Annotated in this window: 52 protein-coding genes, 15 tRNA genes and 3 rRNA genes (2 of these 70 only partly in view); 60 read left to right on the top strand and 10 right to left on the bottom strand. The window is 42.6% G+C overall.

What is annotated here, in order from left to right; genetic code table 11:
* On the top strand, positions 1-664 hold the 3' portion of the coding sequence (locus MKZ02_RS21505; RefSeq protein WP_259455703.1) for a YihY/virulence factor BrkB family protein. It extends 170 nt beyond the left edge of the window; the window shows 664 of its 834 coding nt (coding positions 171-834); its start codon lies beyond the left edge, outside the window; it ends in the stop codon at positions 662-664.
* Between the two features lie 469 nt (positions 665-1,133).
* The gene (locus tag MKZ02_RS21500) at positions 1,134-2,492 is read left to right on the top strand and encodes an IS1182 family transposase (RefSeq protein WP_120032260.1); all 1,359 of its coding nucleotides are present in this window, start codon (positions 1,134-1,136) and stop codon (positions 2,490-2,492) included.
* A 133-nt stretch (positions 2,493-2,625) separates the two neighbouring features.
* On the opposite strand, the gene MKZ02_RS21495 is transcribed toward MKZ02_RS21500, so the two are convergent.
* On the bottom strand, positions 2,626-4,542 hold the full coding sequence (locus MKZ02_RS21495; RefSeq protein WP_340856173.1) for a heavy metal translocating P-type ATPase: 1,917 nt from the start codon (positions 4,540-4,542) through the stop codon (positions 2,626-2,628).
* A 294-nt stretch (positions 4,543-4,836) separates the two neighbouring features.
* On the opposite strand from MKZ02_RS21495, the gene MKZ02_RS21490 reads away from it, so the two are divergent.
* The 10 genes from MKZ02_RS21490 to MKZ02_RS21445 all read left to right on the top strand — a co-directional run bounded on the left by MKZ02_RS21490 (position 4,837) and on the right by MKZ02_RS21445 (position 14,568).
* Positions 4,837-5,223: an OsmC family protein gene (locus MKZ02_RS21490; protein WP_340856171.1), complete on the top strand. Its 387-nt coding sequence runs from the start codon at positions 4,837-4,839 to the stop codon at positions 5,221-5,223.
* Between the two features lie 91 nt (positions 5,224-5,314).
* Positions 5,315-6,367 (top strand): calcium/proton exchanger, encoded by a 1,053-nt coding sequence (gene cax / locus MKZ02_RS21485; protein ID WP_120036356.1) that lies wholly within the window; start codon positions 5,315-5,317, stop codon positions 6,365-6,367.
* Between the two features lie 109 nt (positions 6,368-6,476).
* Entirely contained in the window at positions 6,477-7,277 is an 801-nt protein-coding gene (locus MKZ02_RS21480) for a YfkD family protein (protein WP_340856469.1), read from the top strand.
* 120 nt (positions 7,278-7,397) lie between these two features.
* Entirely contained in the window at positions 7,398-7,574 is a 177-nt protein-coding gene (locus MKZ02_RS21475) for an SE1561 family protein (protein ID WP_182917094.1), read from the top strand.
* Positions 7,575-7,713: 139 nt separating this feature from the next.
* A complete protein-coding gene (locus tag MKZ02_RS21470; protein WP_120036357.1) occupies positions 7,714-9,255 on the top strand; it encodes a fumarate hydratase in 1,542 nt (513 codons plus the stop codon).
* 166 nt (positions 9,256-9,421) lie between these two features.
* On the top strand, positions 9,422-10,447 hold the full coding sequence (locus MKZ02_RS21465; protein WP_406909398.1) for a 1,4-dihydroxy-2-naphthoate polyprenyltransferase: 1,026 nt from the start codon (positions 9,422-9,424) through the stop codon (positions 10,445-10,447).
* A gap of 74 nt (positions 10,448-10,521) precedes the next feature.
* The gene (pdaA, locus tag MKZ02_RS21460) at positions 10,522-11,310 is read left to right on the top strand and encodes a delta-lactam-biosynthetic de-N-acetylase (protein WP_340856170.1); all 789 of its coding nucleotides are present in this window, start codon (positions 10,522-10,524) and stop codon (positions 11,308-11,310) included.
* 74 nt (positions 11,311-11,384) lie between these two features.
* The gene (rlmD, locus tag MKZ02_RS21455) at positions 11,385-12,779 is read left to right on the top strand and encodes a 23S rRNA (uracil(1939)-C(5))-methyltransferase RlmD (protein ID WP_120036359.1); all 1,395 of its coding nucleotides are present in this window, start codon (positions 11,385-11,387) and stop codon (positions 12,777-12,779) included.
* Between the two features lie 159 nt (positions 12,780-12,938).
* Positions 12,939-13,523, top strand: coding sequence for a class I SAM-dependent methyltransferase (locus tag MKZ02_RS21450; protein ID WP_340856168.1), 585 nt, complete (start codon positions 12,939-12,941; stop codon positions 13,521-13,523).
* 292 nt (positions 13,524-13,815) lie between these two features.
* Positions 13,816-14,568, top strand: a complete 753-nt coding sequence (locus MKZ02_RS21445; protein WP_259455704.1) for a TVP38/TMEM64 family protein — start codon at positions 13,816-13,818, stop codon at positions 14,566-14,568.
* A 96-nt stretch (positions 14,569-14,664) separates the two neighbouring features.
* On the opposite strand, the gene MKZ02_RS21440 is transcribed toward MKZ02_RS21445, so the two are convergent.
* The 3 genes from MKZ02_RS21440 to MKZ02_RS21430 all read right to left on the bottom strand — a co-directional run bounded on the left by MKZ02_RS21440 (position 14,665) and on the right by MKZ02_RS21430 (position 18,076).
* On the bottom strand, positions 14,665-15,936 hold the full coding sequence (locus MKZ02_RS21440) for a cation:dicarboxylate symporter family transporter (protein WP_120036361.1): 1,272 nt from the start codon (positions 15,934-15,936) through the stop codon (positions 14,665-14,667).
* A 230-nt stretch (positions 15,937-16,166) separates the two neighbouring features.
* A complete protein-coding gene (locus MKZ02_RS21435) occupies positions 16,167-17,066 on the bottom strand; it encodes a response regulator (RefSeq protein ID WP_340856467.1) in 900 nt (299 codons plus the stop codon).
* Positions 17,067-17,068: 2 nt separating this feature from the next.
* Positions 17,069-18,076, bottom strand: a complete 1,008-nt coding sequence (locus MKZ02_RS21430) for an ATP-binding protein (protein ID WP_259455705.1) — start codon at positions 18,074-18,076, stop codon at positions 17,069-17,071.
* Positions 18,077-18,545: 469 nt separating this feature from the next.
* On the opposite strand from MKZ02_RS21430, the gene MKZ02_RS21425 reads away from it, so the two are divergent.
* The 8 genes from MKZ02_RS21425 (at position 18,546) to MKZ02_RS21390 (ending at position 25,831) form a co-directional block, all read left to right on the top strand.
* Entirely contained in the window at positions 18,546-19,130 is a 585-nt protein-coding gene (locus MKZ02_RS21425; protein WP_340856166.1) for a TetR/AcrR family transcriptional regulator, read from the top strand.
* Entirely contained in the window at positions 19,127-19,546 is a 420-nt protein-coding gene (locus MKZ02_RS21420) for a DUF5367 family protein (protein ID WP_340856165.1), read from the top strand. Before MKZ02_RS21425 ends, MKZ02_RS21420 begins: the two co-directional genes overlap by 4 nt.
* Positions 19,547-19,683: 137 nt before the next feature.
* Complete coding sequence (locus MKZ02_RS21415) at positions 19,684-19,926, top strand: hypothetical protein (RefSeq protein ID WP_340856163.1); 243 nt, start codon at positions 19,684-19,686, stop codon at positions 19,924-19,926.
* Between the two features lie 249 nt (positions 19,927-20,175).
* Positions 20,176-20,928, top strand: a complete 753-nt coding sequence (locus MKZ02_RS21410; protein ID WP_120036366.1) for a DeoR/GlpR family DNA-binding transcription regulator — start codon at positions 20,176-20,178, stop codon at positions 20,926-20,928.
* Positions 20,925-21,839, top strand: a complete 915-nt coding sequence (pfkB, locus tag MKZ02_RS21405; RefSeq protein ID WP_120036367.1) for a 1-phosphofructokinase — start codon at positions 20,925-20,927, stop codon at positions 21,837-21,839. The genes MKZ02_RS21410 and pfkB overlap by 4 nt, the downstream gene beginning before the upstream one ends.
* A 12-nt stretch (positions 21,840-21,851) precedes the next feature.
* The gene (locus tag MKZ02_RS21400) at positions 21,852-23,729 is read left to right on the top strand and encodes a PTS fructose transporter subunit IIABC (RefSeq protein WP_340856162.1); all 1,878 of its coding nucleotides are present in this window, start codon (positions 21,852-21,854) and stop codon (positions 23,727-23,729) included.
* Positions 23,730-23,851: 122 nt separating this feature from the next.
* The gene (locus MKZ02_RS21395) at positions 23,852-24,343 is read left to right on the top strand and encodes an STAS domain-containing protein (RefSeq protein WP_340856161.1); all 492 of its coding nucleotides are present in this window, start codon (positions 23,852-23,854) and stop codon (positions 24,341-24,343) included.
* Positions 24,344-24,529: 186 nt separating this feature from the next.
* Positions 24,530-25,831: a uracil/xanthine transporter gene (locus tag MKZ02_RS21390; protein ID WP_340856159.1), complete on the top strand. Its 1,302-nt coding sequence runs from the start codon at positions 24,530-24,532 to the stop codon at positions 25,829-25,831.
* Between the two features lie 130 nt (positions 25,832-25,961).
* Here MKZ02_RS21390 and MKZ02_RS21385 read toward each other — a convergent pair whose 3' ends face one another.
* Positions 25,962-26,867 carry a TIGR01777 family oxidoreductase gene (locus MKZ02_RS21385; RefSeq protein WP_340856158.1) on the bottom strand — a complete coding sequence of 302 codons (906 nt, stop codon included), beginning with the start codon at positions 26,865-26,867 and terminating at the stop codon, positions 25,962-25,964.
* Positions 26,868-26,977: 110 nt separating this feature from the next.
* Between MKZ02_RS21385 and recX the strand changes: the two genes are divergently transcribed.
* Positions 26,978-27,775 (top strand): recombination regulator RecX, encoded by a 798-nt coding sequence (gene recX, locus MKZ02_RS21380; protein ID WP_340856157.1) that lies wholly within the window; start codon positions 26,978-26,980, stop codon positions 27,773-27,775.
* A gap of 3 nt (positions 27,776-27,778) precedes the next feature.
* Here the strand turns inward: recX and MKZ02_RS21375 are convergent, their stop codons facing one another.
* Positions 27,779-28,447: an SDR family NAD(P)-dependent oxidoreductase gene (locus MKZ02_RS21375; RefSeq protein ID WP_340856155.1), complete on the bottom strand. Its 669-nt coding sequence runs from the start codon at positions 28,445-28,447 to the stop codon at positions 27,779-27,781.
* 77 nt (positions 28,448-28,524) lie between these two features.
* On the opposite strand from MKZ02_RS21375, the gene MKZ02_RS21370 reads away from it, so the two are divergent.
* Together MKZ02_RS21370 and MKZ02_RS21365 are read left to right on the top strand one after the other, a co-directional pair.
* Positions 28,525-28,836 (top strand): YfhH family protein, encoded by a 312-nt coding sequence (locus MKZ02_RS21370; RefSeq protein ID WP_120038134.1) that lies wholly within the window; start codon positions 28,525-28,527, stop codon positions 28,834-28,836.
* Positions 28,837-28,868: 32 nt separating this feature from the next.
* Positions 28,869-29,138: a YfhJ family protein gene (locus tag MKZ02_RS21365; RefSeq protein ID WP_120036374.1), complete on the top strand. Its 270-nt coding sequence runs from the start codon at positions 28,869-28,871 to the stop codon at positions 29,136-29,138.
* A 117-nt stretch (positions 29,139-29,255) separates the two neighbouring features.
* On the opposite strand, the gene MKZ02_RS21360 is transcribed toward MKZ02_RS21365, so the two are convergent.
* Positions 29,256-30,242, bottom strand: coding sequence for a metal-dependent hydrolase (locus tag MKZ02_RS21360; RefSeq protein ID WP_120036375.1), 987 nt, complete (start codon positions 30,240-30,242; stop codon positions 29,256-29,258).
* Positions 30,243-30,341: 99 nt separating this feature from the next.
* Here MKZ02_RS21360 and mutY point away from each other — a divergent pair, with 99 nt between their 5' ends.
* The 10 genes from mutY to MKZ02_RS21310 all read left to right on the top strand — a co-directional run bounded on the left by mutY (position 30,342) and on the right by MKZ02_RS21310 (position 40,961).
* A complete protein-coding gene (gene mutY, locus MKZ02_RS21355) occupies positions 30,342-31,436 on the top strand; it encodes an A/G-specific adenine glycosylase (protein ID WP_340856154.1) in 1,095 nt (364 codons plus the stop codon).
* Positions 31,437-31,505: 69 nt separating this feature from the next.
* A complete protein-coding gene (fabL, locus tag MKZ02_RS21350; RefSeq protein ID WP_340856152.1) occupies positions 31,506-32,255 on the top strand; it encodes an enoyl-[acyl-carrier-protein] reductase FabL in 750 nt (249 codons plus the stop codon).
* A 68-nt stretch (positions 32,256-32,323) separates the two neighbouring features.
* Entirely contained in the window at positions 32,324-32,632 is a 309-nt protein-coding gene (locus tag MKZ02_RS21345; RefSeq protein ID WP_120036378.1) for a gamma-type small acid-soluble spore protein, read from the top strand.
* 187 nt (positions 32,633-32,819) lie between these two features.
* A complete protein-coding gene (gene ntdP / locus MKZ02_RS21340) occupies positions 32,820-33,350 on the top strand; it encodes a nucleoside tri-diphosphate phosphatase (protein WP_120036379.1) in 531 nt (176 codons plus the stop codon).
* Between the two features lie 76 nt (positions 33,351-33,426).
* On the top strand, positions 33,427-35,175 hold the full coding sequence (locus MKZ02_RS21335) for an ABC transporter ATP-binding protein (RefSeq protein ID WP_120036380.1): 1,749 nt from the start codon (positions 33,427-33,429) through the stop codon (positions 35,173-35,175).
* 164 nt (positions 35,176-35,339) lie between these two features.
* Positions 35,340-36,329: an ABC transporter ATP-binding protein gene (locus MKZ02_RS21330; protein WP_340856151.1), complete on the top strand. Its 990-nt coding sequence runs from the start codon at positions 35,340-35,342 to the stop codon at positions 36,327-36,329.
* Positions 36,326-37,294: an ABC transporter ATP-binding protein gene (locus MKZ02_RS21325; protein WP_120036381.1), complete on the top strand. Its 969-nt coding sequence runs from the start codon at positions 36,326-36,328 to the stop codon at positions 37,292-37,294. The genes MKZ02_RS21330 and MKZ02_RS21325 overlap by 4 nt, the downstream gene beginning before the upstream one ends.
* A 43-nt stretch (positions 37,295-37,337) precedes the next feature.
* Positions 37,338-38,945: an ABC transporter substrate-binding protein gene (locus MKZ02_RS21320; protein ID WP_120036382.1), complete on the top strand. Its 1,608-nt coding sequence runs from the start codon at positions 37,338-37,340 to the stop codon at positions 38,943-38,945.
* A gap of 82 nt (positions 38,946-39,027) precedes the next feature.
* On the top strand, positions 39,028-40,032 hold the full coding sequence (locus tag MKZ02_RS21315; RefSeq protein ID WP_340856150.1) for an ABC transporter permease: 1,005 nt from the start codon (positions 39,028-39,030) through the stop codon (positions 40,030-40,032).
* A gap of 14 nt (positions 40,033-40,046) precedes the next feature.
* Positions 40,047-40,961 carry an ABC transporter permease gene (locus MKZ02_RS21310; protein ID WP_340856148.1) on the top strand — a complete coding sequence of 305 codons (915 nt, stop codon included), beginning with the start codon at positions 40,047-40,049 and terminating at the stop codon, positions 40,959-40,961.
* A 32-nt stretch (positions 40,962-40,993) separates the two neighbouring features.
* Here MKZ02_RS21310 and MKZ02_RS21305 read toward each other — a convergent pair whose 3' ends face one another.
* Both MKZ02_RS21305 and MKZ02_RS21300 read right to left on the bottom strand, forming a co-directional pair.
* On the bottom strand, positions 40,994-42,073 hold the full coding sequence (locus MKZ02_RS21305; protein ID WP_120036385.1) for an FUSC family protein: 1,080 nt from the start codon (positions 42,071-42,073) through the stop codon (positions 40,994-40,996).
* 53 nt (positions 42,074-42,126) lie between these two features.
* A complete protein-coding gene (locus tag MKZ02_RS21300; RefSeq protein ID WP_340856147.1) occupies positions 42,127-43,416 on the bottom strand; it encodes a glutamate-1-semialdehyde 2,1-aminomutase in 1,290 nt (429 codons plus the stop codon).
* Positions 43,417-43,555: 139 nt separating this feature from the next.
* On the opposite strand from MKZ02_RS21300, the gene MKZ02_RS21295 reads away from it, so the two are divergent.
* The 4 genes from MKZ02_RS21295 to perR all read left to right on the top strand — a co-directional run bounded on the left by MKZ02_RS21295 (position 43,556) and on the right by perR (position 46,089).
* Entirely contained in the window at positions 43,556-43,957 is a 402-nt protein-coding gene (locus MKZ02_RS21295) for a potassium channel family protein (protein ID WP_340856146.1), read from the top strand.
* Between the two features lie 103 nt (positions 43,958-44,060).
* Complete coding sequence (gene bcp, locus MKZ02_RS21290; RefSeq protein WP_120036388.1) at positions 44,061-44,531, top strand: thioredoxin-dependent thiol peroxidase; 471 nt, start codon at positions 44,061-44,063, stop codon at positions 44,529-44,531.
* A gap of 19 nt (positions 44,532-44,550) precedes the next feature.
* The gene (locus MKZ02_RS21285) at positions 44,551-45,498 is read left to right on the top strand and encodes a D-2-hydroxyacid dehydrogenase (protein WP_120036389.1); all 948 of its coding nucleotides are present in this window, start codon (positions 44,551-44,553) and stop codon (positions 45,496-45,498) included.
* 138 nt (positions 45,499-45,636) lie between these two features.
* On the top strand, positions 45,637-46,089 hold the full coding sequence (perR, locus tag MKZ02_RS21280) for a peroxide-responsive transcriptional repressor PerR (RefSeq protein WP_120036390.1): 453 nt from the start codon (positions 45,637-45,639) through the stop codon (positions 46,087-46,089).
* Positions 46,090-46,121: 32 nt separating this feature from the next.
* Here the strand turns inward: perR and MKZ02_RS21275 are convergent, their stop codons facing one another.
* On the bottom strand, positions 46,122-46,472 hold the full coding sequence (locus MKZ02_RS21275) for a YgzB family protein (RefSeq protein WP_340856144.1): 351 nt from the start codon (positions 46,470-46,472) through the stop codon (positions 46,122-46,124).
* 147 nt (positions 46,473-46,619) lie between these two features.
* On the opposite strand from MKZ02_RS21275, the gene MKZ02_RS21270 reads away from it, so the two are divergent.
* The 23 genes from MKZ02_RS21270 to MKZ02_RS21160 all read left to right on the top strand — a co-directional run.
* The gene (locus MKZ02_RS21270) at positions 46,620-47,489 is read left to right on the top strand and encodes a nucleotidyltransferase-like protein (protein WP_340856143.1); all 870 of its coding nucleotides are present in this window, start codon (positions 46,620-46,622) and stop codon (positions 47,487-47,489) included.
* Positions 47,490-47,745: 256 nt separating this feature from the next.
* Positions 47,746-49,299, top strand: a 16S ribosomal RNA gene (locus MKZ02_RS21265).
* 338 nt (positions 49,300-49,637) lie between these two features.
* A 23S ribosomal RNA gene (locus tag MKZ02_RS21260) occupies positions 49,638-52,569 on the top strand.
* Between the two features lie 137 nt (positions 52,570-52,706).
* Positions 52,707-52,822 (top strand): 5S ribosomal RNA (gene rrf / locus MKZ02_RS21255).
* The 16S, 23S and 5S rRNA genes sit together here with 15 tRNA genes alongside, the layout of an rRNA operon.
* Positions 52,823-52,877: 55 nt before the next feature.
* Positions 52,878-52,952, top strand: a tRNA-Asn gene (locus MKZ02_RS21250).
* Between the two features lie 5 nt (positions 52,953-52,957).
* A tRNA-Ser gene (locus MKZ02_RS21245) sits at positions 52,958-53,050 on the top strand.
* A gap of 37 nt (positions 53,051-53,087) precedes the next feature.
* Positions 53,088-53,162: transfer RNA gene (locus MKZ02_RS21240), tRNA-Glu, on the top strand.
* 3 nt (positions 53,163-53,165) lie between these two features.
* A tRNA-Val gene (locus tag MKZ02_RS21235) sits at positions 53,166-53,241 on the top strand.
* A 21-nt stretch (positions 53,242-53,262) separates the two neighbouring features.
* Positions 53,263-53,336, top strand: a tRNA-Met gene (locus tag MKZ02_RS21230).
* 5 nt (positions 53,337-53,341) lie between these two features.
* Positions 53,342-53,418: transfer RNA gene (locus MKZ02_RS21225), tRNA-Asp, on the top strand.
* A 24-nt stretch (positions 53,419-53,442) separates the two neighbouring features.
* Positions 53,443-53,518, top strand: a tRNA-Phe gene (locus MKZ02_RS21220).
* Positions 53,519-53,523: 5 nt separating this feature from the next.
* Positions 53,524-53,599: transfer RNA gene (locus MKZ02_RS21215), tRNA-Thr, on the top strand.
* 21 nt (positions 53,600-53,620) lie between these two features.
* A tRNA-Tyr gene (locus tag MKZ02_RS21210) sits at positions 53,621-53,705 on the top strand.
* Positions 53,706-53,712: 7 nt separating this feature from the next.
* Positions 53,713-53,786: transfer RNA gene (locus MKZ02_RS21205), tRNA-Trp, on the top strand.
* A gap of 17 nt (positions 53,787-53,803) precedes the next feature.
* A tRNA-His gene (locus MKZ02_RS21200) sits at positions 53,804-53,879 on the top strand.
* A gap of 18 nt (positions 53,880-53,897) precedes the next feature.
* Positions 53,898-53,969: transfer RNA gene (locus MKZ02_RS21195), tRNA-Gln, on the top strand.
* A gap of 3 nt (positions 53,970-53,972) precedes the next feature.
* Positions 53,973-54,047 (top strand) — tRNA-Gly (locus MKZ02_RS21190).
* Between the two features lie 7 nt (positions 54,048-54,054).
* Positions 54,055-54,128, top strand: a tRNA-Cys gene (locus MKZ02_RS21185).
* Between the two features lie 7 nt (positions 54,129-54,135).
* Positions 54,136-54,217: transfer RNA gene (locus tag MKZ02_RS21180), tRNA-Leu, on the top strand.
* Between the two features lie 77 nt (positions 54,218-54,294).
* Positions 54,295-55,311, top strand: a complete 1,017-nt coding sequence (locus tag MKZ02_RS21175; RefSeq protein ID WP_340856142.1) for a tyrosine-type recombinase/integrase — start codon at positions 54,295-54,297, stop codon at positions 55,309-55,311.
* 183 nt (positions 55,312-55,494) lie between these two features.
* Complete coding sequence (locus MKZ02_RS21170) at positions 55,495-56,268, top strand: helix-turn-helix domain-containing protein (protein ID WP_340856141.1); 774 nt, start codon at positions 55,495-55,497, stop codon at positions 56,266-56,268.
* Between the two features lie 22 nt (positions 56,269-56,290).
* A complete protein-coding gene (locus tag MKZ02_RS21165; RefSeq protein ID WP_340856139.1) occupies positions 56,291-56,722 on the top strand; it encodes a DnaD domain protein in 432 nt (143 codons plus the stop codon).
* A gap of 438 nt (positions 56,723-57,160) precedes the next feature.
* A protein-coding gene (locus tag MKZ02_RS21160) for a phospholipase D-like domain-containing protein (RefSeq protein ID WP_340856138.1) crosses the window boundary here: on the top strand, positions 57,161-57,671 show its 5' portion. Its footprint extends 245 nt past the window's final position; only the first 511 of its 756 coding nucleotides appear in the window; the start codon lies at positions 57,161-57,163; its stop codon lies beyond the right edge, outside the window.

Below are 57,671 nucleotides of genomic sequence, written 5' to 3'. Positions count from 1 at the left end.
GCAGGATATGTTTCTTTTGGTTCGCGATTATGCCCCTGGCGATACAGTAGAAACCATTCAAAATACATTGAATGAAGTGTTGCAAAATGGAAATGGCGGTTTGCTTTCCTTCGGGGTAATCGCCACTCTCTGGTCAGCTTCTAAAGGGATGAATGCTATCATTAAAGGGTTAAATCATGCATACAACGTAGACGAGACAAGACCGTTCTACAAGGTGAGGGGCATGTCTGTTTTATTAACAGTCGGTTTAATTTTTGTGATAGCGGCTGCCTTAATCTTACAGGTATTCGGGAAGCAAATCGGACTGTTCGCATCTGACTATTTAGGCCTGTCCGATGAGTTTCTAAAGCTTTGGAACTGGCTACGCTGGCTGATTTCTCCTCTGTTGATTTTTGGAGTATTTGTTGGTTTGTATTATTTGGCTCCGAACATTAGTGTCAAATGTTTAACCGTTTTGCCGGGAGCCATCTTTGCTGCTGTTGGCTGGATTGTCGTTTCATTAGGTTTTTCTTTTTATGTCAATAATTTTGGCAATTACTCAGCCACATATGGAAGCATTGGAGCCATCATTGTCATGATGATTTGGTTTTATCTGTCAGCGATGATTATCCTTATTGGCGGAGAAATCAATGCCTTGAAAAACGACTTAGCTGGCGATTGTTAATGAAGAGTCTGCTTACCCTTTACTGTTGGTAGGCGGGCTTTTTTAATGGGCTTTGCTCATAAATGAATTTTTTCTGCTCACCATCCATAAAAGTATAGACGTAACATTTGGATAGGAATCATCACTGATAAATGGCCTTTTGCACTGATTGAGTCAATAAAAAAAACGTTCAGCAAGCTGAACGTTTCAGACTGTAGACAAACTCAATGAAATTCTAGAGTTTGTCTACAGTCCTTTTTATTTTGCTTGTGAATGGGGGCTGTTGATTTCCATTCCAGGCGCTTCGCTTTCCGCGGGGCGGGCGGTGAGCCTCCTCGCCGCGAAAGCGCCTGCGGGGTCTCACCTGTCCCGCTGATCCCGCAGGAGTCTTTGCGCCATCCATTTCAATCAACAGGGGTTACAAAGTTAGAGTAGCCGTACAACCATACCTGTTTTAAAATAAATAGATCAAACACTTGAGGTGAGAAAGATGCTTTCGAAAAACAATCCAATCCAACGGAATCAAATAGAAATGATCGCTCTAGACCAGCTTGTACCAGAGAATCACCTGGTCCGTAAAATGGAGGCAGCGATGGATTTCTCTTTTATTTATGACTTGGTGGAAGGATTGTATGCGGAAGTGGGCCGCCCAAGCATTGATCCAATTATTTTAATTAAACTAACATTTATCCAATATGCCTTTGGCATTCGATCCATGCGCAAGACGATCGAGGAAGTGGAAACGAATATGGCCTACCGCTGGTTTCTCGGTTATGGATTCCATGATAAAGTGCCGCATTTCTCTACCTTCGGTAAGAACTACGAGCGTCGCTTTAAAGATACCGACCTGTTTGAACAGATCTTCTATCGTATCTTAAAAATAGCTGCCGAGAAAAAGCTCATTAGTGCGGAGCACGTTTTTGTGGATTCCACTCATGTAAAAGCTAGCGCGAATAAGCGTAAATTTGAAAAGAAAATGGTTCGCAAAGAAACACGCGCGTATCAGGAACGCCTCCAAGAAGAGATTAATCAGGACCGAGAGGATCATGGAAAAAAGCCGTTCCCGCCAGATAAGTTCGATAAAGAAGAAACGAAAGAAATCAAGGAAAGTACAACCGATCCGGACAGTGGCTACTACGTTAAAGACGAACGAACCAAACAATTTGCCTATTCCTTTCACGCGGCCGCAGACCGTAAGGGATTCGTAATTGGCACAATGGTCACACCAGGCAACACACATGACAGCCAAATCTTAGAGCCGTTAATGGAGAAAGTGATAGAAAAGGTAGGAAAACCTAAAGCTGTTGGTGCAGACGGAGCTTACAAAACACCTGCCATTGCCAGTTATTTAATGGAAAACGGCATGACACCTGCTTTGCCTTATACACGGCCGCGCACAAAAGAGGGCTTCTTCAGAAAGCATGACTATGTGTACGATGAACATTTTGACTGTTACCTTTGTCCGGCAGGGGAAGTATTGAATTACTCAACGACGAATAAGGAAGGCTATCGTGAATACAGATCACCCAAACAGGTTTGTACCTCCTGCCCTTTTTTAGCTAAATGCACGGAAAGCAGAGATCATCAAAAAGTGGTGACACGCCATATTTGGCAGAAATATATGGAAGAGGCCGACCATCTTCGCCACCACGAAGAAGTTAAAGCGATTTATGCGGAGCGAAAAGAAACGATTGAGCGTGTATTCGCAGATGCAAAAGAAAAGCATGGCATGCGTTGGACAACGTTAAGGGGACTTAAAAAATTGTCGATGCAAGCGATGCTTACTTTCGCTGCCATGAATCTCAAGAAAATGGCCAGCTGGACTTGGCGAGAACCAGAAATGGCTTAAATGATGACCTCGGAGAGGTCTATCTTTCTCTCGAAGGGCTTTAAAACTACCGAAAAATCAAAAGGGGTTCGGAATAAGACTATTCCGAACCCCTTTTGTCGACAAACTGAAACGTTCAGCAAGCTGAACGTTTTTAAGACCGCAAGAGACGCAGTCCGTTTAAGATAACGAGAATAGTGCTGCCTTCGTGCCCGATAACGCCAAACGGTAAGTCAAGCACTTGGAAGAAGTTGGAAATGATAAGCAGCATAATGACTGATATGGAAAAGATCACATTTTGCTTAACGATCCGTTGCATTTTTTTTGATAAGCGAATGGCTTCAGCAATTTTAGGCAAGTCATTTTTCATCAGGACGATATCTGCTGTTTCCATCGCCACATCTGAGCCTTCTCCCATAGCAATCCCAATGTTTGCGGTAGCTAGAGCGGGAGCGTCATTAATGCCGTCTCCAACCATTGCGACAGTATCATAATCTTGAATTAACTTTTTTAGTTGATCTACTTTCTGCTCCGGCAAACATTCAGCAATGAAGGTGTCTAAGTGTGCTTCCTTAGCAATCGCTCTTGCTGTTGTTTCATTGTCGCCTGTCAGCATAATAGTGTGAATGCCTTCTTGATGGAGAAGCTCTAAAGCCTGTTTTGTGTCTTCCCGTATTAAGTCCTTCAAAGCAATAACCGCTGCAATTCCATATTCATCTCCTACAAAAACAGTTGTTTTTCCAGAAGAGGCAAGTTCATTCGCTTTGCCGCCATGGAAAGCGAGTGCGGCTTCCCGGTCAATAAAATCAGCTTTCCCGATCTTCCATTGTTTTCCCTTAACAGTTCCTTTGACTCCCCAACCGGCTGCATCTTCCAACTCATCTGGTGCAGAATAAGCGACATTTTTTTCTTGGGCAAATCGAATGATCGCCTGAGCGAGTGGGTGATTGGACTGACTTTCGATCGAAGCAACAGCACTAAGCAATTCATTCTCTGCTAGACCTTCGCGGACAACTACATCTGTTACCTCAGGTTTCCCTTTTGTAAGGGTACCGGTTTTATCAAAAGCAATCGCTTTTAAATTGTTCAGGTTTTCTAAATGAACGCCGCCTTTAAATAAAATGCCACGGCGAGCTCCGTTAGAAATCGCTGAAAGTGTCGCCGGCATAATTGAAGCGACGAGCGCACATGGAGAAGCGACAACGAGAAGGACCATGGCTCGATAAAAGGTTTCTGTCCAGCTCCAGCCAAGGGTAAAATGAGGTAAAAACATCATTAAACCAACCGCTGCCAATACAATTTTTACATATTTGCCTTCAAATTTCTCGATAAATAGTTGGGAAGGTGACTTTTCACTTTGGGCAGATTGAACAAGTTGGATGATTTTTTGAAAAAGTGTCTCGCTTGCAGGCTTTGTTACTTCAATATAAATAGATCCAGTAATGTTCACAGTACCTGCGAATACTTCTCCGTTTTGCTGTTTAGAAACGGGGATTGATTCCCCGGTTATAGCAGCCTCATCAATCGTTGTCTGTCCCTTTGAGATTAGGCCATCTGCAGGAATGCGCTCTCCCGGTTTTACAAGGATTAAATCTCCAACTGCAAGAGAAGACACGTGAACTTTTTCTTCCGTGCCATTTTTGATCAATAAGGCTTCTTCCGGCTGAATTCCCATTAAGGAAGAAATTTCTTTTTGGCTTTTATTCATTGTATAAGTTTCGAGTGCTCCACTAAGAGCAAAAATGAAAATTAAGATAGCTCCTTCTGTCCAATAACCGATAATAGCTGAGCCGATGGCAGCAAAAATCATGAGCATTTCTACATTCAGCTCTTTCTCGGCAATCGTTTCTTCAATCCCTTCTTTTGCTTTGGCAAAACCGCCGATAATAAAGGCGATCATATAAATTGGAACGGCTGCAGAATGAACGCCGTTTTTATCTAAGAGCCATCCAGCTAAAATCAATACACCGCTTAAAAGAGCTGCTATCAGTTCGGCGTGAGGTTTTATGGAAGAAATCCAGAGCGCTTCTTCTTGATGTCCGGCCTCTAAAGCTTTTGCTTGCATATTCATGATAATATTCCTCCTTAATTGATATTTCCTCTTTCCAATTGAGAATAGTAATCAAATTCACTTTTCTTTTGATTAATGAAAAACATTCTCATTAGTTTTAAAATAAGGTTTTTTATTCAAATGTAGTTTTATTATTAATTTATAATAATTATAATTAAGGTTATATTAACATAGCCGTGCTTAAAAATAAAGAGTAATATCTTTTTTTAATGCTTCATCAAACATTTGTTCAGAGATAGATGTTTCGCTGCAAATAATTTAAAATAAGGTAGATGATTGCAGAGAGGTGAAAAAATGAAATTTCGAATGAAGGAAGGCGGATTTACAGCCGATCTACCTTACGGACAGCTTGATGTCTCTGGTGATGAGCTGTATGGATTTCGTCCTTATCAACTACTAACCGCGTCTATAGCTGTTTGCAGCGGAGGTGTTCTGCGAAAGATTCTTGAGAAAAAAAGAATGCACGTAGAGGACATTGAAATTAACACGAAGGTCTATCGGAACGAACAAGAGGCAAGCCGGATTGAAAAAGTAGAAGTTCACTTTATTATTAAAGGAAAAGAGCTAGCAGAGGGACAAATAAAAAAAGCGATGGAGCTGACGAGAAAGAACTGTTCAATGGTACAATCGGTTATCCCTGCCATTGAAGTAGTCGAAACTTTTGAAATTATCCAATCTTAATAACTACCTCAACTAGCGTTAGGAAATGAGAAAATGGGGTATCTTGATTAAAAACCTGTATTTATTTTTCTAACGGAAAAGAGGTCAGCTTATGGGTAAGATATTTGGAATTATGGTGCTGATTGGAGTCCCGCTGTCTGTAGCTGGATCACTTATGCACTGGCCGACATTAATGATGTTCGGCATCTATTGTTTAACGATAATTGCTTTATCAAGTTATATGGGCAGAGCCACAGAAAGCCTTGCGATTATTACGGGCCCAAGAATTGGCGGATTGTTGAATGCCACTTTTGGAAATGCAGTCGAATTGATCATTTCGATTTTTGCTTTACAAGCTGGGTTGATCGGAGTGGTTCTGGCTTCTTTAACCGGTTCTGTATTAGGGAACTTGCTGCTTGTTGCCGGGCTATCATATTTTATGGGAGGCCTTAAGTACAAACGCCAAAAATTTAATGAGCATGATGCTCGTCATAACTCGGGGCTTTTAATATTTGCTGTTATTGTAGCGTTTGTCATTCCTGAAATTTTTTCAAGAGGCATGAGCGACTCAGAGACCCTTTCTTTAAGTGTAGGAATTTCTATTATTATGATTGTTCTTTATCTGGCTGCTTTATTTTTTAAGCTTGTTACACACCGTGGAGTATATACCGGTCAGTCAGAAGAAACCACTCAACATGAAGAACCGGAATGGTCCAAGGGGAAAGCCATAGCTGTATTGCTTCTGGCTACACTTGCTGTTGCCTATGTATCAGAAAATTTAGTGCATACGTTTGAAGAGGTTGGAAAGAGTTTTGGCTGGTCAGAGTTGTTTATCGGGATCATCATTGTGGCCATTGTTGGAAATGCTGCAGAGCATGCTTCAGCTGTGTTGATGGCAATGAAGAATAAAATGGATGTAGCTGTAGAGATAGCTGTTGGCTCAACCTTGCAAATTGCCATGTTTGTTGCGCCGATACTTGTTTTACTCTCGTTAATGTTTGAGACGTCCATGCCGCTTGTTTTTACAATCCCTGAGCTGGTAGCCATGGTAACAGCAGTATTTTTATCGATCGTTCTCTCGAATGATGGAGAAACAAACTGGTTCGAAGGCCTAACGCTTCTCGCTGCTTATTTTATTATGGGAATAGGTTTTTATCTATTATAGATAAAAAAGCTGTGTAAGTGATTCACTTACACAGCTTTTTTATTGTTAGGCGGATAAGTTGAAAAGCCAAGAGCAAACTAAGCAAAAGAAATAGGGAGGATAGAATGTGATGAAGTGGAGTCGTTTACTTTTGTGCCTACTCATTGCCATTATATATACAGGAAATCCGCCGCTTGCTTTGGCAGAAAAAAAGGAGAAAGTCTTTAACGAGAAAATGCCTGACTCGGTCAAAAACATTGCACGTGAAAATACTTTTTTAAATGAGGAAGAAGAACTGTCTCAGTTACAACCCAGTGAATTAACGAAAGAGCTGTTAAGCACTTCGCCAACAAAAATTACGAATCCTTTGCTTGTTCGTATGTTGAATGAATCATCCATTAAAAAATCGCCATTTGCTTTCGGATCCAGAGTGTCGATTTATCTCGGTGAATGGCCGCTTGCCTACCATTCAAAGGAAACAAGCGCTAACTGGCAATATCAAAAAATTAACACAAACTTTTATGACAATCGCGGTGGCAAGACCAATTATCAAATCCACTATGTTCAGGAAGCACACAAAGTAATAAAAGGTGGTTTATCTGCCAAACTGCCCAAAACAGAAGAAGTCCAACAAATGATTTTAAAAGAGGCAATCGACAAAACCGGCTGGCCGTTGTCTTATACAACAGCGATTGGAGCCGGAACAAAACAGAATGAGGTGTACAACGTACCTCCTAAAACGGCCGGTTACTTATATGGATTTGCCCCTGCAATAAATGAAAGAGGGATCATCACTTACGGGGAAGTCTATCTTGTCGTGTCAGGATGGAAACGAGCCATTGTTGTGAAAAATGTAAGCTCCAAACCAATCAGTGCATGGATTCCGGTTAAAAACCATGTATCATTTAGTTATAAATCCGTACAGCAGTAATGAACAAAAATTTTTAAGCGCAACTATCTTTTTCGCAGGAAATAATTGAATTAAACGGCTGAATCCTTTACGATGGAAGGCAAGCGACAAAAGAAAAATATACAGGAGTGCTAATCGAATATGAAGCCCATCATCGATAAAGAATCACAAATTAGCTACTTAAAGCAGCGTTTAAATATGTTTATGGAAGTTCTTGATGCCATCGAGCCAGAGGAAACAAAGATCGAAGACATTGACCGCCTTCTTGAAATGATTGACGATATTGAAGAGAAGTGTGAACAATTTAAAAGCAGATAAATAAAAAGAACCAGCCAAGAGGCTGGTTCTTTTTATTAGTCTTAAGTTCTCCTTTAAAACAACAAAATTCAGCAGTATAATAAAAAAAGTATGGCAATGCAAAGAGATACATAAAGAGTGAGTGGAGAGGGGAAAGATCATGAATTTGGAAAAGTTCCAACAAAGTATGTACGAGTTGATTGTCGAAACATCAACTAATTTGCCGAAAGATGTGCGTCGCGCAGTTAAAGCAGCCGCCGTGCGTGAAAATGCTGGCACAAGCGCAGCGATGAGCCTTAATACCATTACAAATAATATTCAGATGGCAGATGAAAATATTTCTCCCATTTGTCAGGATACAGGTATGCCGACGTTTAAAGTAAAAACACCCGTGGGCGTTAACCAATTAGAAATTAAAGAAGCCATTTATCAGGCAATGATTGAAGCGACAAAAAACGGAAAACTTCGTCCTAACTCGGTTGATTCATTGACAGGAGAAAATAGCGGTGACAATTTAGGACCAGGCACGCCGGTTATTAAGTTTGAACAATGGGAAAAAGATTATATTGATGCCCGCTTGATTCTAAAAGGCGGCGGCTGTGAGAATAAAAATATTCAATACAGTCTCCCTTGTGAACTTGAAGGCCTTGGAAAAGCGGGGCGCGACCTGGACGGTATCCGTAAGTGTATTATGCACTCCGTTTATCAAGCTCAAGGGCAAGGGTGCAGTGCCGGATTTATCGGTGTGGGCATCGGCGGTGATCGTACAACAGGCTATGAGCTGGCGAAAGAGCAGCTTTTCCGCCGTGTTGACGATGTGAACCCTAACGAAAGTCTGCGTCAGTTGGAAGAGTATGTGATGAAGCACGCGAATGAGCTTGGTATTGGCACAATGGGATTCGGCGGTGAAACGACTTTACTAGGCTGTAAAGTTGGCGTCATCAACCGTTTGCCTGCTAGCTTTTTTGTATCAGTTGCCTATAACTGCTGGGCTTTCCGTCGCTTAGGTGTACAAATTGATGCGGCAACAGGAGAAATCCAAGAGTGGTTCTATCAAGATGGAGAAGAAATTACATTTGACTCTTCTCAGCCAGAGTCGGAAGAGACAAAATCAGAAAGCCGTACATTTACGTTAACTGCACCAATTACAGAAGAGCAAATCCGTGAACTTAAAGTAGGAGATGTGGTGAAAATCACGGGAAGAATGTACACAGGCCGTGATGCGATCCATAAATACCTAATGGATCATGATGCACCGGTTGATTTAAATGGCCAGGTTATTTATCACTGTGGCCCGGTTATGCTGAAGGATGAGCAGGGGGAATGGCACGTAAAAGCGGCCGGACCAACTACTTCGATTCGCGAGGAGCCTTACCAAGGCGACATTATGAAGAAGTTTGGTATTCGTGCTGTCATCGGTAAAGGCGGCATGGGACCGAAAACACTTGCTGCTTTGAAAGAGCATGGTGGTGTGTACTTGAACGCGATCGGCGGAGCCGCTCAATATTATGCAGATTGTATTAAGTCAGTAGACGGCGTTGATTTAATGAACTTTGGTATTCCGGAAGCGATGTGGCATCTCCAAGTAGAGGACTTTACAGCTGTGGTGACGATGGATTCACACGGCAATAGCCTTCACGCGCATGTAGATAAATCTTCCTTGGAAAAGCTTTCTCAATTTAAAGAGCCAGTCTTTAGCTGATCATTTGATCGACCCCCTCCTGTTTTACTGAAAATAGGAGGGGGCAGAGTGCAAAGAAAATTTATTTCCATTCTTCAGATTGAGACTCCCTATTCAGGGAGTCTTTTTATACTGGAAGGACTGCTCCCTCTTTTTGGCTTTAGCAGGATAACTTTCCGGTGGAATCATGAAAAAGCTCGCCATTTATGTCGTTTTTTCGGTTATAATGAAAGTTGTTTATTTAAATTTATTATCCGAAGTTGAGAGGAAGAGAGGAATGAATCAAGAATATACAACACAAAAATCTGGTAATGCTCAAAAGCAGAGCACAGGTAAAATATTATGGCAGTTAACTCGGCCCCACACTTTAACCGCATCATTTGTGCCTGTTTTAATCGGAACGGTGCTGGCCATGTTTTATACAAAGGTGGACATCTGGCTGTTCTTAGCGATGCTCTTCGCATGCCTATGGATTCAAATCGCGACAAATTTATTTAATGAATACTATGACTTTAAACGGGGATTAGATACCGAGGAGTCTGTTGGTATTGGCGGTGCCATTGTACGACACGGGATGCAGCCAAGAACGGTTTTGCAGCTGGCACTAGGCTTTTATGCATTGGCTCTTTTATTGGGAGTATATATATGTGTGAGCAGCAGCTGGTGGCTGGCGTTGATTGGATTAGGCGGAATGGCAGTTGGTTACTTATATACAGGCGGCCCGCTTCCAATTGCTTATACACCATTTGGAGAACTTTTCTCCGGTTTGTGCATGGGTTCTTTTTTTATACTGATTTCTTTCTTCATCCAGACGGGTGTTGTGAATACGCAAAGCATCATCATCTCCATTCCTATTGCCATTCTTGTAGGCGCCATCAATCTTTCCAATAATATCCGCGATATTGAAGAGGATAAAAAAGGCGGAAGGAAAACCTTGGCGATTTTGATGGGACATGAAAAAGCGGTATACTTTTTAGGCTTTTTGTTTGCTGTCGCATACGTGTGGATTGTTGGTTTAGTGGTATTTGATGATGTTAGCCCTTGGCTGTTCTTAATCTTTTTAAGCCTTCCAAAACCTATTCAAGCCATCAAAGGATTCTTAGGAGAGAAGGCGCCTAAGCGGACCGGTCTGGCCATGAAAGCGACCGCTCAAACAAATACATTCTTTGGCTTCTTGCTGTCTATTGGCTTGTTTATCAGCTATTTTTGGTGAAAATTAACTCGATAAAAGGTGGATATTTTTCTTTTTAAAACTGAAACTAGAGGAAAAAGCAAAGGAAGATGATGATGAAGAAGTGGATCATGTACAGCTCGTTTGCTGTTTTATTTTTCTTTAGTTTCGCTTATCCTGCCATGTCGGCTTCCAATCAGGCCATTCACTGGGGATTCAAAAAAGGCTCCGATGGACAGCAGGCGGAAGCGGGCCGGGAGCTCGATAAGTTATTAGCTGACCATGGCGCCTTTTATAAGGGCAGCGCCAAAGAAAAAGTGCTGTATTTGACGTTTGATAATGGCTATGAAAACGGCTATACGAAAAGCGTCCTAGATACATTAAAGAAAGAGAACGTGCCTGCTGCTTTTTTTATTACAGGCCATTATTTAAAAAGCGCGCCTGATCTTGTCAAGCGGATGAACAAGGAAGGCCATATTATCGGCAACCATTCATGGCATCATCCTGATTTAACGCAGGTGAGTGATGAGAAGCTGAAAGAAGAGCTCGCGCTCGTGAAAAAGGAAACGGCCCGGATAACCAAACAAAAACAAATGACATATCTTCGGCCACCGCGCGGAATTTTCAGTGAGAGAACGTTAAAGGTTGCGCGGGAAGAAGGATACACACACGTGATGTGGTCGCTTGCTTTCGTTGATTGGCAAACAAACAACCAAAAAGGCTGGCAATATTCTTATGACAACATTATGAAGCAGATCCATCCGGGGGCTGTTTTGCTGCTTCACACTGTTTCAAAAGACAATGCCGAGGCTCTTCCCAAAGCAATTAAAGATTTGAAAAAGCAAGGATACCGCTTTGAGAGCCTGGATGATTACCGTAAAAAACAAAAAAGAATTTCGGCATAGGGCTGCTGCGGCAGTCCTGTTTTTTCGTTATAATGAGGGATAACATTTGGCAAAAACAGTGAGGACGTGACAAAGTGAAACAGGAAGATAAAGCAAAGATAAAAGTAAAACAAACGTTTCCGCTGACCATTAAACGCATAGGCATTAACGGAGAAGGCGTCGGTTATTTTAAACGGCAGGTCGTTTTCGTTCCTGGAGCTCTCCCTGGGGAAGAAGTGGTTGTGGAGGCGGTGAAGGTACACCCAAAATTTACAGAAGGACGAATCAAAAAAATCAGAAAGAAATCTGAGCATCGTGTGACTCCACCATGCCCGGTATACGACCAATGCGGCGGCTGTCAGCTGCAGCACGTGACATATAGAGAACAGCTTAATGCCAAGCGTGAAATTTTAATTCAGTCGCTTGAGCGGTATACGAAGGTGCCTGTTGATGCTCTTGATATCCGCGAGACGATTGGGATGGAAGAGCCTTGGTTTTACCGCAATAAAAGCCAATTCCAAGTAGGCAAGAGAGATGGCATGGTCATTGCTGGACTGTACAGTCAAAATTCTCATAAGCTGATTGATATTCCAGATTGCATCGTCCAACAGCCGGCATTAAATGATGTACTAAATAAAGTCAAACAAATATTGCAGGATTTCAATATTCCGATCTATGATGAAAAGAAAAATAAAGGTATCGTTAAAACGGTTGTGACTCGTGTGGGCATTGCTACTGGCGACATTCAAGTGGTCATTGTTACCGCGACGGATAAGCTGCCGAAAAAAGAATTGATTGTCCAGGAAATCCAAAAGCGGCTGCCGAACGTAAAATCTATTATCCATAATATTAATCCCAAAAAGACCTCATTAATTTTCGGAGATAAAAGCTTGCCACTCGCTGGTCCAGAGACGATTGAGGAGCGGCTGGGTGATCATAAGTATGCTCTTTCCGCCCGCGCATTCTTCCAGCTTAACCCTGAACAAACGATCAGACTTTATGATGAAGTAAAGAAAGCGGCACAGCTGACTGGCAGCGAGAAAGTGGTCGATGCCTATTGCGGCTCAGGAACGATCGGCCTTTGGGTGGGAGAAGGGGCTGCTGAAATCCGCGGGATGGATGTAGTTCCTGAATCGATTAAAGATGCCAGAGAAAATGCGAAGGCTTTAAAGATTAAAGCGGTATATGAAGTGGGTACCGCCGAGCAATGGCTGCCCAAGTGGCTAAAAGCAGGCTGGAATCCGGATGTCGTTATCGTCGATCCGCCGCGCACAGGATGCGACCAAAAGCTGCTCGATACGATCAAGAAGGTAAAGCCAAAACGATTTGTATATGTGTCCTGTAATCCTTCGACACTGGCTAAAGATATTAACCAGCTAAGCCATTTGTATAACATCGAATATATTCAGCCTGTGGACATGTTTCCGCAAACGGCGCACGTCGAAGCTGTCACGCTGCTAACTCTAAAAGACAGCAGCCGGCATCAATAATTTATGGCAAGGAGGAAAACCACCCGCTGAATAGGGTGGTTTTTTCCGTTATAGATGAACAATTAAATCTTAAGAATTCTTAAGAGATTCTATCACTGTTTCTTCAGATTTGGGCTTTATTCTAGAGATAAAATCCAAAAATGTTGGAGGGACAGAAACTTGAAAACTCATGCGTTCTTTTTTCAATATATATTAAACCCAAGAAAAATTGGAGCTGTTTTTCCGAGCTCCTTTTATTTGGCTGAAAAGATGACAGGCAATATTTATTTTCAACAGGCCAAATATATAGTGGAATACGGACCGGGAACAGGCATCTTTACAGATCAAATTCTTACATATAGAAAGCCAGATACGGTTGTTTTATTAATAGAGAACAATAGAGAGTTTTATAAGCTGCTGAAGGACAGGTATAAAGAAGAAAATAATCTTATCATCATTAATGATACCGCGGAGCATATTGACCAGTATGTAGAAAGGTATGATATTCCCCATGTGGACTATGTGGTTTCTGGATTGCCTTTTGCCAGCTTGCCTAAGAATGTTTCGAATAATATTTTGCTTAAAACGAAAGAGTTATTAGGGCATAATGGTAAGTTCATCACTTTTCAATATACGCTGTTTAAGAAAGAATTGATAAGCCGATTTTTTACTCAAGTCGATGTCAAGTTCGAGTATAGAAATGTACCACCTGCCTTTATATTAAGCTGCAACAATCGGCGGCTAGATAGAGCAAATAATGGATGAGCGCAAAGTAGGCGGGAAATAAAGGAAACGAAGGATAGGATATTAGAGGAAACTGTAAGTGTAAATTCTCCTTTTAGAAGGTATAAAACATATAATACAGAAATTAATAATAACAAGGGCATCGGTGACTCATTCGTTATGACAGATACATGTCGAAGGAATAGGAAATTAAACCTCAATTTAATGGATAAATTCCATGAGGGAACAATAGAAACATGGCTGGGTAATTGCTATTGCTAAAAATAAGAGCTAGGGATAACTGCCTCTATAAAGTTTATTGCCAGAACTTAAAATGAAAGGTTTTGCAGAGTATTTCTTAGTTCTCGCTGCTTTTGATGTATATATCACAGCGAAAGAGAGTGTGGAGGAATTGAAGAAGAGTATTTTTATTATCGCTGTATGGTTAGTATCTATCTACGTATTGAAGCATAATCATTTATTGCCCTCTGATATGGATGAGTTAAAGGAATTTATATCCAGACATACAGAATATGCCATGTTGTTATTCGTTGCTCTATGGTGTTTAAGGCTCCTCGTTTTTATACCAGGTGCTACACTGATGATTTTCGGAGGAGTATACTTTGAACCGCTTTTAGGTTTTTTACTATCCATGGCTGGCATCATTTTAAGTGAAACGTTAGTCTATCTATTTTCCAAAACTGTTATAGGCACAAAGCTAAGCCGGCTCCTAGAGAAGAAGAGACCAGAACTAGGGGCACTTTTGGAAACCCAAAATTACAAGTTTTTAGCATTAGGGATTATTTGTCCCATTGCTCCTACAGATGCCATTTGTTTTTTATCAGCATCATTAGGAGCAAAATATATGCGCTATATGCTGACCATAATCGTCTCCAACCTTCCACTTTTATTGCTATATAGCTTGATCGGAACGAGTATCAGTGAGTCTTTAATTGGCATGACAGCGGGTGTTGTTTTACTTGGGGGAGTTACGGTCGTGTCGATAAATATTTGGAACAACCTAAAGAATGCCGTAAACTTTTCTAATAGGGCTAAAACTCAGCGAACCAAAACCGCTAATAATTAAAATTGATATGAAGCAAGAAAGAAGCCGCACATAGAAAAAAGCAGACAGTCTCATCACCATGAAACTGTCTGCTTTTTATTTATATCTTGGCTAATATTAAGATGCTTTTTGAACAGATTTAAGGTAGTTTTCTCCCTTGTGAGCATCAAATCGGCCTTCCCATTTAGACATAACAACAACGGCTAAAGAGTTACCAATTACATTAACAACTGTACGCGCCATATCAAGAATCCGGTCAATACCAGCAATAAAGGCGAGGCCTTCAAGTGGAATACCTACAGATCCTAAAGTAGCTAACAGAACAACAAAGGAAACGCCCGGCACACCGGCAATCCCTTTAGATGTCACCATTAATACTACCATTAGTGTTAACTGCTCCATAATACTTAAATCGATTCCGTACATTTGGGCAATAAAGATTGCCGCAAGTGCTTGGTAAAGAGTAGATCCGTCCAAGTTAAATGAATAGCCGGTTGGAATAACGAAGGAAACGACATCTTTTGGACAACCGAATTTCTCCATTTTCTCCATTATTTTTGGAAGAACTGTTTCTGAACTCGAAGTAGAGTAGGCTAAGAGGAGTTCATCTTTTAAGATTTTGATAATATGAAAGACGCTTGTCCCGCACATCTTAGCAATAGCTCCAAGAACGACAACAATAAAGAAAATCATCGTTGCATATACGCAAATAAGTAATTTTCCGAGTGGAATCAATGACTCTACGCCAAATTTGGACACGGTTACACCAATTAGAGCAAATACACCAAATGGAGCAAACTTCATAATTTGATTCGTCACATAAAACATAGCATCTGCTGTACCTTGGAAGAAAGCAAGAACTGGTTTCCCTTTTTCACCGATTGCTGCCACTCCTAAACCAAATAAAACAGCAAAGAAAATGATAGCGAGCATATCGCCTTTAGCTAAAGATTCAATAATATTGCTTGGTACAATATTTACAAAAGTATCGGCAAAGCTGTGGCTTGATACTTCCTCGGTTGTCTCAACATATTGCTGAATATCGCCCTTAGCCAGCTTAGACATGTCTATCCCTTCGCCGGGCTTAGTAATATTCGCCACGAGGAGTCCGACAATGATAGCAATTGTAGTGACAATCTCAAAGTAAAGAATTGTTTTCCCACCAAGTTTACCTAACTTTTTCATATCGCCTGTTCCGGCAACACCAAGAATGATCGTGGAAATAACGATTGGCACAACAATCATTTTAATTAATCGAAGAAAAATATCGCCAATTGGCTGTAAAAAAGTTTCAACGGCAGGGTTTCCATAAAAAATGGCACCAACAGTAATCCCTAAAGCTAACCCGACAAGAATTTGATAAGCTAAACCAAATTTACGTTTTTTCATTTAGTCACCTCTTCATATATAGTGCAAACGCTTTCTTTATAAAATAAAAATATATAAGTCAATTTTATAAGGAAGTAATAAAAAACTATAAAATCCGACATTTTCTTTTTTGTTTTCTATAAAAAAGAAAACTCTGCCATTAAGTTCATTGGCAGAGTCAGTCTGATGTTATAACTATAAGGTGCAAAGCTCCTACACATAATTTTATAAGGTGAGGGTTATGTAATCTCTCAAGAATGTCCAAAATACTTTTCTATTGTCTCAAGATACAGGGCTTGAAGAAATTTTTTTATATTAATTTTAACTTTCATCGGTTCATTCCGGTCTGAGTCCAGCTCTTTCATTCTCAATCTTACCTCTTGAAATTCGAAGAAGCGGGGGGCATAATCCTCAAATTTAGGGTTAGTATAATCTATTACACCCATTGAAGCCAGATTGTTGAGAGCAGCTACAATCGCTCTACGAATACGCTGTTCAATAGATTTGACTTCTTTTTTTATGCTAATTGGATCTGATTTATTCATGCTAGCTACTGCTTCATACAATTTTTTTAAAGGAGGTAATAAAGCAGAAGAGTCATTTTTTTCGAGCAAAAACTCCATCATTGCTACAATATCTTTGCTTCCTGCCTCTCCGGCTATTCCCATGTCATTTAAAATAGATAAAACAATATCTTTTACGCTGCGCTGCTTTTGAGCGGAATGAGAGGAGTCGATGTGTGCTAAAGATTCCCTGATTGTCATCAGTGAATGTCTCAATTGAAACCGCTCAGCAGTTTTGGTTAAAATGCTGCGTACCTCAATACGGTTAATCGGTTTATGAATAAAGAACTCGATGCCTTTCTCATAGGCCTCACCGACCATTTCTTTGTTGACTATTTGGGAAATCATAATGAATTGTCCTTCAAATCCTTGCATCCTCAATTGTTCAATGGTTTCAATGCCATCCAATTGAGGCATTAATAAATCAATCAGAACAAAATCAGGCCGAGTGGAAAGGACGAGCGGGATAGACTTTTCACCGCTTTCAGCCTCACCTATTACAAGCCCAAGTTCCTCTTCTGTTATAATTTTGTTTAACATTCTTCGACTGGCTGTGTCATCATCCACAATAAAATAGCGAAGTTTCAGTTTTATTCAACTCCCTTTCTAATCTCGTTCGTTGGAATTTGGATTGTAAAAATGGTTCCTTCAGTCGAAGATTCTACATAAATTTCCCCTTGTAAGTTTTGAATAATCTCTTTTACATGAGAAAGACCAATTCCTGTGGCAGCCACCCCTTGGTCGTTGTATTTTGTTGTATAGCCTGGTTCAAATATTAATGATAAATCTTCTGAAGGAATCCCTTTCCCTGAATCTTGTATAACAAAGTGGGTATATTCCGATTTTTCATATACGCTCAAATCAACACACCCCTCTGCTTTTACAGCTTCTACTGCATTAGCCACAAGATTATTTAAAAGAGCAAGAAGAGGTATGTGCCTATCTGTTTCAAAATCAACACCGATTGATGAATGAAAGGTTAGTTTTTTCTTCAATAGCTCACTATAATTTTGGTTGGCAGTAATCACAAAGCCAAATACGTCAGAAAGAAAAATTCTATCGTTTTTTTTCTGGACATATATTTTAGAGAGTCCGGAAAGAATTCGTTGAGAATCTTTTTTCACCTCATGAATTTCTTGTGAAATGTGCAACGCTTGTACGCTTAATTCCGGCATGTTTCCCTTTTTTAGTTTTCGATATAAATCATGGCTGGTTGCGGTGATTCGCTCAATATTTTCCATGGATTTTTGCAAATAAAGAATCTCTACATATAGTTCTGATCTAACTCCCAGCATTTCCTGAAGTCGTTTTTTTTGTTCCGAAATAGTGATTGAACTGTATAAACCTACTACAAAATAACTGCGAAATAGAGCGATGCCAAACAATAACGCCCATTCTTGTAAGCCAAGATTAGTGTGTTGTAACAGCCAGTAGCGCAGCAAATGCTCTACACTATTTGCTATAAATTCTATTCCAGTAGCAAAAGCGCCAAGAAGAAAGGGGGAGGTTTTATACGCTTCTATTTTAATCAGGCCAAATCCTAAAGAAAATAACAAGTAAAACAGAAATGCAGGAAAATGAGTCATAACACTCGTCAACAAAGGGGCACTGCCCATTACCATATCTGCAGATAAACGAAAACAAACAACCGTGATCCCCGTAATAATACCCGTTCTTAAAAAAGAAGCTGGAGGCCAAACAAGGATAAATAGAAAAAAAGTGATACTGCCTAATCCGAAACGAAGATCCTCTCCATAAAAGGGAATAATTTTCACTTCGCTGACAATCGCAGTTAAAACAGCGGTAAGAAATAAAGACAAAGCATCTGTTCTTTTGGAATTTCTTCCAAGAAGTTTGTATATGATTGACATTTTATTCTCCTATTTTCGCTATAGAGATAAATCGGCCTTGTAAAAAACAATTTTATTATAATGGAATGACGGTATAAAAGAAATCTGTTTTAAGGTGCTGACAATCTTTAATATAAGCATTGATAGGGACAAAAGTTAATGGTAAAATTTTCGTAAATATAGTTAGTTAGTTGACTAACTAATAGGGGGCGTATATATGGCAAAACCAAATATGATTAGCAAAGAAAAGCTAATTCAATTAGCCAAAGAGTGTTTGGCTGATAAGGGGATTGAGAAATTTACACTGAGGTCAGTGGCAGAAAAAGCAGAAGTCACACAGGGAACCGTTTATTATCATTTTCGGACAAAGGAACAGTTGTTGCTGGATATTGTAAAAGACGTCTGTGACCGTTCATGGAATGAGGTAGCGCAAGAAGAAGATGTGATAAAACAAGCCTTGGAATCGGCAAAGAGCCGCTGCGGCAGCGATTCATTTTATCATAAGTTGTTTTTTACATTAATTGTTGCAGGGTTAAATAATGAAAAAATTAAGGAGCAGCTTGGAAGTGTGTTAGAACAGGAAAACAAAGCTTTAGCCGGAAATCTTACAAAAATATGGGCCCAGTCACCAGTAACAGGGGTTTCTCTTGAGGGGTGGGGAGTGTTGTTCAATGCGATCGTAGATGGGATAGCATTGCAGGCTCTCATGATCAAAAATTTTCCTGTAGAAAAGGCATATGAGGGGCTTGAGCAGTTAGTAGCATTACTAAGCAATTTGGCTATGAGGGAGGAGGGAGAATGAAGGGGTACTTGTTCGTTGCTTGTTGGGGCGTGCTCGTTTGGCTGTTTGCTACATTGTTTTTTGTCTTTTTTGGAAAGAAAGTTCTTTTCAGCCCGGATTCAGATCCATTCTTTATGAGCCTGTTTTTGTTAACTGCTGGAACAGCAATATTATTGCTGGCTGTTACTTTCCTGTACTCACTATTCGATCAATCAAAAAATGCCACACTGAAATTCGGGTTAATCGGTACGGCTGTAGGCCTGACACTCGACGCCTTCTCATTAGCTAATCATCGCTATATTTTTCCGGAACTTAATGAATCTCAGATCATTGCCTTTACTGTTTGGATGTCATTTGCGTACGCACTATATTTAATCATTCCTGCCATGGTAAATGAAAGAAGAGGAGGAGGGCTAATTTGGCATAAGAGGGTGTGAAGTTTTTGTTAATTAAAACAGGTGATTCAAGATGCCAATTAACCGATAATCAGAAGAGAGCTCTGGTAGAGGGATAGGAGTTAGCATAATTATTGCCAGAAAGACAGGCCTTCTTATAAAAGGAGGAGAATCAAGACTTGCATATTAAAATGAACAAAGCGGCTTTTGGTTATTTGAAAGGTGTGAAGCTCGGACTTGCATGTTTTGCACCGGTTATTCCGGCGATTCGTGGAAAAGACAACGAAGCAAAGCAACAGGTTGATAAGCAATTATCTCTCGGACAAAAAGCTTTACTTATATTTGAGGCTTGGAAGAATTCAACCTTTCGACTAAGGACTTGGTTCATCAGACGGAGCTGCTCTTATCCATTCGGTCACTAAATGCCAAATTTAATGAAGCCTCTTCTGTGGCGCTTAATCAAATTGGCGTTTGTATTAGAAACAACCCGAGCCGGGTTTCCATTATAACTTTGTTAAAGAAATGCTGATGCTTAGGCAGCGTTTCTTTTTTGTTATTGATGATTGTTTTTGGTTAGATATGATTGTTTTTGAATGATATTGATTGATTTTGCTGTTGGTTTGTCCTATTATAAGAGTATAAAACCGATCTCATTAAGAGAGGTGAGTGGAGTGCTAACAGAAGAAAGGCATCATCTCATTTTACAATTGCTGAAGGAAAAAGAAGTACGGAAGCTGCAAGAGTTTGTGGAAGCGACAGGTTCTTCAGAATCAACAATTAGAAGAGATTTAAGCCAGTTGGAAGAAGAAAAGAAACTGATTAGAGTTCATGGCGGAGCAGCGCTAGTGAAGCAAAAACGATCAGAACCAAGCATGATAGAAAAGTCAACTCGGCATACAACAGAAAAAAAGCGAATGGCGCTTTATGCAGCAAGTCTTCTTGCGAACGGTGATTGTATTTATCTTGATGCCGGTACAACCACATTTGAAATGATTCCTCACATAGAGGGGAAAGATATAACGGTCGTCACAAATGGAATTGCCCATGCCGAGGCTTTAGTAGAAAGAGGGATACAAACATTTGTTATTGGCGGCTATTTGAAAGCGAATACACGGGCGCTTATTGGACAAGGAGCTTTACATGGCTTAAGTCAATATAGTTTTGATAAATGTTTTATTGGGGTAAACGGCATACATCCCAATGCTGGATTTACTACTCCTGATCCGGAGGAAGCCCTTATTAAGCGGACAGCAATCGAACGGTCGCAAGCGGCATATGTATTAGCTGATCCATCCAAATTTAATGAAACAGCGTTTGCTCATATTGGCCATTTACAGGAAGCAATTATTATTACAGATAAATTAGAAGAAGAAATTCTCCATTTATACGGTAAAAAAACTAGTATAAAGGAAGTGAAAGCATGATTTATACATGCACGCTAAACCCAGCGATTGATTATATTGTTCATCTTGAACATCTCGAGACAGGCACCTTAAATCGGGCAGTCTCTACAGCCAAGTTTGCAGGTGGAAAAGGAATCAATGTCTCTAGGGTACTTACCCGTTTCGGAGCGGAGAACACGGCACTTGGTTTTCTTGGTGGTTTCACCGGTGAGTTTATTATAGATGAACTTAATAAAGAAGGGATTCATCATCAATTCATACGAATAGCACAAGATACGCGGATTAATGTGAAAGTAAAAGCAGGAAATGAAACAGAAATCAATGGGCAAGGGCCAACGGTTACGCTTGAGGAAAGTGAGCAATTTAAAGACTTGATTAAGCAGCTAAATAAAGGAGATATCCTGCTTTTAGCGGGAAGCGTTCTTTCGTCTTTGCCGGAAGACTATTATGTGCTGTTAATGAAAATAGCCCAAGAACGTGGCATTAAGATAGCTGTAGATACGAGCGGTCCCATACTGAAGAAGCTGCTTGCTCATAAGCCGTTTTTAATTAAGCCTAACCACCATGAACTGGGTGAGCTGTTCCAGACAGATATCCAATCAAGAGAACAGGCCGTTGTTCTGGCAAAACAGCTAGTAAGCGAAGGCGTTGAGCACGTAATGGTATCCATGGCGGGAGAAGGAGCTTTGTTCGTCAATAAAGACGTCGTTCTTTCCGCGAAACCGCCGCAAGGCCAAGTGAAGAATTCAGTCGGTGCGGGAGATTCAATGGTTGCTGGTTTCTTAGCTGGTTATGCAAAAGGGGCGGCAATAGAAGAAGCATTCCGTTTCAGCGTCGCGGCTGGAAGTGCAACCGCCTTTTCTGAGGATTTATGTACGAGAGAAAAAGCAGAGAAATTGTGTTCTGAAGTGCAGATTTCGAAATTGGAATAGGAGGGCATGAAGATGAACATTACAGATTTATTGACAAGAGAAACAATGATTCTTAACCTTCAATCGACCGATAAAGCCTCTGTAATTGATGAGCTTGTTGAAAAGCTTGACCAAGCGGGCCGGTTGAATGACCGGCAGCAGTATAAAGAGGCGATTTTAGCCCGTGAAGCCCAAAGCACTACAGGAATCGGTGAAGGCATTGCCATTCCACATGCGAAAACAGGTGCTGTTAAAATACCAGCGATCGCTTTCGGCCGCTCCAAAGAAGGCATTGATTACGAAGCCCTTGATGGACAGCCAAGTCACCTTTTTTTCATGATTGCAGCGCCTGAAGGAGCCAACGATACCCATTTGGAAACTTTGTCACGCTTGTCTTCTTTCCTTATGGATCCGGGCTTTCGCCAAAAGCTGGATGCTGCACAGACGGAAGAGGAAGTGTTGGCAGCTATTAATGAAATGGAGCAAGGAGAAGAAGAGGAAGAAATAGAACCAGAAACATCCTCGCCTAAAGGAAAAGTGCTCGCAGTAACTGCTTGTCCTACAGGAATTGCTCATACGTATATGGCAGCTGATGCTCTGAAAGCCAAAGCGAAAGAAATGGGCGTAGATATCAAAGTAGAAACGAACGGATCGAGCGGAATTAAAAATGCATTAACGGCGCAAGATATAGAAGAAGCGACAGCCATTATTGTGGCAGCAGATAAACAAGTGGAAATGAACCGTTTCAAAGGAAAACATGTTATCCAAGTGCCTGTTGCGCAAGGAATCCGCAATTCAGAACAATTGATTACAAGAGCCCTCAGCCAGGATGCTCCGATATTTAAAGGGGATCATTCAAATGCTTCCCAGGAGCAAGGCGAGGAAAAGAAAGAAAGAACAGGCGGTTTCTATAAACATTTAATGAACGGCGTATCTAATATGCTGCCATTCGTTGTCGGCGGCGGAATTTTGATCGCTATCTCATTTATCTTTGGTATTCATGCAGCCGAGCCAGGGCATGAAACTTACAATCCAATTGCTAAAGCACTAATGGACATCGGCAGTGGAAACGCATTTAATTTAATGATACCAGTGCTGGCCGGTTTTATCGCGATGAGCATTGCTGACCGTCCGGGATTTGCTCCGGGAATGGTTGGCGGTTTGATGGCGTTTAATGGACAAGCTGGTTTTCTCGGCGGGTTAATTGCCGGCTTTTTGGCAGGGTATGTCGTGCTGGGAGTGAAAAAAGCGCTTGCTAGATTGCCGCAATCACTTGAGGGCTTAAAGCCTGTCCTCTTGTACCCGCTATTTGGGATTTTAATTACCGGTTTAATTATGATGTTTGTAGTGATCGGGCCGGTTAAAGCATTAAATACAGGGATTACAACTTTCTTATCCGGCCTCGGAACTGGAAATCTTGTTCTTCTCGGCCTCTTGCTTGGCGGCATGATGGCTATTGATATGGGAGGACCGATCAATAAGGCGGCCTTTACATTTGGCATCGCCATGATTGAAGCCGGCAACTATGCACCTCATGCAGCCATTATGGCCGGCGGAATGGTTCCACCGCTCGGCTTAGCCCTTGCTACTACAATATTTAGAAAGAAATTCACAAAGCAAGAGCAAGAAGCGGGAAAAACATGTTATGTAATGGGCCTTTCCTTTATTACGGAGGGAGCGATTCCGTTTGCAGCAGCGGACCCAGGACGGGTGATCCCGGCTGCTGTCGCTGGATCGGCAGTGGCAGGAGCCCTTACCATGATGTTCGGCATCGGTCTTCCAGCTCCTCATGGTGGGATTTTTGTTTTTCCAATCGTTCAGGGAAGCGCGTGGCTTTATTTACTAGCTGTGGTGATTGGGGCGCTCGTCACGGCTTTCACAGTCGGATTACTGAAAAAAGAAATTAAATAACTTTCTTTAACTTACATCCTTCCACAAAAAACCAGTGGGAGGATTCTTTTTATGCTGGCTTTTTGTTATAATGAATGGTAGTTTCCGGCCTTTTAAAATAACGATGGGGGTTTATAGAGATTATGCAGAGAGAAGTAGACGAGTTGCGGCAAGAGGTTAAGGAATTAAAACAGCAGTTAAGAGAGTATGAAGAATTGATTAATGAAATCTCTGTACCTATCATTCCATCTATCGTTCCAGAGACTATTTTAGTGCCTGTGACGGGAAAGTTGTCTCCTGATCGATTAGAATTGATTTTTACAAAAATAAATGAAGTGGCTTATCGCCTGTCTTATACGGAAGGCTTAAATACAGTGATCATTGATTTTACCGCTATTTCTAAAAGAGAATTAGGAGAGATTGATACGCTGGGAATGTATATCGAGAATTTCCAAAAAGCTCTAAAATTAATGGGAATCGATACAATCTTTGTTGGCTTTACTCCAGCAGTTACTCAGGATCTTACCCAATCAGGGGTATCCATTGTAAATGACTTAAATACCTTTTTGTCTTTTCGGGCAGCCCTTCATTACTTAATGAAAAAGCGGGGGATCACTTTTCAAAAAATAAAATGAAATGGCAGCCTGTTCGCGGGGAAAGACCGCAGATCTAGTATATAAAACCATCCCATAGCACCGGGCTTTCCCGTAGCATCCAGCAGTTAAAGATGTGACAACGGGGAGTGGGCTATGGGATGGTTTTCTTTTTTCTCCAAATGACAATGGCGCCGCTGGATGATGAATGAAGAAGGGATGGGTAGGATGAAAGCATTAAAAGCATTGCCGATGGGTATGGCAGCAATTCAGTGGGTTTTCTTTATTTTTGCTAATACAATTGTTGTCCCAGTTTCAATAGGGGCAGCGTTTGATCTATCTGCAGAAGAAGTGGCAATGACACTTCGCAGCTCGCTTATATTTACAGGAGCAGCCTGTGTGTTGCAAGGATTATGGGGACACCGTTATCCGCTGATGGAGGGGCATTCAGGACTTATGTGGGGGCTGCTTTTGAATTTGAGCGCTTCTGCTGCTGCACTTGGCATGGATTTGCAAACGATTGGTGGAGGAATTGCTACAGGAATGATTGCCTCAGCTGTTTTTATGATCATAGCCGGGTTATTTGGCCTGTCTGCACTAATCCAAAAAGTTTTCACGCCCATGGTGATGAGCGTGTATCTATTTTTACTTTCTGCACAGCTTATTTTTATCTTTTTCACAGGAATGCTGAAACTAAAGCCGAATGGAACATTAGATATTCCGGTTAGCTTATTGTCTATCGGTGTTGTGCTGCTTGTAACGATACTAAAAGTGAAGGGAAAAGGCTCTATCAGTAACTTTTCGATTTTGATTGGTATTGTAGTCGGATGGATACTATATGACCTGCTGTTTCCGGGAGGCGCTGCTTTGTCCGCAAGCAGCCAATCATTTGACATGTTCCCTCTAGGGACACCTAATTTAGAATGGGGAATTATTTTGACAACCTTCACAGCCGGTGTATTGAATCTCAGCAATACCATTGCTTCCATTCAGGCAGCTGCTCGGCTGTACAAGGAGCAGCCTTCGGAAAGTCGTTATAATCGCTCGTTTACGTTGACTGGTTTATACACAGCAGCCGGTTCTTTTTTAGGGCTCGTCCCCTATGCCCCGTTTACTTCCACAATCGGATTTTTGGAAAGCACCCGCATTCTTGACCGGATTCCCTTTTTAATTGGTGGCGGCTTATTTAGCCTGCTTGGCCTGATTCCGGTTGTCGGCTCTTTCTTTGCAACGATGCCTATTACTATCGGAAACGCGGTGCTATTTGTCGCTTATTTGCAATTATTTGGCACCGCGCTGCAATCCATTCAAGGGACGGTTTTTAATTCAAACACTATTTTTCGGATTGCCCTCCCCGTGTTAACAGGAATCAGTCTGATGACTGTTGATCCGATTATTTTTAGCCAGTTGCCTGTTTATTTGCAGCCGCTTTTTTCTAATGGATTAATTATGGGGGTTCTACTATCCATCACTTTGGAATTAGCCATTAAATGGGAAAGATATGACACTCCGGGTTTATATGAAAAATAAACTTTCCACATTTTATTCACATACTGTGGATAACTTTTTCCACATATTTTAGAAAACATAGATTGATAAAATAAAAGAATAAACAAAAGTATCCACATTATTCACAGGATGTGGATACTTTTGTGCACAACTATGTATAAATGTCTGTCAACGCTTGTTTTATATGTGGGAATTGAAAGGTAAATGAGTGAGCCGTTAATTTTTGGGGAAGGACTCTTTGGCCATCTAGAATCAAAGTGCTCATTTCTCCGAGAGCCATTTTGATAGCAAAAGCCGGGACAAATAACCAGTGAGGACGCTGAAGAACTTCGGCTAACGTTTTTCCAAGTGTATTTAGATGTTCTGGCGAAGGGGCAGTTAAGTTAACCGGACCATTTATATCTGACTGGTTCATAATGAAAAGGAGGGCCCTTGCTACATCCTTAATATGAATCCAGGACATCCACTGCTGTCCTGAAGCAACTCGTCCACCTGTAAACAATTTATAAGGTAAAGCCATGCGGGGAAGTGCGCCTTCTTCCTTTCCGAGAATGACACCGAAGCGTGCTGTCACAGTCCGGATGCCAAGTGCTTCAGAGTGTTGTGCCTCCGACTCCCAAATATCTACCGTCTTTGCGAGAAAGCCTTTAGTTGTCGTCTTTGATGATTCTGTAAAAGTCTCTTCAAGCGAAACTGGATAACAACCAATGGCGCTTGCGTTGATAAAGACGCTAGGTTTTTGCGGAAGTGCTGCCATAATTCTAATCATTTCTTTAGTAGATGAGATACGGCTGCTGATTATCTGTTTCTTGCGCTTCTCCGTCCAGCGTCCGCTATTAAGCGATTCACCTGCTAAATTAATAAAGGCATCGATATCTTGAAGTTCTTTTTCTGGCTTGGAGCGGTCGTCCAGCCATTTGACATAGCGAATGTTGTCTGTATCTTGTTTGTTTTCGAAGCTCCGTGTTAAAATAACGACTTGATGTCCATTTTCTAGAAGCTCATCGATTAGTGCTCTTCCTACAAATCCTGTGCCGCCGGCAATAACCACCTTCATTTTACCCCTCCCAATCTCTCTTTAAACATTGGATTTTATCTATTATAGTACCCCTCCTTGAGCGGCATTGAAACAATTTCATGGTACAGTAGAAGAAAGAGGTGATAGATATGAAGGTTATTACAAAAATCTCTCTTCAACAAAAGCTTACAGATCGGTATAACATTTTCATAAATGAGGAATACGCCTTTAGCGTTGATGAATCTGTACTTATTCAATACGGATTAAAAAAAGGAATGGAGCTGACCGATGAGCAGATAGACGGTATTATTCGGAGAGATGCAGTACGTAAAGGCCTGAATATGGCTATTCAATTTTTGTCTATTCGAATGAGAGCGGAAAAAGAAGTAAGAGAGTTTTTAATAAAAAAAGAGGTCGAAAGTGAGTCCATAGAAGAGATTATCCATGCTCTTTACCGGATGAATTATCTAGATGAGGCTGAATTTGCCAAGGCTTATACGAATACACAAATCAATGCATCAGATAAAGGACCGAAAGTCATTGAACGAGAGTTAAAGGAAAAAGGAATTGAGGGTTCTTTAATAGAAGAAGCACTCGCCAAATTTGAAGAGGGGCTTCAGCTTGAAAAATCAATCAAGCTTGCCCAAAAATATCGTCAGAAGTATAGAAAAGAATCTCCTATTATTCAAAAACAAAAAATAGAACAGACGTTAAGCAGAAAAGGATATGAATGGGGGATTATTCAAGAAGCGGTCGCAGGATCAGAAGAGGAAGGAAACGAAGAGGAGCACTTGGAAGTGCTTATGTATCAAGCGGCAAAGGCTCACCGCCGATATAATAAATTTTCAGGCGGTGAATATCGTCAGAAGATGAAGCAGGCGCTTTACCGAAAGGGTTTTTCTATGAGCGACATTGAGCAGGCTATCGAAAAGCTGCAGGAAGAATAGGGGTTATGTTTTAATAATAACCTCTAACTGCTCTTCTGCTTCATGAACGATTTGCTTAGCAATCTCTTTCGGGAGAGGAAAGCGAGAGGGATGTTCCACATGGTTTGAATGATCCCAAAAGGGCGTGTTCATGCCACCCATGTAAGCGGCTACGAAGCGCAGTCCACTGCCTTCATATTCTTTTTGAAGACTTTCTGTAAGTCCGCGCAGGGCAAACTTGCTCGCACAATAGATGGCTTCGTGTTTTTTTCCACGCAGGCCAGCTGTGGATATAATATTAATAACCATGCCACTGCTTGTTAAAAGCGGCAAAAAAGCTTTTGTGAGTAAAATCGGAGCATAGACATTAACAGAAAATATCGTTTCCATCATTTCGACTGTAGTAGCAGAGAAGGGACCAAACATACCAATCCCTGCATTATTAATTAAAATGTCTATGGAGCAGCCGCTTGATTGAAGGGAGGCGGCTATCTTTTCAAGGGACTCCGGTTGGCTTACATCGAGTGAATAAATCGTTGCTACGCCACCAGCTGCTTCAATTTCTCTTTTGACTGCTGCTAGCTTTTCGATATTGCGACCTGCTAAATGAACGTGAAAACTTTTTTGGCTATAAAGAAGTGCTAATTCTTTTCCGAGTCCTGATCCGCTCCCGGTAATGAAACAATTTTTCAAGATAACCATCCTTTCTGCTTTCTTATTTGTTGTCATTTCACTATACTGAAGGAAAAAAGGGTGTGCAACTATTGGAAATGCAGAAACGTTACAGTGATATGGAAGAATATGAATTGAGACAGGAAATTGCCCGATTAAAAGAGAAAGCACGCAAAGCTGAACAGCTAGGTATCGTGAACGAATTTGCCGTTTTAGAAAGAAAAGCGTTAATGGCGGAAGCTTATTTAATGAATCCGAATGATTTTATTCCAGGAAAGCAGTATGAAATAAAAGGAGCGCCAGGTAGTTACTTTAAAATTGATTATATGAACGGTGTGTTTGCTTGGGGATATCGAGTCGGTGGCGATGGTGAGGAAGAAGGCTTGCCAATTTCCATGCTCAAGCTTTAGTCCATGATTTTATAAAAGAAAGGGTGCGCAAAGTGGAAGATATTTTTGAAAGGCTGACGAATCTTTTGCTAAGTAAAAATGAGCGTTTGTCCCATGCTCGTGCCCGGACATGGGTCGAGCTTTTGTGGGAAGATTTTGAAACGACTTATGCAAAAGCTGGACATGACTATCAAGGGAAAGAATTGACCGAAAAAGTTGTTCGGCAGTGGCTTGAAAACTATGGGGACCGTCTTCACGAATTTGCCGGGCGCAACCCTAAATACAGTCATTTGCTCAAAGATGAAAATGATCTGATGCATTAATGGAACCCGCTGACTTATACTAACAGGATGCATGATAATCCAGCTATTGTTTTCGCTAATAGGCATACCAAAGGTAATAAAAGAAAAAGGACGCTTAAAGGCGTCCTTTTTCGATCGTTAATGGGATTCCGGTATAAAAGTCAGCTTTTTGCGTAATTTTTCTTCGCTGAAAATCCAGCCAGTGTAAGAGCCGATTACATTATAATCGAGGTCAAGCTGAACAACAGCCACAAACGGATAATAGCCGTTATTGCGGTAGCGAAGATCAATAAATTTTACTTCATAACAATCATTGTACTCTGCTACTTCCCAACGGTACACTGGGGAGAAGTGCAAAAAAGCAGCGAGGTTTTCGTTTTTCTTTGCTGCTTGGAACAGCTCAGAATCAGGAATTCTGACCCGTTTATATTTATCAAGAATTGTAACCGAACGCCTATAGCCACGGGCAACATAAAAGTGTGACGGTGTTTTGACCGCGACACGCCATTGGTTAAAACGGATTGTTGGCGCGATAATAATTTCTTCTGCGTCGGGGATTAGTTTCTTCACTGAGCTCCTAATTGCCCCCTGCATTTGAAAGCGCAGAATGTAATAGCCGATTAAAAGTAAATAAATGAACAGAAACGTATAACCAGGGTGAGCCCCCAGTCCCCACATGATCAATCCGACTAAGTGCAAAGAGAAGATAAACGGATCAAAGGTGTTAATCACCCCAAGAGCAAGCCACTTAGAAGAAAAGGGCCGAAGCGCCTGGGTACCATAAGCATTAAAGATATCGACAAATACGTGAAGGAACACTGCGAACTGTGTCCACAACCATAAATGAAGCAAGTCACTTCCTGGAAATAAAAAGTAAATGACTGCAGTAATCAATACCGGCCAAAGAATCACTGCCGGTATGGAGTGGGTGGCTCCGCGGTGATTGCGTATATAGACAGCGTTGTTCCTAAGCTTTAAAATTGTATCTATATCAGGGGCTTGCGAGCCGATTACTACTGCAGTCATCACTGCATACTTGGTCATTGGTTCAACAGCGACAACAGGGTCGAGTGTTGCCAGACCGCCTAGCGCAATCCCCATTACAAGGTGAGTGCCAGTATCCAAATGCGTCCCTCCTTTTACAAAGTACGGATGATGCTATTTTGGTTCTAAATTTTACTATTCCCTTTATCTTTTTAATTCTAACATCTATGGAGGCTAGTTGTGAATTTTCCATCTCTTAATAATATAGAAAAAGTAAATGTCCGGCAATTTCAACAAGATTTGCTTCATTGGTATAAAGAGGAAAAGCGTGATCTGCCCTGGAGGAAAGACCAAGACCCTTACAAAGTGTGGGTGTCAGAGATTATGTTACAGCAAACGAGAGTGGACACGGTCATCCCGTATTTTGAAAACTTTATTAAGCAATTTCCGACAATTGAGGCACTTGCGAAAGCAGATGAAGATCAAGTGTTGAAAGCATGGGAAGGGCTGGGATATTATTCGCGTGTCCGCAATTTGCAGGCGGCAGTTCGTGAAGTGCATGAACAATATGGCGGGAAGGTACCTGATACAAAAGAAAAAATCTCTTCCTTAAAAGGAGTGGGGCCGTATACGAGTGGTGCCATCTTAAGTATTGCTTATGGAGTGCCTGAGCCTGCTGTGGACGGCAATGTTATGCGCGTGCTGTCCAGGATCCTATCGATTTGGGAGGATATTGCTAAAGCTTCCTCGAGAAAGATCTTTGAAGAGGCGGTACGGCAGTTAATATCACGGGAAGATCCGTCTTCATTTAATCAGGCATTAATGGAATTAGGAGCGTTGATTTGTACGCCTTCCTCGCCTTCTTGTCTTCTTTGCCCGGTGAGGGAACATTGCTGTGCCTTCCAAGAGGGAACCATCCATGAACTGCCGGTCAAAACAAAAAAGAAAACGATGCGTCATGTCCACTTAGCGGCAGCTGTTGTAAAAACAGAAAAAGACGAAGTAATTATTCAAAAGCGTCCATCAGAAGGATTGCTTGCCAACCTGTGGGAGTTTCCGAATACCGAGCTCAGCGGAATGGGCAGTCCAAAAGTGGAATTGGAACTTTTTTTGAGACAAGTGTATGGTCTGGAGGTTCAATTAGACTCTGAGCCTTTTGCAAAAATACAGCACGTGTTCTCCCACTTAACGTGGGATATTGACGTATATGGAGGGACCGTTTCCATAGCAGATTTAAAAAGAGAAAACAGCCGTCTTGTAAAAGCAGAAGAGGTAGAAAGGTATGCTTTTTCTGTTTCCCATCAAAAAATTTGGAAAAAGGCCAGGCAGAAGTGACAGCGGGCGTTGTTTATTCCCCGAAAAGACCGTACACTCTAAAAGTGTAGAAAGAAGGGAGAAAGAATAATGGAACAAAAAGTAGCATTAGTAACCGGTAGTAGCCGCGGCGTGGGCAAGCAGATCGCTCTTGAATTAGCTAGAAAGGGCTATGACATTGTTGTGAATTATGCACGCAGCAAAACGGCTGCCCTTGAAACAGCGGAAGAGATTGAACAATTAGGAAGAAAAGCACTCGTTATTAAGGCAAATGTGGGCGATGTGGACAAGGTAAAAGCAATGTTTGCGGAAATAAAGGAAAAGTTTGGCCGACTGGATGTGTTAATTAACAACGCAGCTTCCGGAGTTCAACGGCCGATTATGGAATTAGAAGAAAAGCATTGGGACTGGACGATGGACATTAACAGTAAAGCCTTGTTATTTTGTTCTCAGGAAGCAGCTCGCCTCATGGAAGAAACTGGAGGTGGAAGCATCGTCAGCATTAGTTCACTTGGAGCTATCCGCTATTTGAAAAATTACACAGCAGTGGGTGTGTCCAAAGCGGCTGTCGAGGCGTTGACGCGTTATCTATCAGTGGAGTTGGCGGAGAAGAACATTGTGGTCAATGCTGTTTCAGGTGGAGCTATCGATACGGAAGCACTGAAGCATTTCCCTAATCGTGAAGAAATATTGGAAGATGCGAGAATGAATACGCCTGCAGGAAGAATTGTCCATATAGAGGACATTGTACTTACCGTTATGTTTTTAATTTCGGAAGGTGCGTATATGATTCGCGGGCAAACAATTATTGTTGATGGTGGACGCTCACTGTTAGTTTAAAATTTTTTATTAAGAGAGGATAAGTTATGATCTCCCGGGGCAAATTAGTTCTTGTGGAGGTGATAATCATGGCAAACCAACCAAACAACAGACAACGTACACAAGCTGGTACAGATGTTAATGAAGTAAGACAACGCAATGCGGCTTCAGCTGCAGGTCAAGGTGCAAACTTCGGTACAGAGTTTGGTGCTGAGACAGATGCTCAGCAAGTGAGACAACAAAACGCTCAATCACAAGCTCGCAAGAACCAAGCGCCTACTGCAGGCCAAAGTGCAAACTTCGGTACAGAGTTTGGTGCTGAGACAGATGCTCAGCAAGTGAGACAACAAAACGCTCAATCACAAGCTCGTAAAAACCAAGCACCGAGAAATCAATAAGAATCACCAACACAAAGAAAAGGGCTGTCAACCTTCAAAGCGGTTGATAGCCCTTTTTCTCATTCTTCTGCCTCTTTTGTTTCAATTTCCTATTGAAATCGTTATAATAGTGGAATATAAACGTTTATTTGTTCACACAAAGGAAAAATTAAAGGCAAACAGCTTGGAATGAAGGTAGGGGAAAATCATGGCGATTCCCACAGAAGGTGAATCCATCCAAATCCACAGTTATAAACATGACGGGCATATTCATCGTATTTGGGAAGAGACCATAGTCTTAAAAGCAACGAATAATCTTGTGATTGGCGGCAATGATCATACGGTTGTCACAGAGTCAGATGGACGGACTTGGATTACGAGGGAACCTGCTATCTGTTATTTCCATGCCAGGCAATGGTTTAATGTCATTGGTATGTTGAGAACGGACGGCATCTATTATTATTGCAATATTAGCTCTCCATTCGTATACGATCGGGAAGCGCTCAAATATATTGACTATGATCTCGATGTAAAAGTATTTCCGGATATGTCATATATTTTGCTGGATGAGGATGAGTACGAACAGCACAGCAGAAGAATGAATTACCCGGAAGTAATTGATAAAATTTTGAGGCGCAATGTTGATCACTTGATTCAATTGATCCGTCAGCGTCAAGGTCCGTTTTCACCAAATTTTATCGATAAGTGGTACGGAAAGTATTTGACGCACCGAGGCTGATATCTCAATAAAAAGAGACGGCGCCTGTTGAGTTTTCAACAGGTTTTTTCTTATTTTGATTAGAGGGGGAACAGGATTGGATGCAATTAAACGCTACATGCAATTTGTAAGGCCGTACTTCTGGCAAATTATAGGTACTTTGCTGATCGGTATTATAAAGTTTGGGATTCCCTTATTAATTCCGGTGCTTATCAAGTATGTAATTGATGACATTGTGGGCAACGGAGCGATGTCAACAGCAGAGAAACAGCACCAACTGCTGGTGGTCTTGGGCAGCATGCTTATTTTATTTGTGGTGTTACGCCCGCCGATCGAATATTATCGGCAATATTTTGCCCAATGGACAGGCAGTAAAATCCTTTATGATATTCGTGACCGTTTATTTTCACACATTCAAAAGCTCAGCTTCAAGTATTATGCCAATACGCGGGCTGGAGAAGTCATTTCAAGGGTTATCAATGATGTAGAACAAACCAAAAATTTCGTCATCACCGGATTAATGAACGTTTGGCTGGATGGAGCAACGATTTTAATAGCTGTGATCATCATGCTGACAATGGATGTAAAATTAACAATCGTCTCGCTCATTGTTTTTCCATTCTATGGCCTATCTGTCCGTTATTTTTTTGGAAACCTGCGCAAGCTGACGAGAACACGTTCTCAAGCATTAGCTGAAGTGCAGAGTTATTTACATGAACGAGTACAGGGGATGTCCGTGATCAAAAGTTTTGCAATTGAGGATTATGAGCAAACTCAGTTTGAAGTGCAAAACAAAAACTTTTTAACAAAAGCGCTGGATCATACGCGCTGGAATGCAAAAGCATTTGCGGTTGTGAATACCATTACCGATATTGCACCGCTTCTCGTTGTTGGCTACGCTGGATATCAAGTGATCCACGGTGAATTAACGGTCGGAACCATGGCGGCATTTATCGCTTACGTTGACCGCTTGTATAATCCGCTGCGTCGGCTTGTTAATTCGTCTACGACGATGACGCAGGCGATTGCTTCAATGGACCGCGTATTTGAACTGCTCGATGAGAAATACGATATTACTGACAGAGAAGATGCCAGAGATGTAGGCGATGTAAAAGGACACATCGTTTTTGAAAATGTTCATTTTGCCTATGATAAAGACGAGGAAGAAGTTCTGCATAATATCCAATTAGATGTGAAAGCTGGGGAAACCATTGCTCTTGTCGGCATGAGCGGTGGCGGGAAATCTTCGCTCGTCAGTTTAATTCCCCGCTTTTACGATGTGACATCCGGGCGGATTTCATTGGATGGAACAGATATCCGTGATTTTAAAGTGCGTGATTTAAGAGACCATATAGGAATGGTACTGCAAGATAATATCTTATTCAGTGAGTCAGTGAAAACAAATATTTTGCTGGGGAAACCCGATGCTACAGAAGAAGAAATAATAGCAGCGGCTAAAGCAGCGAATGCCCATGATTTTATCGTCAATCTGCCGCAAGGATATGATACAAAGGTAGGGGAAAGAGGAGTGAAGCTCTCTGGAGGGCAGAAACAGAGAGTGGCTATTGCGCGGGTGTTTCTAAAGAACCCGCCAATCCTTATATTAGATGAGGCCACTTCAGCATTAGATCTAGAAAGTGAGCATTTAATCCAAGGAGCAATGGAAAAGCTGGCAAAAGATCGGACGACCTTTATCGTTGCTCACCGCTTGTCGACGATTACTCATGCCGACCGCATCGTGTTAATCGAACATGGCCAAATTGTAGAAAGCGGCTCTCATGACGAATTAATGAGAAAAAAAGGAGGATATCACCGCCTTTTTCAAGTGCAACAGCTGGATAATTAGTCTAGGTCTGAAGGGGGAACCCTTCAGGCTTTTTTTTATATCTAAATAATATATTTTCAAAATATGGATAGACTTTCAAAAAAATAGTTGTTACAATATTCTTAAATTTATAAAAAGAGTAATAATTTTGTAAAAACATTTCATAGATAAAAGGGGGATAAGTTGTGACTACTCCTGTGCTAGATGTAAAAAATTTAAAAACCTCCTTCTTCACTGATGACGGGCCATTAACAGTTGTGAATGAAGTGGATTTTCATGTAAACGCTGGAGAAGTTCTCGGCATAGTCGGTGAATCAGGGTGCGGAAAAAGCGTCACCTCTTTATCCATTATGGGTCTTGTTCCTGCTCTAACAAGCAAAGTAGAGGGAGAAATTTTATACAGAGGGGAAAATTTAACGCAAGCTTCTGAAAAAAGAATGCGTCAAGTACGTGGCAATGACATTGCTATGATCTTTCAAGAGCCGATGACTAGCTTAAATCCGTTATTTACAATTGGGAGTCAATTAACAGAAGCGCTGCGGCTCCACAATAAAAAGTTATCCAAAAAAGAGGCGATTCAGCAATCGATTGCTATGCTGAAAAAGGTTGGACTTCCTCGTGCTGATGAATTGATTAATGAATATCCCCATCAATTATCAGGAGGGATGAGACAGCGTGTGATGATTGCCATGGCAATGATTTGCAATCCGCAAATATTGATTGCGGATGAGCCAACAACCGCCCTTGATGTAACCATTCAAGCTCAGATTCTGGAATTGATGAAAAAATTAAACGAAGAGACAGATACTGCAATTATTATGATTACACATGATTTAGGAGTCGTTGCTGAAATTTGTCAGCGGGTTATCGTTATGTATGCAGGCAGGATTGTGGAAGAAGGGCCGGTCGAATCAATTTTTAAAAATCCGTCTCACCCTTACACCATCGGTTTGCTCCAGTCAGTTCCTGATATGCGCAAGAAAAAACGGCGATTGTTCTCTATACCGGGAAATGTGCCGAAGCCAGGCAGTTTAAAGATCGGCTGCCAATTTGCTCCGCGATGTAGCCAAGCCCATGAAAAGTGCTTAAAGGAAACGCCAGAATTGAAAGCGCTACCAAACGGCCAAAAAGTCTGTTGCTGGTTGTATGAAGAGGAAAAGGAGTACATTGTATGACAGAAACTTTATTAAAAGTGGACAACTTGAAGAAGTTTTTCCCCATTCACGGCGGCTTGCTTGGGCGTAAAGTCGGAGAAGTAAAAGCTGTGGATGACATTTCTTTTTATATTAATAAAGGTGAAACGCTAGGGCTGGTGGGGGAGAGTGGATGTGGCAAGTCCACAACTGGCCGCATGCTTCTCCGCCTGCTTGATCCCACAGAAGGGAAGATCGAATTTGAGGGGCGGGATTTAACAAAGCTATCGAAAGAAGAAATGCGAAAGATGCGCAAAGAAATTCAAATGGTATTTCAGGACCCATTCGCTTCACTGAATCCGCGCCATACAGTCGAAAAGATTCTTGAGGAACCGCTCATTGTGCATGGGGTGAAGAACAAAGAAGAGCGTAAAAAACGTGTTCGGGAGCTATTGGAAACAGTAGGGTTAAGCAGCTGGCATGCGAAGCGCTATCCTCACCAATTTTCAGGTGGACAGCGACAGCGTATCGGCATTGCCAGAGCGCTTGCTGTTCATCCCAAGCTAATTGTTGCTGACGAACCGGTATCTGCTCTTGACGTATCTATCCAGGCGCAAGTGTTAAATTTGCTGCAGGATCTACAAAAGGAATTTGGACTTACTTATTTATTTATTGCCCATGATCTGGGCGTCGTGCGTCATATAAGTGATCGTGTAGGGGTCATGTATCTAGGTCAGATGATGGAGCTGGCAGACAGTGAAGCACTATATGATTCACCAAAACACCCTTATACTCAAGCGTTGTTGTCTGCTGTACCGGTTCCTGATGTTGCTTATAAAAAAGAAAGAATTGTCCTTAAAGGAGATGTGCCAAGTCCGGCCAATCCACCGGCTGGCTGTCCATTCCATTTGCGCTGTCCAAAAGTAATGGAGGCATGCGCCTCAGTACGGCCTGATTTTAAAGAAGTGGAACCAGGTCATTACACTGCTTGTCATTTATATGATTGAGACAGTTGTAATTATAAATTTAGAGACATAAGGGGGAAGAAACATGAAGAAAAGGCTTTTGGGGATGTTATCACTCCTGTTAGTGCTTTCTATGGCATTAATCGGATGCTCGTCAAATTCTTCCGATGGAGGCAAAAGCAAAGGAGGAGAGGGAGCAGGCGGCGGAACATTAATTTATGGACGCGGCGGAGATGCTGTCTCACTTGACCCGGCTATTGTTACCGATGGGGAATCGTTGATCATTGCAGAGCAGGTATATGAAACGCTTGTAAACTTTGATAAAGAAACGACAGATATCGTTCCGGGACTTGCTAAGGACTGGAAAATATCTGAAGACGGTTTAACGTATACGTTTGAACTGGAAGAGGGAATCAAGTTTCAAGACGGCACGGATTTTAATGCGGATGCCGTTGTGAAAAATGTGGAAAGATGGCTGACGAGCAATGATGAGGCGAAATTTGCCTACTTTGCTTCTCAATTTGGCGGCTTTAAAGGCAGTGACACAGCCATCATTAAGGAGGTGAAGGCTGAAGGAGATAATAAAGTTATCTTTACGCTTAACAAGCCACAAGCGCCATTCTTGAAAAACCTAGCAATGTCACCATTTGCTATTGCCAGCCCGACAGCTATTGAAAAGTACGGGGATAAATATGGCGAAAATCCAGTGGGTACAGGTCCGTTTAAATTTGAGAGCTGGAAACGCAATGATACGATCACTCTTGTAAAAAATGAGGATTATCACAAAAAGGGAGAGCCTAAAGTCGATAAGTTAATTTTCAAAGTAATTGAAGACAACTCTGCCCGCTTAAATGCATTGGTTAAAGGAGAAGTAGACTTAATCGATGGCTTAAATCCAAGCGATGCTGAAAAGGTAAAAAGTGATAAAAACCTTCAATTATTTGAGAGACCTTCTTTAAACGTAGGGTACCTGGGCTTTAACGTAGAAAAAGAGCCTTTTAACAATCCGAAAGTGCGTCAGGCACTCAGCTACGCAGTAAATAAAGAAGCTTTAATCAAAAATTTCTACGAGGGAACAGCAGAACCTGCTAAGAACCCAATGCCGCCAACTCTTAACGGTTATAACGATGAAATAAAAGATTATGATTTCGATCTTGATAAAGCCAAGAAACTACTAGTTGAAGCTGGATACAAAGATGGATTCAAAGTAGATTTATGGGCAATGCCAGTGCCGCGTCCATATATGCCGAATGGACAAAAAGTGGCAGAAGCACTGCAGGCTGATTTTGAAAAGATCGGCGTGAAAGCTAATATCGTAACAATGGAATGGGCGACTTATCTCGAAAAAGTACAGGCGGGAGAGGCTCCTCTATTCATGCTCGGCTGGACAGGAGATAACGGTGATGCCGATAACTTCTTGTACACACTTCTTGATAAAGATGCGATTGGATCGAATAACTACTCTCGCTACGCTAATGAAGATGTTCATAAGCTTCTGTTGGAAGCACAAGCAGAAACAGATGAAGCGAAGCGTGCAGAATTGTATAAAAAAGCACAAGAGATCATTCATACGGATGCCCCATGGGTACCGCTGGCCCATTCTACTCCGTTGCTGGCAGGAAAAAGTACGATTGAAGGCTTCTTCCCACATCCAACTGGTTCACAGCCAATGGGGGATGTATCGATTAAATAAGAATGGGAGGAGGAGCGGGAAAGCTCCTCCTCTATTTTTCGATAAGCCAGAATGGAATTAATTACTGAAAGCAGGTGAGCACATGTTTGCTTATACAATTCGGCGCCTATCCATGCTAATTCCGGTTTTATTAGGGATGACTTTAATTGTCTTTTCGCTTATCCATGCGATCCCCGGCAGTCCAGCACAAATTTTGCTCGGTCAGCAAGCGTCACCGGAAGCGGTAGCTGCTCTTACAAAAGAAATGGGGCTTGATCGGCCATTATACATTCAATTTATCGATTATTTAAAAAACCTGTTCACCGGTGATCTGGGAGAATCATTTAGAACGAGAAGCCCAATCAGTGAAGAAATTTGGCCTTATTTGGCGGCCACCATTGAGCTTGCTTTATTCGCTATGATTGTTGCCGTGGTGGTAGGTGTTAATGCTGGTATTATCTCCGCTTGGTTTCAAAATTCCTGGTTTGATTATTTGTTAATGATATTCGCCCTGATTGGCGTGTCTATGCCGATCTTCTGGCTTGGATTGATGGAGCAATATGTTTTTTCTATCAAGCTTGATTGGCTACCAACAACCGGACGGGATAATATTCGTGATCCTATAACGCCTATTACTCATCTATATTTGCTAGATACCCTCTTACAAGGACGTTTCGACCAATTTGTTGAAGTCATTAAGCATTTGATCTTGCCGGGCATAGCCCTTGCAACGATTCCGATGGCTATTATTGCTAGAATCACTCGTTCAAGTATGCTTGAAGTTATGCGTTCTGACTACATTCGGACTGCGAGAGCGAAAGGGATGAGCATGCTTAAAGTAGTGTATAAACATTCTTTAAGAAACGCATTTATTCCTATCTTAACCATTATCGGACTGCAGACTGGTTTGCTGCTAGGCGGCGCGATATTGACAGAGACAATCTTTGGATGGCCAGGCATTGGTAACTATATTTATGGTGCCATTCAATTCCGTGACTATCCTGTCATTCAATCTGGTATTTTAGTCGTTGCTGCCATTTTTGTTTGTATTAATTTGATTGTTGATCTCTTATATGCCGCAATTGATCCGCGGATTAAATACCGTTAAAGGGGGATGCCTACATGACAGAAATTGCAGAACAGACTCAGCTGCCTCCGTCCGGACCTGACGTGAAGATAAACCAGGAAGAAAAAACAGTTTCACCGTGGGTCGATGTTTGGCGGAGGTTTCGAAAAAATAAAGCTGCCCTGTTTGGTGCCGGCCTTGTTTCTTTCTTTATATTGCTAGCCATCTTTGCTGATTTAATTGCTCCTTATGGCTTTAAGGAAACCGTGCTGGCCAACAAGCACTTGCCGCCCTCTTCCAAGCACTGGTTTGGAACAGATGAATTTGGCCGTGATATTTTTAGCCGAGTCGTTTACGGAGCTCGTATTTCTTTGTGGGTAGGGTTTGTCTCAGTAGCTGGTTCAGTTATTGTAGGCTCAAGCCTTGGTATTATTGCCGGTTATTATGGTAGATGGGTGGATACAATTATCTCCCGTCTGTTTGATATTTTGCTTGCGTTCCCAAGTATTCTGCTGGCCATTGCTGTTGTGGCTATGCTAGGACCGTCTTTGCAAAATGCTTTGATTGCCATTGCTATTATTAATGTGCCAACATTCGGGCGGCTTGTCCGAGCCAAAGTGCTAACCGTCAAGGAAGAAGAATATATTACAGCGGCTAAAGCCATTGGGATGAAAGACAGCCGAATTTTACTTCATCATGTTTTGCCAAATAGTATGGCGCCCATTATTGTCCAAGGAACATTAGCTATTGCTACAGCAATTATTGAAGCGGCGGCTCTCGGATTTCTCGGCATGGGTGCCCAGCCACCAACACCCGAGTGGGGAAAAATGCTTGCGGATTCAAAAGATTTTATTATGCAGGCACCATGGACTGTGTTTTTCCCAGGTATTGCGATTATGCTAACGGTGCTTGGCTTCAATTTAATGGGGGATGGGCTACGTGATGCACTTGATCCCCGGATGAAAAACTAATGAATAAAACCAGCTGCCATTGGCAGCTGGTTTTATTCACCTTCTTCAAACTCAGGAAGTTGGTCATCAGGATGAAATTTTGAAAAGCTTGTAATGAGCTGATCAAGGTGCTCCAAGTTTTCCCCATATTCCAGAACAGAGGAAAGGAGATGGAGCAGGTGGACAGAAAAATCATCTTCATCGGAAGTGCTCGACTTGATTTCAGCAGTAAACAAAGACATAAACTGTTCCCGATCTACGCCCATTTCAAAAACGTCCTCTATCTCAACCGTTGTTTTTATTTTGCCAATAAAGCGTAAAAGCAAATGTTCATGATAGCTCATCAATGAATCAAGATAATCAACAAGGGTCTTTTGTAATTCCGGCGTTAGAAGAGAGATGTCGTTTTCAAATTGATTCATCCTTCGCAGTATATCGTAGCTTCTGCGAGTGGCTAAGATCATCTTACGGTATAGAACCATTTTTCGTTTTTTAGAAGTGAGATTTCGTTTCAGTGTTCCGCGGTCTTCTTTATACATTAAATAAAGATTATCAACTGTTATGAGCCGCTCGCGAATCTTGCTGATGTCCTTTTTTAAAACGTGATAGTCCGTTCCGGTTCGCAAACTTAGACGAATCCATTTTAATGTGTCCTCAGTTACCTGATTAATTTGCCCGAACAGCTTTGTTTCATATTGTGGAGGCAGAAAGACTAAGTTCACAGCTGAGGCTGATAGTACCCCAATCATAATAGTGATAAAGCGGATCAAGGAGAATTGAATAAAATGTTCATTCTGTAACTCCATGATAACCATCAATGTAACTAATGCAAGACCAATGGATTTTTCTAAATGCAGCTTCACCATGATAATTAAGGCGACGATAGCTGCCAGCCCTACAAATACAATGTGATTTCCGAATAAAAGCACAAATGAGATGCCAATTGCTGCTCCTATAATGTTTGCCTGTACTTGTTGAATTAAAGTTAAATAAGAACGATAAATAGTAGGCTGAATAGCGAACACTGCTGCGATGCCTGCAAAAACCGGGGAAGGCAGGCCTAATAGCGTGGAAACGAATAAAGCTAAGACAATAGCGATTCCCGTTTTAAAAATTCGTGCACCCAGCTTCATAAATAAAATGATTCCTTTCTCAGTGTAAGTGTATTAGGTGAAGATTATATCACTTAACGCAATTGAGAAAAAGCAAAATCTACTGCCTGCAATGTTTTCTCAACATCTTTATCTGTATGCTCAGTTGTTAAGAACCATGCTTCGTACTTGGATGGGGCAAGATGAATTCCTTGAGAAAGCATTAATTTGAAGAAGCGACCAAACATTTCTCCGTCTGTTGCCTCTGCTTGTTCATAGTTCACAACCTTCTCGTTTGTAAAGTAAATGGTTAAAGCACCTTTTAAACGATTAATTGTGATAGGGGTATTATATTTTTGGGCTGATGCTAAAATGCCTTCTTCAAGAATAGCACCGAGGCGATCCAATTCCTCGTATACTCCTTCTTTTTGAAGCACTTCAAGGCAAGCGATACCAGCAAGCATAGAGGCCGGGTTGCCAGCCATGGTTCCTGCCTGATAAGCCGGACCAAGCGGAGCTACTTCCTCCATGATCTCTTTGCGGCCGCCGTAGGCGCCGATTGGTAGACCGCCACCAATAATTTTTCCCATGGCTGTTAAATCAGGCGTAATGCCTAATAGATCCTGTGCTCCTCCATACATGAAACGGAAGCCAGTGATGACCTCATCAAAAATGAGCAATGCGCCGGCTTCGTGTGTCAGTTTTTTGACTTCTTCCAAAAATCCTGGTTTCGGTTCGACAATACCAAAATTACCGACGATTGGTTCAATAAGAACCGCAGCAATCTCTTCACCCCATTTTTCTAATGCTTCTTTCAATGGCTCTGTTTCGTTAAATGGAACCGTAATAACCTCTTGAGCAATACTTTTTGGTACCCCCGCAGAATCGGGCGTTCCTAACGTAGAAGGTCCTGATCCTGCTGCTACCAAAACTAAATCAGAATGTCCATGATAACAGCCGGCAAATTTAATAATCTTGTCGCGTCCTGTATAAGCGCGAGCTACACGGATTGTTGTCATCACAGCCTCTGTCCCGCTGTTGACAAATCGAACCTTATCCATGCTTGGAATAGCTTCTTTCAACATTTTTGCAAAGGTGACTTCATACGGTGTTGGTGTACCATACAGCACGCCTTTTTCAGCTGCTTCTTTAATTGCCTCCGTAATATGCGGGTGTGCGTGCCCAGTAATAATCGGGCCATAGGCAGCAAGATAATCAATGTACTGATTGCCATCTACATCCCAGAAATAGGCTCCTTTTCCTCTCTCCATAGCTACAGGCGAGCCCCCGCCAACGGCTTTGTAAGAACGTGAAGGGCTGTTTACTCCTCCCACAATATGTTTTAGTGCTTCTTGATGAAGCTGCTCAGAATTAGTGTGTTGCATGTATAGGCCTCCTTGGTGATAGATACATATTCATTTTAGACTTGCCTTGCCGTTTAAGCAACGGAAGTCCGTCAATCATAAACAGATTATAGCCAGCATATATATAAGAGAAAAGTGAGCAGCAATGGGAGGCGGAAGCATGACTCCTGCAATTTTTAGCGCAGTAGTTTTTTGTTTAACAATGAGTATAAAAGGCATGTTTGCTCCGGGACAGCCTCAGAATCGTTACTTATCCTTTCATTACTTCTTATATTTTGGCTGCTTGTATTTAACACTTATGATCGGCTTTGCTTTAATCTATACATTATTGCAGCTTAATGGACAAGCTGTTTGGACGGGAGAGGAAGCGAGCGCTGTTAATTTTTGGGATAAATTCTTTAGTTCACTCTACTTTAGTGGCATCACACTTTTTTCGGTGGGTTACGGTGATATCGTGCCTGAGGGGGCAGGCCGATGGGTCGCTCTTATTGAAGCATGGATAGGCTACACAATCCCTACAGCTTTTGTAGTGCGCACTATGCTGGAAAAAGACAATAACTAATTATTATTTGCCATATTTTTTCCCATCCGCTACGCTAGTAATAAGATAATTCAGACGAATGAATCTGGTTATTTATCTTATTTAAAGCAAAGGAGAGAGAAAAATGGTAGCAAAGATAGGAGAAGTAGCCCCGGATTTTAAATTAATAGCAAACAATGGAGAAAAAGTGGGTTTATCTGATTACAGGGGCAAAAATGTTGTTCTTTATTTTTATCCAAAAGACATGACTCCAGGGTGCACGACACAAGCTTGTGATTTTCGTGATAAGCATGACCAGTTTAGTGATCTAGAAACAGTGATTTTGGGAGTGAGCACAGACCCTGTTGCTCGTCATGAGAAATTTATTGACAAGTACGACCTGCCGTTTTTACTACTTGCAGATGAAAATCATGAAGTATGCGAATTATATGATGTTTGGAAGCTAAAGAAGAACTTCGGCAAAGAGTACATGGGGATTGAGCGTTCTACTTTTGTGATCGATTCAGAAGGAAAGTTAGTTAAGGAATGGAGAAAAGTAAAGGTAGCGGGGCATGTAGAGGAAGCGCTTCAGTTTATTAAAGAACAATTATCCTAAAGAAATAAGGAGGAGAGAAATGAAGATTATATTTACTTTTCGGCCTCCACGGGCGTGGCAAGGAAAACTAAGCATGGCATTCCCTGAGGAAGAGTTTAGTTATTATAAATCGATAGATGAAGCAGAAAATTTGTCGGAAGCTGAAGTAATTGTTACATTCGGTGAAGACTTAACGGAATATCATATCAATAGCTGCACGAACTTACAATGGATTATGGTAGCGTCTGCAGGCATGGAAAAAATGCCTTTCAAAGCAATTGAAAAAAGAGGCATTTTAGTAACTAACGCCAAGGGCATACATAAAATTCCGATGGCTGAATTTACAATGGGCTATATGCTTAACCATGTAAAACGCTTTCCAGAATTGCTCGATCTGCAGAAGAAAAAGATATGGAACAAGAGATTGGAAATTGGAGAATTAGCAGGCAAGCATTTGCTTGTGTTAGGTACAGGAGCCATTGGAACGGAGATTGCCCGGCTCGCCAAGGCCTTTCGAATGGGCACGATTGGAGTCAATCGCAGCGGGCATCAGAGTGACTGTTTTGACGAAATCTATACAATGGACAAATTATCTATGCTTCTTCCGGAAGCGGACTTTATTGTGTCTGTTTTGCCAAGTACAGATGAAACAAAGCATTTGCTTAAGGAAAAGCATTTTAAAGCGATGAAAGAAACGGCTGTTTTCATTAATGTTGGCCGTGGCGATCTGCTTGAAGATGAGGTTTTAATGAATGCGCTGCAAAATAAAGAGATTGCTCATGCTTATCTGGATGTGTTTACAGAAGAGCCTCTGCCAGAGAAGCATCCACTTTGGAATGAGGAAAGAGTAACAATTACTCCTCATATTTCAAGCGTAACAAGCGAGTATGTACCGCGAGCGTTGGAAATATTTATGCATAATCTGGAAATATATAAAGAAAACGGGTCTGATTATGAGAATAAAGTGAACTTGAAAAAGGGATATTAATAAGTAAGAAAAATCAAGAACCTTTATAGCTGATTGTCCTGTAAAGGTTTCTTTTTTATTGACAAAGTATAGAAAGAATTAGTACACTAATTATAAAGATTATAATATAATAATACCTTTTAGAAAGAAAAGAGGTGCATGACGGTGTCTCATGAGCATAATCATCTACAGGAAGCGTTGGATACGTTAAAAGCAACTGGCGTTCGGATTACTCCTCAGCGTCATGCGATACTTGAGTTTTTAATTCAATCTATGACCCACCCAACAGCAGACGATATATACAAAGCGCTTGAAGGGAAATTTCCTAATATGAGCGTGGCAACAGTTTACAACAATCTGCGGGTATTTCGTGAAGTCGGTCTTGTAAAAGAACTTACGTATGGAGATGCATCCAGCCGATTTGATTTCGTTACAACAGATCACTATCACGTTATTTGCGAAGAGTGCGGAAAGATTGTTGATTTCCACTACCCCGGCCTGGATGAAGTAGAACAGCTTGCATCGCATGTAACAGGGTTTAAAGTTAGTCATCATCGGATGGAAGTGTATGGCACGTGTCCGGAATGTACAACAAGTAAAGAAGTTCATTAAAAAAGAATTGTTCGTTAAACGAACAATTCTTTTTATTTCTTTTTGCGATTATAGCCTTCATCAAATTCTTTGCCTTCCAGACTTTGATCGAGTGTAAGAGGCTCTTTACAATGCATGCACATGTCTACACGGCCAAGCATTTTTGTTGGTTTTTCACAGCTAGGACAGACAACCTGTACTGCTTTAGTGGATAACATGCCAATCCAAAAGTAAACGACCGTACTGGCAATAATCGACAGTAAGCCAATTAGCATAAACAGTGTCATCCAAAAAGGAGATTGTCTAAAGAAGATTCCTGCATACATAATAACAATGCCGATAAAGATTAAGCTAAGAGCGAATGTGCGAATCCGGTTAATTTTACTTGAATAATTTCTGGCCATATTCTTTAACCTCCTAACAATAAACTATATCATAGTTTGTAAGTGAAAAAGCACAGGAATATTCCAAATTTAAAAGTTTTAAAGGATTCTTTCTTAATTTGTCGAAATGAATGGAAATAGAAGAAACCCGCGTTTGGAGGAATTACTATGGATGATATCCTTCGTCCGCTTTATCAGGAACGGACAAGTCAACAGAATACCATGGGTGTTATTGTAATAGAAAAGAAAGAAAACGAAGCATCCTTTACTGAGAGTTTTGACGTCATTCTACTTATTATAGTAAAAGAAGCAGAATCGCCTGTTTTCATAAAGCATTATATATATGGAGATAAAAAGGCAGCACTTTATACGGTTACAGAAGCACAGCTGGAAGAATGGCTGCTTCTTGGCAACAACAGAAAGTTTATTGAGTGGCTCTATCATGGCAAAGTTTTGTTTGATCGAAATGAGTATGTCTTTCATATGAAACAGGAAATGAGAGAGTTTCCTTTCTTTGGCCGAAAAATAAAAATGGCGATAGAGTTTTCTAAATTAATTAGAAGATGGACGTATGGAAGGGACTTTTTTAAGAATGGTCATTACTTAGATGCCTATAATCATGTCATGCATTCCCTTCATCATCTTGCCCGTCTTGCTGTAATTGAAAATGGATTTTATCCTGAAGTAACGGTCTGGCTGCAGGTGAAGCAGATGGAGCCGGAAATCTATAAGTTGTATGAAGAATTGTTAACGAGCGACGAAGAGCTGGAGAAGCGCTTAGAGCTTTTGTTCATTGCTATTGATTTTTTAATTCATTCAAGAACAGAAAATGGGGCAGCTCACTTACTTTCTATTCTAAAAGAAAAAGAAGCGTGGTCATTCCAAGAGCTTTTAAATCACCCGGAGATCAATTATTACGCAGTAGATCTTAGTGTTTTACTGGAATACTTGGTTGGTAAGTCCTTTGTTGAAGAGCAACAAGTGCGAACGAAAGGGCAGGGCATTTACCATAGATATTACCGTGTAACGAATGAATAAAAGTTTTTTCGAAAAAAGTGTTGACGGTTTTTAAAAAACTTGTTATATTAGTAAGCGTCGCTGATGACAATGAACAACGGCGACGCACTAATATCTCAAAAAAAGTTTTAAAAAAGCTTTGACGAGAAAGAAATAATGTGGTATATTAAAAAAGTCGCCGTTAAAGAAATGGCGAAAAAATTGATCTTTGAAAACTGAACAAAATACATGCCAGTAAGTTAATTCTTATTTTTAAAACATGAGCAAGTCAAACATCTTTTTGGAGAGTTTGATCCTGGCTCAGGACGAACGCTGGCGGCGTGCCTAATACATGCAAGTCGAGCGGACTTGACGGAGCTTGCTCTGTTCAAGTTAGCGGCGGACGGGTGAGTAACACGTGGGTAACCTGCCTGTAAGACTGGGATAACTCCGGGAAACCGGGGCTAATACCGGATATTCTTTTTCTTCGCATGAAGAAGAATGGAAAGGCGGCTTTTAGCTGTCACTTACAGATGGACCCGCGGCGCATTAGCTAGTTGGTGAGGTAACGGCTCACCAAGGCGACGATGCGTAGCCGACCTGAGAGGGTGATCGGCCACACTGGGACTGAGACACGGCCCAGACTCCTACGGGAGGCAGCAGTAGGGAATCTTCCGCAATGGACGAAAGTCTGACGGAGCAACGCCGCGTGAGTGAAGAAGGTTTTCGGATCGTAAAGCTCTGTTGTCAGGGAAGAACAAGTACCAAAGTAACTGTTGGTACCTTGACGGTACCTGACCAGAAAGCCACGGCTAACTACGTGCCAGCAGCCGCGGTAATACGTAGGTGGCAAGCGTTGTCCGGAATTATTGGGCGTAAAGCGCGCGCAGGCGGCTTCTTAAGTCTGATGTGAAAGCCCACGGCTCAACCGTGGAGGGTCATTGGAAACTGGGAGGCTTGAGTGCAGAAGAGGAGAGCGGAATTCCACGTGTAGCGGTGAAATGCGTAGAGATGTGGAGGAACACCAGTGGCGAAGGCGGCTCTCTGGTCTGTAACTGACGCTGAGGCGCGAAAGCGTGGGGAGCGAACAGGATTAGATACCCTGGTAGTCCACGCCGTAAACGATGAGTGCTAAGTGTTGGAGGGTTTCCGCCCTTCAGTGCTGCAGCTAACGCATTAAGCACTCCGCCTGGGGAGTACGGCCGCAAGGCTGAAACTCAAAGGAATTGACGGGGGCCCGCACAAGCGGTGGAGCATGTGGTTTAATTCGAAGCAACGCGAAGAACCTTACCAGGTCTTGACATCCCGCTGACCGGTCTGGAGACAGATCTTTCCCTTCGGGGACAGCGGTGACAGGTGGTGCATGGTTGTCGTCAGCTCGTGTCGTGAGATGTTGGGTTAAGTCCCGCAACGAGCGCAACCCTTGATCTTAGTTGCCAGCATTCAGTTGGGCACTCTAAGGTGACTGCCGGTGACAAACCGGAGGAAGGTGGGGATGACGTCAAATCATCATGCCCCTTATGACCTGGGCTACACACGTGCTACAATGGATGGTACAAAGGGCTGCAAGACCGCAAGGTTTAGCCAATCCCATAAAACCATTCTCAGTTCGGATTGCAGGCTGCAACTCGCCTGCATGAAGCCGGAATCGCTAGTAATCGCGGATCAGCATGCCGCGGTGAATACGTTCCCGGGCCTTGTACACACCGCCCGTCACACCACGAGAGTTTGCAACACCCGAAGTCGGTGGGGTAACCCTTACGGGAGCCAGCCGCCTAAGGTGGGGCAGATGATTGGGGTGAAGTCGTAACAAGGTAGCCGTATCGGAAGGTGCGGCTGGATCACCTCCTTTCTAAGGAAATTGTGAACCGTGTCAGGCTTTTAGCCGCACGTAGTAGCAACAGAGAACGCTGTTCTCACAAACGAATTAACGGCACTGTTTTTTGTTCAGTTTTGAAGGATGAATTCCTTCTCTATAGGTAAGCAACTTTGTTCTTTGAAAACTGGATAATATCGTATAAAAGTAACCAAGCAATAACCGAGTAATCGCCATTTTAGGTATTTTTCAAAGAAAGAAGAGAAGCAAGCAGTTCTAGGAAGCAACTGAATGACTGACTGAGCGTATTTGCATACGTGAGGGAAGGAATGAGGGAAGCTGACGATGAAATGCGCCGCTTGTATTTTTTCTTAGGTTAAGTTAGAAAGGGCGCACGGTGGATGCCTTGGCACTAGGAGCCGAAGAAGGACGGGACTAACTCCGATATGCTCCGGGGAGCTGTAAGTAAGCGTTAATCCGGAGATTTCCGAATGGGGAAACCCACTGTTCGTAATGGAACAGTATCCCTACCTGAATCCATAGGGTAGGAGAAGGCACACCCGGGGAACTGAAACATCTAAGTACCTGGAGGAAGAGAAAGCAAACGCGATTCCCTGAGTAGCGGCGAGCGAAACGGGAACAGCCCAAACCAGAAGGCTTGCCTTCTGGGGTTGTAGGACACTCTATACGGAGTTACAAAAGAACGGTGTAGGCGAAGAGGTCTGGAAAGGCCCATCAGAGAAGGTAACAATCCTGTAGCCGAAACATCGTTCTCTCCAGAGTGGATCCTGAGTACGGCGGAACACGTGAAATTCCGTCGGAATCCGGGAGGACCATCTCCCAAGGCTAAATACTCCCTAGTGACCGATAGTGAACCAGTACCGTGAGGGAAAGGTGAAAAGCACCCCGGAAGGGGAGTGAAAGAGAACCTGAAACCGTGTGCCTACAAGTAGTCAGAGCCCGTTAATGGGTGATGGCGTGCCTTTTGTAGAATGAACCGGCGAGTTGCGATTTCATGCGAGGTTAAGCCGTAAAGGCGGAGCCGCAGCGAAAGCGAGTCTGAATAGGGCGCATGAGTATGAGGTCGCAGACCCGAAACCAGGTGATCTACCCATGTCCAGGGTGAAGGTAAGGTAACACTTACTGGAGGCCCGAACCCACGCACGTTGAAAAGTGCGGGGATGAGGTGTGGGTAGCGGTGAAATTCCAATCGAACCTGGAGATAGCTGGTTCTCTCCGAAATAGCTTTAGGGCTAGCCTCAAGGGAAGAGTCTTGGAGGTAGAGCACTGTTTGGACTAGGGGCCCCCCTCGGGTTACCGAATTCAGACAAACTCCGAATGCCAAAGACTTATCCTTGGGAGTCAGACTGCGAGTGATAAGATCCGTAGTCAAGAGGGAAACAGCCCAGACCACCAGCTAAGGTCCCCAAGTATACGTTAAGTGGAAAAGGATGTGGAGTTGCTTAGACAACCAGGATGTTGGCTTAGAAGCAGCCACCATTTAAAGAGTGCGTAATAGCTCACTGGTCGAGTGACTCTGCGCCGAAAATGTACCGGGGCTAAACGTATCACCGAAGCTGTGGATGGACACCTTGTGGTGTCCGTGGTAGGAGAGCGTTCTAAGGGCGGTGAAGCAAGACCGGAAGGACTTGTGGAGCGCTTAGAAGTGAGAATGCCGGTATGAGTAGCGAAAGAAGGGTGAGAATCCCTTCCACCGAATGCCTAAGGTTTCCTGAGGAAGGCTCGTCCTCTCAGGGTTAGTCGGGACCTAAGCCGAGGCCGATAGGCGTAGGCGATGGACAACAGGTTGATATTCCTGTACCACCTCTTCACCATTTGAGCAATGGGGGGACGCAGGAGGATAGGGCAAGCGCACAGTTGGTTGTGCGTCCAAGCAGTTAGGCCGGTGATGAGGCAAATCCCATCACCATCAAGGCGGAGCTGTGACGGCGAGGGAAGTTTAGTACCGAAGTTCCTGATTCCACACTGCCAAGAAAAGCCTCTAGCGAGGTGAAAGGTGCCCGTACCGCAAACCGACACAGGTAGGCGAGGAGAGAATCCTAAGGTGAGCGAGTGAACTCTCGTTAAGGAACTCGGCAAAATGACCCCGTAACTTCGGGAGAAGGGGTGCTCTTTGGGGTGCATAGCCCTGAGGAGCCGCAGTGAATAGGCCCAGGCGACTGTTTAGCAAAAACACAGGTCTCTGCGAAGCCGTAAGGCGAAGTATAGGGGCTGACGCCTGCCCGGTGCTGGAAGGTTAAGAGGAGGGGTTAGCTCACGCGAAGCTCTGAATTGAAGCCCCAGTAAACGGCGGCCGTAACTATAACGGTCCTAAGGTAGCGAAATTCCTTGTCGGGTAAGTTCCGACCCGCACGAAAGGCGTAACGATCTGGGCACTGTCTCAACGAGAGACTCGGTGAAATTATAGTACCTGTGAAGATGCAGGTTACCCGCGACAGGACGGAAAGACCCCGTGGAGCTTTACTGCAGCCTGATATTGAATTTCGGCACAGCTTGTACAGGATAGGTAGGAGCCTTTGAAACCGGAGCGCCAGCTTCGGTGGAGGCGTCGGTGGGATACTACCCTGGCTGTGTTGAACTTCTAACCCGCACCCGTGATCCGGGTGGGAGACAGTGTCAGGCGGGCAGTTTGACTGGGGCGGTCGCCTCCTAAAGAGTAACGGAGGCGCCCAAAGGTTCCCTCAGAATGGTTGGAAATCATTCGCAGAGTGTAAAGGCACAAGGGAGCTTGACTGCGAGACCTACAAGTCGAGCAGGGACGAAAGTCGGGCTTAGTGATCCGGTGGTTCCGCATGGAAGGGCCATCGCTCAACGGATAAAAGCTACCCCGGGGATAACAGGCTTATCTCCCCCAAGAGTCCACATCGACGGGGAGGTTTGGCACCTCGATGTCGGCTCATCGCATCCTGGGGCTGTAGTCGGTCCCAAGGGTTGGGCTGTTCGCCCATTAAAGCGGTACGCGAGCTGGGTTCAGAACGTCGTGAGACAGTTCGGTCCCTATCCGTCGCGGGCGCAGGAAATTTGAGAGGAGCTGTCCTTAGTACGAGAGGACCGGGATGGACGCACCGCTGGTGTACCAGTTGTCTTGCCAAAGGCATCGCTGGGTAGCTATGTGCGGACGGGATAAGTGCTGAAAGCATCTAAGCATGAAGCCCCCCTCAAGATGAGATTTCCCATAGCGCAAGCTAGTAAGATCCCTGAAAGATGATCAGGTAGATAGGTTCGAGGTGGAAGCGTGGCGACACGTGGAGCTGACGAATACTAATCGATCGAGGACTTATCCTAAATGATACGCCTAACGGCGTCACACATGAAATGGCACGGAGTTGCCGGTTACTTGAACATATTATCCAGTTTTGAAAGAATAAAAAAAAGCTTGCTAAATAAGAAGATTTTGCTATAATAGTAAATGTCTTAAATAGTCTGGTGGCGATAGCGAAGAGGTCACACCCGTTCCCATCCCGAACACGGAAGTTAAGCTCTTCAGCGCCGATGGTAGTGAGGGGCTTCCCCTTGTGAGAGTAGGACGTTGCCAGGCGAGCGAAACTCGCTTAATCAATTGTTTGCCGGCGTTTCAGCTGGACATCAATTATTCCGCAGTAGCTCAGTGGTAGAGCAATCGGCTGTTAACCGATCGGTCGCAAGTTCGAATCTTGCCTGCGGAGCCATATATGGAGAGCTGTCCGAGCTGGCCGAAGGAGCACGATTGGAAATCGTGTAGACGGTTACCGCCGTCTCAAGGGTTCGAATCCCTTGCTCTCCGCCATTTCTATGCAGCACCATTACTCTTGCAAATTCAATATGGCCCCTTGGTCAAGCGGTTAAGACACCGCCCTTTCACGGCGGTAACACGGGTTCGAATCCCGTAGGGGTCACCATTTGGAGGATTAGCTCAGCTGGGAGAGCACCTGCCTTACAAGCAGGGGGTCGGCGGTTCGATCCCGTCATCCTCCACCACAATAGTTATATTTATATCGACGCGGGGTGGAGCAGCCCGGTAGCTCGTCGGGCTCATAACCCGAAGGTCGCAGGTTCAAATCCTGCCCCCGCAATTAATGGTCCGGTAGTTCAGTTGGTTAGAATGCCTGCCTGTCACGCAGGAGGTCGCGGGTTCGAGTCCCGTCCGGACCGCCATTATACATACCATATGTAAATGTTGGCTCAGTAGCTCAGTCGGTAGAGCAATGGACTGAAAATCCATGTGTCGGCGGTTCGATTCCGTCCTGAGCCACCACTGTTGCCGGTGTAGCTCAACTGGTAGAGCAACTGACTTGTAATCAGTAGGTTGGGGGTTCAAGTCCTCTTGCCGGCACCATTCTTACAACTTTATCTTCGTGGAGGGGTAGCGAAGTGGCTAAACGCGGCGGACTGTAAATCCGCTCCCTCAGGGTTCGGCGGTTCGAATCCGTCCCCCTCCACCAGTTTTATAGGGGCATAGTTTAACGGTAGAACAGAGGTCTCCAAAACCTCCAGTGTGGGTTCGATTCCTACTGCCCCTGCCAAATTAACTATCATTATGGCGGTCGTGGCGAAGTGGTTAACGCATCGGATTGTGGCTCCGACACTCGGGGGTTCGATTCCCCTCGATCGCCCCATAATAAACTATTGATTAATGGGCTATAGCCAAGCGGTAAGGCAACGGACTTTGACTCCGTCACTCGTTGGTTCGAATCCAGCTAGCCCAGTACGCGGAAGTAGTTCAGTGGTAGAACACCACCTTGCCAAGGTGGGGGTCGCGGGTTCGAATCCCGTCTTCCGCTCCATTTGTTCGGCGGCATAGCCAAGTGGTAAGGCAGAGGTCTGCAAAACCTTTATCACCGGTTCAAATCCGGTTGCCGCCTCCATATTCATGCCGGTGTGGCGGAATTGGCAGACGCGCACGACTCAAAATCGTGTTCCGTGAGGAGTGTCGGTTCGACCCCGACCACCGGTATTACAATTCGCATTAGATAGGCGCTCACTAACGTTTAGTGGGCGCTTTTTGCGTTTAATGCAACGTGAAATGATCGTGTGCCTAGCCGCTTTCCTTACAACTACGTAGGGGAGGCGGCTTTTTTCGTGTCTAAAAGACGAAGCAATAATCTAAACGGAAGAGAACTCGATATAGTTGCGCAGCCAGTAACCCGAGCTGTACTTACGTTTGACGATGCGCTGGATATATTTATTGATGATGGAAAACGGAAGGGATTGCGTGAATTTACGTTAGTTTACTATCGCCGTGAGTGCGCATATTTTCGTAGTTACCTAGCTCGCGGAGAAAAGTCGCTTATTATTCATGAGATAGTGCGCCAAGACATCGATGGATATGTCGAATATATGCAAAGTGTGACCGGCTTAAAAAACGGCACAATTAACGCCAAACTGCGTGCTATTAGAGCGCTGTTTCATTTTCTTTATGATAACCGTTATATAGGGCGGAATCCGATGAAGAAGTATTCGCTATTACGTGAACGTAAAGGTAATATCGAAACTTTTACCGTTAAGCAGTTGCAAGCGTTACTTAATGCACCGGATCGAAGAACGTTCACGGGCCAGCGTGATTATACATTTATATTGTTGTTGCTCGAAACTGGAATCCGACTAAACGAGGCAGCCGGTTTATTAGTTGAGGATGTTAAGTTAAGCGAGGGACTTGTATTCATAAGGCAGACGAAGAACCATTTTCACCGCTATGTTCCGATACAGGCGAAGATGCGTGAGCAATTAAAGCGCTATATACAGATACGAGGTACGTCTGAATGCAGTCATTTGTTTGTGACGATAGACGACACACCAATGTCACGCGGTGCTTTGCAGAAGATAATCGGTCAGTACGGTAAAAAGGCCGACATAAAAGGCGTACGTTGTTCTCCACATACATTACGACACACATTTGCAAAGATGGCTGTTATGAATGGAGCCGGAGTATTCGAATTGCAAAAGATACTTGGTCATTCAACGATGGAAATGGTACGCACCTACGTCAATTTATACTCAAGCGATGTGTACGAAAAGCATAAAGGTTTTTCTCCGCTAAACAACTTATAAAAACAAAAAAGAGCGCCCCGCGTACAACGGAGCACTCACGCACCCAAGCCTGCGCCAACAGGCTCGAACCAAACTATGTTAATTAGATTATATCGAAAAAAATAGCGTTATGCAACGCTTGTTAAAGTGCGTGTTTATAATCGAACGTATGTACGTGACGGGCTCGGAAAGGAGCCGTTTATCATGACAATCTATCTATCGGAGTATCAAACGTTTAGCTGCGTTCAAGAATTAAATCATCACGTTAATCAATACCGCGACTACACAACCGCGACAGAATTTCGCGTACTATGGTGCGTATCTTGTTATGCCGCAAAGTATCCAGGTGCAGCTCACTTAAAGGCGTCTACTATTGCGTCTGAGCTCGACGTCAGCACAAAGACGGTTTACCGCGCATTGAAGTCGCTGGCTGAACTAGGCGCGATCGTTAAGCACGTTACAACACGTCCGAAGTCAGGCGGCCAGGGTGCTAATATCTATACGATTCAGCCTTGTGTCCAAGCGCCAATGTCCAACCGTGAGCCAGCCGAGAAGCCCGCTACAGCAAGCGCTCAAGGTATTAAAAACGAGAAGCAAACCGCTTCTTCTATTAATCATTCAAAAATACATAAAGACACGGCAAAAATGCTAGATTCATCGTTCTTAACCAGCAAGGTACCGACGGATCTATTTAACGCTATGGCTCCTTTTTTCAATGCAGAAGAACTGTATAATATATATGGGGTATTATTGCGAGCAAAAGCATCTATTGACCGTTTTATTCGAATTGAGGACAATACTAACGACTATATAGAAGCCTTCAAATCGGTTGTATTCTCGTATAAACAGGGGAAAATCCGCAGCCTTAGCGGCTGTCTGTATAGTGCATGGCAAACGGCTACTGCCATAATTAAACGGCGACAGAGAGGCGGCCAGAATGCTATGTTTACGGCGTTTGCTGAATGGATTGAAAATTAAATCGGAGAGAGATGTGTGTCTAATGACGCAAGAAGCGTATTCTATTGCTTATTTTAAGAACGTTAGGCCAGAACAGGTTGTAACCGACATACTCGGTCCTGATTCCGTAACAGATGAAGATTTAAGAACAATTGAAACGTTGAGGCAGAATTATAAGTTAACCGGCGAGGTTATAAATGTTTTATTTCATTGCGTGTTGTTTAAAACGAATGTGAGGCCTGAACGTGCTTACATAGAAAAGATCGCGTCACACTGGGCTAGAAAGCGTATAAAAACCGCTGAACAGGCTGTTGAGTTAGCGAGGAAAGAACAGCAGCATTACGATCAATGGAGGCAGGGGAAGCAACAAACGCCAGTCCAACGTGCAAAACTAAGTGCTATACAGGAGGCTATTAATAGCGGGCTAAGTGACGAACAGTTAGGCGCATTTGTTCGTAATTTGTTCCGTCAATGACAGAATGGTCGCAACTAATCGTAACACGGTCGGTTAGATTGTATCGGACAACGTCGTTTTATGCGCATAAGAAGAAAGCCAGCATTTTTGCGTGATTAGCATGTCGCGTGATGTCCGACTAGACCGGATTTTAGGTTGCGAAAACTTACGATTTTTTAACGTTTTAATAGCCGATTTACTTGCTGCGACTTCCTGACGCGCGGCCTTCCCAACGTTTTGAAATTGCGCCAGTCACAACGCAGCATTACGCACAGAAAAAACGCTATAAGAAGAAAGCCGGTATTTACCGGCAGATTGGGTAATGTTCCGTTGTGCATCATTGTGCAAATTACCCGCTGATTGGTCGCAGGACGGACGCGTCTAAAAATATCGGGGGGCTAGTTAGTATCTCATATGGTATATTGTGGTTAATAGTTTGATGTTTAGGGGGAGGATAAAATGAACGAACAACGATTTTTGAAAACAATGATTGAAACAGTAAAGTATGATGAAAAATATGATAAAAAGCATGAGTTGCTTGGTATTTTAAGGAATTCTATAATTACTTACGAAAAAACAGGCACTTTTGGGAGAAAAACGGATTATTTTCGTGAATATATCTGTTTGAGAGTACCTATCCCTATGTTGAAAACAGCAAAAGAATTAAAAGAGAAATTAGAAAAGCTTGCATCCGAGGTGTATATAGAGCCAACAGATACTCCGCGGAACTACGAATTCTGGGGATTGCTAATCAAGCCCAAACCCGTAGACCTTGATAATGATCTACAGGTTGAACACGATGTTGTTTTCGATAGAATAAAAGAAGAAATAATTCAGGGTATTCGAAATGCTAAATACACGATATGGATTGCAGTGGCTTGGTTTACTGATAGGGACATATTTGATGAATTGCTACTAAGAAAGCGTGAAGGTGTTAATATTCGAATTATAACTTCTGATGAAAAATCAA

The sequence above is a fragment of the Pseudobacillus sp. FSL P4-0506 genome (assembly GCF_038003025.1).
In the GTDB taxonomy this organism is placed as follows: domain Bacteria; phylum Bacillota; class Bacilli; order Bacillales; family Domibacillaceae; genus Pseudobacillus.
Note: the sequence above shows the minus strand (reverse complement) of the source record. Positions and strands in the feature narration are given on the sequence as shown.

What these genes read in the sequence shown, in the direction of transcription:
- MKZ02_RS21500 (WP_120032260.1), top strand. Translation starts at nt 1,134, where the DNA reads ATGCTTTCGAAAAACAATCCAATCCAACGGAATCAAATAGAAATGATC.
- MKZ02_RS21495 (WP_340856173.1), bottom strand. Translation starts at nt 4,542, where the DNA reads ATGAATATGCAAGCAAAAGCTTTAGAGGCCGGACATCAAGAAGAAGCG.
- MKZ02_RS21490 (WP_340856171.1), top strand. Translation starts at nt 4,837, where the DNA reads ATGAAATTTCGAATGAAGGAAGGCGGATTTACAGCCGATCTACCTTAC.
- cax (WP_120036356.1), top strand. Translation starts at nt 5,315, where the DNA reads ATGGGTAAGATATTTGGAATTATGGTGCTGATTGGAGTCCCGCTGTCT.
- MKZ02_RS21480 (WP_340856469.1), top strand. Translation starts at nt 6,477, where the DNA reads ATGAAGTGGAGTCGTTTACTTTTGTGCCTACTCATTGCCATTATATAT.
- MKZ02_RS21475 (WP_182917094.1), top strand. Translation starts at nt 7,398, where the DNA reads ATGAAGCCCATCATCGATAAAGAATCACAAATTAGCTACTTAAAGCAG.
- MKZ02_RS21470 (WP_120036357.1), top strand. Translation starts at nt 7,714, where the DNA reads ATGAATTTGGAAAAGTTCCAACAAAGTATGTACGAGTTGATTGTCGAA.
- MKZ02_RS21465 (WP_406909398.1), top strand. Translation starts at nt 9,422, where the DNA reads ATGAAAAAGCTCGCCATTTATGTCGTTTTTTCGGTTATAATGAAAGTT.
- pdaA (WP_340856170.1), top strand. Translation starts at nt 10,522, where the DNA reads ATGAAGAAGTGGATCATGTACAGCTCGTTTGCTGTTTTATTTTTCTTT.
- MKZ02_RS21445 (WP_259455704.1), top strand. Translation starts at nt 13,816, where the DNA reads ATGAAAGGTTTTGCAGAGTATTTCTTAGTTCTCGCTGCTTTTGATGTA.
- MKZ02_RS21440 (WP_120036361.1), bottom strand. Translation starts at nt 15,936, where the DNA reads ATGAAAAAACGTAAATTTGGTTTAGCTTATCAAATTCTTGTCGGGTTA.
- MKZ02_RS21425 (WP_340856166.1), top strand. Translation starts at nt 18,546, where the DNA reads ATGGCAAAACCAAATATGATTAGCAAAGAAAAGCTAATTCAATTAGCC.
- MKZ02_RS21420 (WP_340856165.1), top strand. Translation starts at nt 19,127, where the DNA reads ATGAAGGGGTACTTGTTCGTTGCTTGTTGGGGCGTGCTCGTTTGGCTG.
- pfkB (WP_120036367.1), top strand. Translation starts at nt 20,925, where the DNA reads ATGATTTATACATGCACGCTAAACCCAGCGATTGATTATATTGTTCAT.
- MKZ02_RS21400 (WP_340856162.1), top strand. Translation starts at nt 21,852, where the DNA reads ATGAACATTACAGATTTATTGACAAGAGAAACAATGATTCTTAACCTT.
- MKZ02_RS21395 (WP_340856161.1), top strand. Translation starts at nt 23,852, where the DNA reads ATGCAGAGAGAAGTAGACGAGTTGCGGCAAGAGGTTAAGGAATTAAAA.
- MKZ02_RS21390 (WP_340856159.1), top strand. Translation starts at nt 24,530, where the DNA reads ATGAAAGCATTAAAAGCATTGCCGATGGGTATGGCAGCAATTCAGTGG.
- MKZ02_RS21385 (WP_340856158.1), bottom strand. Translation starts at nt 26,867, where the DNA reads ATGAAGGTGGTTATTGCCGGCGGCACAGGATTTGTAGGAAGAGCACTA.
- recX (WP_340856157.1), top strand. Translation starts at nt 26,978, where the DNA reads ATGAAGGTTATTACAAAAATCTCTCTTCAACAAAAGCTTACAGATCGG.
- MKZ02_RS21370 (WP_120038134.1), top strand. Translation starts at nt 28,525, where the DNA reads ATGCAGAAACGTTACAGTGATATGGAAGAATATGAATTGAGACAGGAA.
- fabL (WP_340856152.1), top strand. Translation starts at nt 31,506, where the DNA reads ATGGAACAAAAAGTAGCATTAGTAACCGGTAGTAGCCGCGGCGTGGGC.
- MKZ02_RS21345 (WP_120036378.1), top strand. Translation starts at nt 32,324, where the DNA reads ATGGCAAACCAACCAAACAACAGACAACGTACACAAGCTGGTACAGAT.
- ntdP (WP_120036379.1), top strand. Translation starts at nt 32,820, where the DNA reads ATGGCGATTCCCACAGAAGGTGAATCCATCCAAATCCACAGTTATAAA.
- MKZ02_RS21325 (WP_120036381.1), top strand. Translation starts at nt 36,326, where the DNA reads ATGACAGAAACTTTATTAAAAGTGGACAACTTGAAGAAGTTTTTCCCC.
- MKZ02_RS21320 (WP_120036382.1), top strand. Translation starts at nt 37,338, where the DNA reads ATGAAGAAAAGGCTTTTGGGGATGTTATCACTCCTGTTAGTGCTTTCT.
- MKZ02_RS21315 (WP_340856150.1), top strand. Translation starts at nt 39,028, where the DNA reads ATGTTTGCTTATACAATTCGGCGCCTATCCATGCTAATTCCGGTTTTA.
- MKZ02_RS21310 (WP_340856148.1), top strand. Translation starts at nt 40,047, where the DNA reads ATGACAGAAATTGCAGAACAGACTCAGCTGCCTCCGTCCGGACCTGAC.
- MKZ02_RS21305 (WP_120036385.1), bottom strand. Translation starts at nt 42,073, where the DNA reads ATGAAGCTGGGTGCACGAATTTTTAAAACGGGAATCGCTATTGTCTTA.
- MKZ02_RS21300 (WP_340856147.1), bottom strand. Translation starts at nt 43,416, where the DNA reads ATGCAACACACTAATTCTGAGCAGCTTCATCAAGAAGCACTAAAACAT.
- MKZ02_RS21295 (WP_340856146.1), top strand. Translation starts at nt 43,556, where the DNA reads ATGACTCCTGCAATTTTTAGCGCAGTAGTTTTTTGTTTAACAATGAGT.
- bcp (WP_120036388.1), top strand. Translation starts at nt 44,061, where the DNA reads ATGGTAGCAAAGATAGGAGAAGTAGCCCCGGATTTTAAATTAATAGCA.
- MKZ02_RS21285 (WP_120036389.1), top strand. Translation starts at nt 44,551, where the DNA reads ATGAAGATTATATTTACTTTTCGGCCTCCACGGGCGTGGCAAGGAAAA.
- perR (WP_120036390.1), top strand. Translation starts at nt 45,637, where the DNA reads ATGACGGTGTCTCATGAGCATAATCATCTACAGGAAGCGTTGGATACG.
- MKZ02_RS21275 (WP_340856144.1), bottom strand. Translation starts at nt 46,472, where the DNA reads ATGGCCAGAAATTATTCAAGTAAAATTAACCGGATTCGCACATTCGCT.
- MKZ02_RS21270 (WP_340856143.1), top strand. Translation starts at nt 46,620, where the DNA reads ATGGATGATATCCTTCGTCCGCTTTATCAGGAACGGACAAGTCAACAG.
- MKZ02_RS21170 (WP_340856141.1), top strand. Translation starts at nt 55,495, where the DNA reads ATGACAATCTATCTATCGGAGTATCAAACGTTTAGCTGCGTTCAAGAA.
- MKZ02_RS21165 (WP_340856139.1), top strand. Translation starts at nt 56,291, where the DNA reads ATGACGCAAGAAGCGTATTCTATTGCTTATTTTAAGAACGTTAGGCCA.